We start from the raw sequence: 57671 nt of genomic DNA, 5'->3' as shown, positions 1-57671 counted from the left end.
GTTTCCTCCCTAGGTGTCATCACCAGGTCGTCAGCCTTTACTTTGGCAGTAAATTCCGCATTGTAATCCGACATGGCTATATGGTTCATAAGCCTATTGTAATCCACCACCTTGATAAGGATGTCAGCGTATTTCATTGCGTTTAGCAGTGTTTTGGCCTTTTTGCCTATTTCCTCAGCAGATTCAGTCACTGTCCCTGGTTTCGCGGCTTGGATCATTCCTAGGCCGAGCAAAGCAACTCGATTTACCATTGCATCAAATGCAGCATTTCCACCTTCGTTGAGTCCCAAAAACATTGTTTCTTTTAATGCTTTTCCATAATCCCCATCTTCCAACAATTTTTCAATGATTGGAGTGGTTTTTACAAAATTGTCTATGGCAGTGATCAAGGTTGTAAAATTGGATTGAGGGATAGAAAGCACATCCTTCATTCCGATCACATCAAAAATAAACGGAAGGAAAAAATCCATGGCAAAGGTTTCGAGTACCAATCGGTTAAGTTTATCCCTTTCTGCGCTCGTCAAACTGAGTCCACCAAGATTACCTGCACCTGGACCTACTATCCGTACTTTATAAGTTGCCTCAGATTCATTATCCTTTATGGGAAGGTTTACAGGTCCATTTTCAGTCATGGCAAATTCAGGACCTTTGCCTAAAGCCCAATCCCTAAGTGTTCCTGTGAAAGAAGTGATGGCGCCCGTAGGGCTGACCGGTATATCTTTTTCAGAAGTATCTGTACCGCCGATCCTATCTTTGATCACGGTTTCCACTCCATCTTTATCTTTGAAAGCCGTTTTATATGCAAAGGCATGGGCCCTTCTTCGGTATTGGTTTCTAATTTGGACGTTTTGATGATCCAATTCATACACCTGAATGCCGCTTTTAAAACCATTGGGATCAACCTGGATTTGCTTGGCACGGATGTCAATCGTATCTGCCGGAGCAAAAGTGGAAAGGTAGTCAGTAAGGGAATTGATGTATCCTCCGTTACTGATCATTTCCGGATTTTTTGAGAATTCTTCTGAAATTGTTTGGGTGAATTCCGGCATGCCCTCCATTGTAGGATATCCTTGCAAAAATTTCTCAGTAATTTCCGCAGGCTGAAGTGAAATTCCCAATCCAAAGTAAACCAAAACAGAAGCCGTGGTTTCAATGGATATTTCTTTCTTGTTATCGGTGATGAATCCCATCATGAGAGAATTCCCTGTTTCATCGACCAAAAAAGCCAATTTCGTTGAGCCCGTAGCGAACCTAACTTTGGATTTACCGGCGTTATCCACAGGAAATTCAGCAAAACCCGAAAGGAGTTTTGTTTTTGAAAGATCAATGGACGTTCCTGAGGGTAATATCACATTGACATCTGTGGTTGGAAAAACCGTTAGAACCGGACCGGTACCGGGATTGGGATTGGGGTTGATTTCTTCCTCATTACAGGAACTTACAAGAGATATGAAAATAAAAAGGGCTAGTAAAAATTTGAGGTTCTTCATCGGAAATATTGTTTGTTAAGACCTCATCGAATCAATCAAAAAATGTCATCAACCTTTTGAAGATTTTTTGTTAATATTCCTTTTAAATAAATTATGATGAAAAAATACCTCCTCCCACTTTTGATTCTTTTGGCCTGTGAAGGTAAAGAAGTAAACCCTCCGGCTCCCGTAGAGCCAATTCCCTCAACGAGGCAACTTGCTTGGCATGAGTTGGAATTCTACGCTTTTGTGCATTTCAACATGAACACTTTTTCGGATATGGAATGGGGAATGGGCGATGAACTTCCTTCTGAATTCAACCCGACTGCTTTGGATACAAGGCAATGGGCAAAAGTTGCCAAAGAAGCAGGAATGAAAGGGATCATCATTACGGCAAAGCACCATGATGGTTTTTGTCTTTGGCCTTCCGCCTACACCGAGCATTCTGTAAAAAATTCTCCTTGGAGAGATGGCAAGGGTGACCTGATCCGTGAACTGTCGGAGGCCTGTAAGGAATACGGGCTGAAATTCGGGATTTATTATTCCCCTTGGGACCGCAACCATGCCGACTATGGCAAACCTGAATACATCACCTACATGCGAAATCAGTTGACCGAACTGCTGAGCAATTATGGGGATATTTTTGAAGTCTGGTTTGACGGGGCAAATGGCGGTGACGGCTATTATGGCGGGGCCAATGAAGTGCGGACAGTGGATAAGTTGACATATTACGATTGGGAAAACACGTATAACCTTGTCCGTGAATTACAGCCCGGAGCCGTGATGTTCAGCGATGGTGGACCCGACGTACGTTGGGTTGGCAATGAACATGGATTTGCCTACGAGACCACATGGGGAAATCTGATGCGGGATTCTGTTTACGCCGGGATGCCTGACTATCCGGAGAGATTTGCTTCAGGCCAAGAAAATGGGACGCATTGGGTTCCGGCTGAGTCAGATGTCTCAATTAGGCCGGGTTGGTATTACCACGAATATGAAGACCATAAAGTCCGGACTTTGCCACAGTTGTTGGAGATTTATTACAAGAGCATCGGTCAAAACAGTTCTTTGCTCATCAACTTTCCTGTGGATAGACGGGGTTTGATCCACGAAAAAGACGTGGAGCAGATTATGAAACTGGCGGATAAAATCAGGGAAGATTTTGCTGTCGACCTTGCAAAAACCGGCAAAGTATCAGCAACCAATGAGCGGGGAAAAGGATTTGAAGCAATTAACATCACTGATGAGGACAAGGAAAGCTATTGGGCTACGGAAGATGGGGTAATTGAGAGCAGTATTGTTTTGACCTTGTCTGAACCGACTTTGATCAACAGGTTTGTGGCACAGGAATATATTCCTTTGGGACAGCGCATCAAGTCTTTTACTTTGGAAGTGGAAACAGAAAAAGGTTGGGAGCAAATCTATCAGGGAACCACGGTGGGGATCAAGAGGATTTTGAGGTTTGATGACATCCTGGCGAAGCAAGTTCGGTTTACAATCACCGATGCAAAAGCCAGTCCGACAATTTCCAATATCGGCATATTCTATGCGCCAAAACTCGTCACGGAACCGGAGTTGATCAGGTCCAAAACCGGAGAAGTTACACTCCAAGTTCCTGAAAAAGGAGTGGGAATTTACTATACCATGGATGGTTCAGAACCCAATGAAAACAGTAACAAATATGAAAATCCGATAGCCGTTTCTGAACCAACCACCCTTAAAGCTATGGCCTTTGACAGTCAAAGTGGAAAGAAAAGTGAGGTTTTGGTCCGTCACCTTGATATCCCCAAAGCCAAGTGGAAAGTGATCAACCAAGACGAAAAGGCTACAAAAGTGATTGACGAAGATTCACAGACCTTTTGGGCAAGTGAGCAAAACGAAGTAGTCATTGACTTGGGAGAATCCATTACCATCAATGGTTTTACCTATTGGCCTCCACAGAATAGGTTTATGAGTGGGGTCATTTCGAAATATGTTTTTGAAGGAAGTGTAGATGGAAAATCCTGGAAGACTTTGACCTCAGGGGAGTTTTCAAACATCAAGAACAATCCCATCGAGCAGGTGGTCAGGTTTGCGTCGTCCTCAGTCCGCTTCATCAAACTCAAATCCCTTTCCACAACAGATAACCAGCCTGCTTCTTTTGCCGAGGTCGGGGCGATAACGAAGTGAGGGCTTAATTTTTAAACCACAGATTTTCACAGATGAGCACAGATAAAAAATAACCTTATTAATTTTTTCTTTATCCTTTAGAGGATTGTAAGCGGAAAGTGACTGAATCGATGAATTGTAGATTATGTAAGAAATCTGTGTTCATCTGTGTCCATCTGTGGTAAAAACTTATGCTTCACCACAGATTTCACAGATGAACACAGATAAAAAAATCTAATCATATCTTTTGCTTTGGATAATTGTATTCAAAAATTGCGGTTGGATGGAAAATTGAAAAATAAGTCCAAGCATCTGTGCAAATCTGTGTCCATCTGTGGTTTAATTTTTTTCCTAAACGACATTAGTCGACTAATTTCATAATCAATTTGAATTTGTTTGATATTTTTATTCATTAAAAAACTTAAAGACAATGGAGGAAATCAATCTAATCACCAAGGAGATTATCGGGAAATGTTTTAGAGTTTCAAATACTTTGGGAAATGGTTTCTTGGAAAAAGTTTATCAAAATGCCCTATCCTATGAATTGACAAAAAGTGGGTTCAATGTAAAGCAACAATATCCCTTGGAGGTCTTTTATGAGGTTAAGGTAGTGGGAGAATATTTTGCAGATTTATTAGTTGAAAATAAAATTATTTTGGAATTAAAAGCTACCAAAGCATTGGAGGACATCCACCTGGCCCAAATACTAAATTACCTCAAAGCCTGTAACATGGATTTCGGTTTATTGATAAATTTTGGTACACCTAGAGTTGAAATTAAAAGAGTACTAAATAATTTTTAAACTCATATTTTTAAAGTTTATCTATCAAACAGGCTAAGTTTTTCCACCAAATATCATTCATTAAATTATGCTCCAAACAAGCCCACATTTCCTTTATATAAATAGGTTATGAAATTTCACTAAATCGTTTTACCTTTTTACCTTGATACTAATTCAACCCTAATGACCTTACCATGAAAAGAAGAGACGCCCTCCGGAGCCTTGCCTTGATTACCGGTGGTTTGGTGTTGGTGCCATCCTGTGATTTCTCCAAGGAAGACATCCTCGCCGCCTACCAAAACCTCCAAATTACCCCTTCGCTCCAAACTTTGTTGAAAGATATTGCCGGAACTATCATCCCGGCTGGAAGCATCAAAAGTGCTGCAGACATAGAAGTTCAGGACTTTATCCTTGTCATGGTCAATGATTGCATTGATGTAGAAGGTCAGAAATCCTTCATGCAGGGACTACAGGGATTTGAAGATTTCAGTAAAAAAAGCGGGGGAACCGCCTTTTCAAAATTGGATCAGGCAGGCCGTGAAGCAGTGGTGAAAGCTGCTTTGGAAATAGAATTGCCCGAAAACACCAAGCCTGAAGATACTCAGAAAACCACCAAAGACTTTATCGGAATGGCCAAGCGCTTCACCGTACAGGGATTTATGATGTCAGAATATATCCAAACCCAAGTGAAACCCTATTCCCTGATTCCCGGGGATTATCAGGGAGCAGTATTAATCTCAGACCTCAAACCCGAAAGAATCAATGGCTAATCTCAATATAGACGCAGTAAAAGAAAGAACTTTCCAAGCCATTGTCATTGGCTCTGGCTTATCAGGGAGTTGGGCGGCAAAGGAGCTTACCGAACATGGTGTAAAAACTTTGGTCATCGAAAGAGGCCGCGATGTGAAGCATATCAAGGATTATCCCACCACAAGCATGCTTCCCTACGAGTTTGAACACCTGGGACAGCTTACCCAAGAAATCCAAAAAGAAAACCCGATCGTCAGCCGCTGTTATGCTTTCAGGGAAGATGCGGCGCATTTCTTTGTCAAAGACAATGAACACCCCTATGTACAAGAAAAGCCCTTTGACTGGATCCGTGGATATCAGGTCGGAGGCAAGTCTTTGCTTTGGGCAAGACAGGTTCAGCGTTGGTCGGACTTTGATTTTGAAGGTCCGGCAAGAGACGGTTTTGCTGTAGACTGGCCGATCAGGTACAAAGACCTCGCACCTTGGTACAGCCATGTTGAAAAGTTTGCGGGAGTTTCGGGCAACAAAGACGGATTGGCAAGTTTACCGGACGGTGAATTTTTGCCAGGTTTTCCGCTGAACGTTGTGGAGGAATATTTTCAAGGCAAACTCAAGGAGCATTATGGAGATGAGCGCCACATGATTTTGGCTCGCTGTGCCCACATCACCGGTAATTTTGATTATTACGCCCAACAAGGAAGGGCCAAATGTCAAAGCAGAAATCTCTGTCAGAGGGGCTGTCCTTTCGGAGGCTATTTCTCGGCCAATTCATCCACCATTCCTTGGGCCGAAAAGACCGGAAATATGACTTTGAGGACTGATGCGGTAGTACATTCCATCATTTATGATGAAGAAAAAGGCAAGGCAACCGGTGTCAGGGTCATCGATGCCCATACCAAAGAAATGGAGGAATATTTTGCCGATGTCATTTTTGTCAATGCGGCTGCATTGAATACCAACCTGATCCTGTTGAATTCTACTTCGACCCGTTTTCCAAACGGACTTGGCAACGACAGCGGTCTGTTAGGTAAATATGTCGCTTTTCATAATTACCGCGCAGGAATCTCCGCCCAATATGAAGGTCACTTGGAATATACCACCCAAGGCGGAAGACCAACTTCAGGGTATTTTCCACGATTCAGAAATCTCAAAACACAGGAGACTGATTTCTTGCGTGGTTATGCAGCCGGATTCGGAGCCAACAGGGGATCTTATGCTGACCAAAACGCTATCGGTATGGAACTCAAAGAAAACTTGCTCAATCCGGATAAATACGGACCTTGGAATGTTGGATCACACATGATGGGGGAGACCATTCCTAAGGAAAGCAATTATGTAGCGTTGGATCCGAATCAGAAAGATCCTTTTGGCATGGCTCAGTTGAAAATCAATGTTGATTACGATGACAATGATGAGAAAATGATCAAGGATTACTTGGAGCAGATGACAGAGATGTTTGAAAAAGCAGGCTTCACCAATATCAAAACCCGTGACGACAAGCGTGCCCCGGGATTGGATATCCACGAGATGGGCGGCGTAAGGATGGGAAAAGATCCAAAGACTTCTTTGCTAAATGGCAACCATCAACTTCACTCAGTGCCCAATGTCTATGTAACCGACGGAGCTTCAATGACTTCCACTGCTACGCAAAACCCATCCTTGACTTACATGGCTTTTGCGGCGCGGGCTGCCCATCATGCGATGAAGAACTTTGGTTGACCAGCCTTTATTCAGTAAAACAAAAATCCCGGTCAGGAATACCTGACTGGGATTTTTTTATGGGATTAAATTAGAATTTTAATTCTAAGCCATTACCTCAATTTTCTCCGAAACGACTTCTTTTTCCGAAGCCCTTCCTGCTGCTTTTAGGAAATCATAGTGAGATTTGAGCGCAGAACCAAAGGTGGCATTTTCATTATACGGTAAGCCAAATTCCTCTGCAGTTTCTTTGACGATTTCTGATATTTCTACATAATGGATATGGCAGATTTTTGGGAATAGGTGGTGTTCCACCTGCAGATTCAATCCGCCACAAAGAAAATTCACAACAGGATTCTTTCTTGCAAAATTGGCTGTGGTTCTCATTTGGTGTGCCGCCCAGGTCTCTTCTATGTTTTCATCGCCTTGTGGATTTGGCATTTCGGTATCTTCCACCAAGTGTGCCAATTGGAATACCAAGCCCAATACAAGTCCTTCAGCAAAATTCATGACTAAGAACCCGATCATAAACTGCCACCAAGTGATGTCCATCACTACCAGTGGAATTATGATAAATAAGGTGTAATAGACTATTTTGTAAAAGAACAGGTTGAAATATTCGATTTTAGGATGCTTATTGACGTGGGTACCGATGTTCTTTTGGAAGAACTTCACATAGTCTTTTCTAAAAAACCAAGACAACGAAGCCAAAGAGTACAAAGCAAATGCATAAATGTGCTGGTATTTGTGGATCGGTTTGAGAGGTTCTTCAGGAGAAACCCTGACCAAACCCGGAGCTACATCCAAGTCCCCGTCATGACCGATGATATTGGTATAGGTGTGGTGGACTTTGTTATGGGTAATGTTCCAGACATACACATTGGCACCTATGATGTTGAAAATGAACCCAAGGGATTTATTGACAAAGGCATTTTTGGAATAGGATCCGTGGAGGGCATCATGGCAGACATTGAATCCAATAAAAGCCATGTTCATTCCCAAAGCTATCGCCAAAAACAACGATACAATCGTCGGGAATACTTCGAACAAGATCAAGAAATACAAGCCTACAAATGAGGTAAGGTAAAATATGGTTTTTACTACCATCGCCGTATTGGCGTATTTTGTAATATTGTTTTCTTTGAAATAGTCGTCAACTCGTTTTTTGACGGTAACAAAAAACTGGGAGTTTCCTGAATCAAGAAACTTTAAGGATGTATTCATACTTATTTAGTAATTCAATTGTGATTTTTTACTTGAGCAATTCAACTGGCTGGGGTGACGAAAATTAAATTCAACAGCAGAATGCAGGATAAATAAAATTTTAATCTGTTCCAAGTACGCCAAACTTGGCCGTATTTCCGAATATTTAACAGTTTGTTTTAGGAAATTAAGGAGAATTAACTTTTTATACCCAAATACCTAGCCAATTATTCCTTTTAGGTCCGCCGGTGAATAATTTATTGATTTCAGGGTTTTTCTGTCTTCCTTCCTGTAGACTAGGAAAAGTTCGCCTTCTTTTTCATAATGACAATCCACGCCTTGGTTTTGATAGTGGCTAACGGTTTGTTCTGCTTCGGCTATTGTTTTGCATGCTTTGCTCATGTTGGAGCGTTGCACTTCGTCAAACAAGGCTTTGAATTTATCCGCCAATCCAAATTCCAAAATGGCTCCGGACAACACATATTGGATGTCACAAAGTGCATCTGCTATTTCTACGATGTCCCTGTTTTTGATTCCTTCTTCAAGTTCTTTGAGTTCCTCGGCTATCAGTGAAACCCGCAACTGACAGCGCTTGGCATCGGGAATTTGTGGCTCAGGCAAAATCGGGTGTTTGAATGTTTGATGAAAAGCTGCGACAGAAGTGAGGCTTTTGGGATCTTGCATGGCGGTGTTTTTTGTTTGTTTTGAAGGCTGCAAAATAAAAAAACGGAGCTGTAAAACCCCGTTTCTTTCTTAAAATATGGAATGAATTCTTAAGCTCCTTTCACGATCGTGTTGTAACGATCACCGACAGCTTTCCAGTCAATCACATTCCAGAATGCTGCTAAGTAGTCAGGTCTTCTGTTTTGATAATTGAGGTAATAAGCATGCTCCCACACATCCACTCCTACCAATGGAATTCCCTGAAAATCTGAAACGTCCATCAGTGGATTGTCCTGATTTGGCGTACTTCCGATCTGAAGCAGGTTGTTTTTGTCCAAGACAAGCCATGCCCAACCTGAACCGAATCTTCCTTTTCCTGCATCTTCAAATTTGGTTTTGAAATCTGCAAAACTTCCGAAAGCGCCGTTAATGGCTTCTGATAAATCTCCTCCTGGCTCACCGCCACCTGTCGGAGACATGATTTTCCAATACAATTCGTGGTTATAATGCCCGCCCCCGTTGTTTCTCATTTTTGTTGAAAATTTGGAAATATTCATCATTACCTCTTCAAGGGGTTTGCTGACATCTACACCTTCCTCTGAAGCAGCTTCACCCAGATTTTTGGCATAAGCAGCAGCATGTTTGGTATAGTGGATTTCCATGGTCATGGCATCGATATGGGGCTCAAGAGCTGCATAATCATACCCTAACGGAGTTTGTTCAAAACCCGTGCTGAGCAAGATAGATGCCTCTTCGGTTTCTTCTCCTTCACCGCCGCATGCGGTCAAAAATGCTGAACCGACGAGCGAACTGCCTATTCCCAAGGCAATAGTGGCTTTGGAACTGTGGCTTATGAAGGTTCTTCTTGAAACGTTGTAAGTCGTCTTTTTCATAGAGAGTTATTTCCTTTTTATGGATTTTCAAAATTGAATCGACCAACAAGTTAACCAATTCGACCAGATAATGAAACCTAAAAGCAGACAATAAGTCTGATTTTGTGACAAGATGTTTATGTTTGTGAAACCAAAATATGTTGGTTTGGTTTTTGAATCCAATCAATTTCTTTCAATGAAAGCCAATGTCTATGGAAATTTCATTTTATAAATATCAGGGAACGGGTAACGATTTTGTGATGATCGATGACCGGGCTGACATTTTTCCTGATAGGGATCTTTCCTTGATCCAAAGACTCTGTGACCGCAAATTCGGAATTGGTGCTGACGGATTGATTCTGATCAGAGATGCGGAGGAGCATGATTTTGAGATGGTGTATTTCAATGCTGATGGGTCACAGAGTATGTGTGGAAACGGCGCAAGGTGTGCAGTTGCCTTTGCAGGTTTCTTGGGAATCATAGACCAAAAAACAAATTTTCTCGCCATCGATGGGGAACACCAGGCGGTAGTCGCCGGGGATTGGATTGAATTGGAAATGCGTCCCGTCCTTAGCCTTGCCAATTCCGGTCAGGATTATTTTGTCAATACAGGCTCGCCCCACCATGTGAGATTTGTGGAAAATATCTCTGATTATCCGGTCTTTGAAGAAGGAAAAACAATCCGATATAGCGATAAATATGCCCCAAAGGGCACAAATGTCAATTTTGTTACTCCTTTGGGAAAAGATGAAATCCATGTCCGGACTTACGAGAGAGGTGTGGAAAACGAGACCCTTTCATGCGGGACGGGCGTTACAGCATGTGCATTGGTATATGGCTATCAGCATGAGCTACATGAAGTAAAAATCAAAACACCAGGAGGAAATCTCAAGGTCAGGTTCACAGAAAGTGCAGATGGAAGTTTTCGGGACATTTGGCTAATAGGCCCTGCTGAACAGGTGTTTGCAGGAAAGATTGAAATTTAAGCCATGTGAAGTACCGGGTAATTTGAGATTGGCAGATACATATTTGCAAAAGTATATCTCCCATTCTCCGCGCTCATATCTTCCTGTTGATTACTATAATTAAGAAAAACGAAGTAATTTTACCCCTTATTAGATACAAAATACCTTATGTTAGATTTTATAGCCAAAGGACTGGCAAAAGTTTTCGGTACCAAGTCAGATAGAGATGTCAAGGAATTGAGTCCTAAAGTTCCCCTGATCAATGAAGCCTTTAAGAAATTGCAAAGCCTCAGTGATGAGAACTTAAGGGCAAAAACAGGAGAAATCAAAGCGACCATCAATGCTGATTTGAAACCCTTTGATGATAAAATAGCTGCTTTCAGGGAAAAAATCCTATCCTTGGCCCCGGATAAGGTCCATGAAAAAGATGCCCTGTTTACCGAAATAGAGAAGACTGAAAAATCAAGAGACGAAGCATTGGAAGTCGTTTTGGAAAAGGTCTTGGTAGATGCTTTTGCAGTAGTCAAAGAGACAGCAAGAAGATTCAAAGAAAACGGAAAGTTGGTCGTGAAGGCTACATTGAGAGATCAGGAACTTGCAGCCAAAAAATCCAACATTGAAATCCAAGGAGATAATGCCATTTGGCACAACAAATGGATGGCCGCAGGAACTGAAGTCGTTTGGGACATGGTCCATTATGACGTACAGCTTATCGGCGGGATGGTGCTTCACAAAGGTAAAATAGCAGAAATGGCTACAGGTGAAGGAAAGACTTTGGTGTCAACACTTCCTGCTTACCTCAATGCACTTTCAGGCAGGGGCGTTCACATTGTTACTGTCAATGATTATTTGGCCAAAAGGGACTCCGAATGGAATGCCCCGCTTTTTGAATTTCATGGACTTACAGTAGATTGTATAGATAAGTATCAGCCTAACTCAGAAGCCAGAAAGAAAGCTTATGCCTGTGACATTGTCTATGGGACAAACAACGAGTTCGGCTTTGATTACCTGAGAGACAACATGGCACGGGAAGCCGGTGATCTTGTTCAGGGCAAACACCATTATGCCATGATTGACGAAGTGGATTCGGTTTTGATCGATGATGCAAGGACTCCTTTGATCATCTCAGGACCTGTTCCCCGCGGAGACGAGCATGAGTTTATGGAAATGAAGCCAAGGGTCGCCACGCTCGTAGATGAGCAACGCAAACTTGTGCAGGGATTCCTCAATCAGGCCAAAAAATTGATCCAAGAAGGAAATGAAAAAGAGGCAGGCTTACCGCTTTTCAGAGCGTACAGAGGTATGCCAAAATACAAGCCTTTGATCAAGTTCCTGTCTGAGCCGGGTATCAGGGTAATCCTTCAAAAAACCGAGAATTATTACCTCCAAGACAACAAGAGAATGATGCCGGAGGCCGATCAACCTCTGTTGTTTACCATCGAAGAAAAGACCAATGGCATCGAGCTTACTGATAACGGCATCGAGGTCATTACCCAAAAGAATGAAAATCCAACCTTCTTTATCCTTCCTGATATCGGTATGGAAATCGCCGAAATGGAGAAAAATCCTGACATCGACGACAAAGAAAAACTCATCAGGAAAGAAGAGCTGATCAAAGATTACGGCGTAAAAGCACAAAGAATCCATACTGTTAACCAATTGCTCAAGGCATATTGTATGTTTGAGAAGGATACCGAATATATCTTGGTGGATGGTAAGGTGAAGATCGTCGATGAGCAGACAGGCCGTGTGATGGAAGGAAGAAGGTATTCTGACGGACTCCATCAGGCGATCGAAGCCAAAGAAAATGTGAAAGTGGAAGACGCCACACAGACGTATGCGACCATTACACTCCAAAATTACTTCAGAATGTACCACAAGCTTGCAGGTATGACGGGTACTGCGGAGACGGAAGCAGGAGAATTCTGGACGATTTATAAACTCGATGTGGTGGTGATCCCTACCAACAGAAACATTATCAGGGAAGACCGGGAAGATAAAGTATACAAAACTGTCAGGGAGAAATTCAATGCAGTGGCGGACGAAATTGTGGAACTGACCAAAGCAGGAAGACCAGTATTGGTGGGTACGACTTCAGTGGAGATTTCGGAAGTCTTGAGTAGGATGCTTACTATCCGCAAAATCCAGCACCAGGTATTGAATGCCAAGCAACATGCCAGAGAAGCAGACATTGTCGCAGAAGCAGGAAAACCCGGAACCGTGACCATCGCTACCAACATGGCCGGTCGTGGTACAGATATCAAATTAACTCCGGAATCAAGGAAAGCCGGTGGACTTGCTATCGTCGGTACAGAGAGACACGAGTCGAGACGTGTTGACCGCCAGCTTCGTGGACGTTCAGGACGTCAGGGGGATGTGGGTTCTTCCCAGTTCTTCGTCTCTTTGGAAGACAACCTGATGCGGATGTTCGGTTCGGACAGGATCGCAAAACTCATGGACCGCATGGGCTTGGAAGAAGGTGAAGTCATCCAGCATTCTATGATTACCAAATCCATCGAAAGAGCACAGAGGAAGGTGGAGGAAAATAACTTTGGCGTAAGAAAGAGACTTTTGGAATATGACGATGTCATGAATTCCCAAAGAGAGGTAGTCTACAAGAGAAGAAGAAATGCTCTCAAAGGAGAGCGTCTGGAATTGGATATTCTCAATGTGATGTATGATGTCTGCTTTGATATCATACAGATGGGCAAGTCCACCGAAGATGCGGATAATTTGAGGATGAACATCTACAGTTCATTGGGCATAGACCATCCATTTAGTGCAGATGACCTGAAATCCAAAGACACAGGAGTTCTTACCCAACAGTTGTTCGATGCAGCATATCAGCATTATGTAGGGAAAAATGAGACTATTGTCAACAAAGCACTCCCCGTTTTGAAAGATGTTTATACCAACCGAGGGGCCACTGTAAAAGAAATCATGGTTCCAATTTCAGATGGATTCAAACAAATTGGGGTTGTTGTCAATCTTGAATCAGCAGTGAAAAACGAAGGAAGGGATTTGATCAGAAATATCGAGAAAAATGTCACTTTGGCAATCATTGACCAAAATTGGAAAGAGCATCTCCGTGACATGGATGATTTGAAGCAATCTGTTCAGAATGCGGTTTATGAACAAAAAGATCCTCTTTTGATTTATAAGTTTGAAGCATTTGAAATGTTCAAGCGCTTTGTAGGCAAACTCAATGAAGATACCATTTCATTCATAGCGAAAGCAGATCTCCCTGCCCAAGACCCAAATCAAGTTAGGGCAGCACAGGCTCCAAGAAGGGAAGAAGCTCATGTAAAAGCATCCAAAGAGGAAGTTGGCAGCAGCTTAAATCCTGGTGGAGGCAGACAAGCTGCGGCGGCTGTTGCTAATCGAACGGCTCCACCACAGATCGTTGCGCCAAGAAAATCTGAAAAGGTATATGGCAGAAATGACAAGGTGTCTGTACAGTATCCTGATGGCAAAGTACTGAAGGATGTCAAGTTTAAAAGCGTGGAACAGGATGTTGCTGAAGGCAAATGTGTGGTCATAGAACATTAACAAAAGCATCATGAAAAGGTCACTCCTGATTTTGATATTTCCGGTAATTTTGATGAGCTCCTGCGGACTCATAAAAAAGACTGCTTCACCCTCAAGTGAATATGAAAATTACAATGAGGATTTAGATGACTCAAGGGTAATTTATCCTGACCTGGAGGAACAGGTCGCAAAAGCAGAAACCACTACCAAGTATGAAGGTGATGTTGAAACAGCAGATGCAGACCTGGAAATCGCACTAAATAACCTCAAGGAGGCCAATAAAGCAGAAATGTATTGGAGTGGATATACAGTTTTGGTTTACAGCGGTATTGACAGGGACTTGGCATTCAAAACAAGAAATGACTTGTTCACCTTTTTTCCTGATTTTAAAACAGACATGCAATACCAACAGCCACGGTACCTTGTCAAGGTGGGAAAGTTTGTCAACAGAATCGAAGCCCTTACTTATTACCACCAATTGAAAGAAAATTTTCCTTCTTCGAGAATCATTCAAGACAGGTTTTTGAGAGAAGGATACGTCATTCCTGAACCGGTTACGGATGGTCAACAACAGAATTAAGGAATTAGCGGCAGCTTATAAATCAGAATTTATAGCCAACAGGAGGCATTTGCATGCCAATCCGGAACTTTCTTTTCAGGAATTCCAGACGGCTGCTTTCGTAGAGAAACAGCTTAGAGGTTTTGGTATCAATCAAATTGAACACAAAGCAGGAACCGGAATTCTTGCCATCATCGAAGGAAATAGCCCATCCAAAAAAGTAATTGCGCTAAGAGGAGATATGGATGCTTTGCCGATTGTGGAACAGAATGATGTTTCCTACAAATCTACCATTCCCGGTGTGATGCATGCCTGTGGACATGATGTTCATACGGCGTCACTTCTTGGTGCTGCCAAAATCCTAAATGAAATCAAGGACCAATTTGAGGGAACTGTTAAACTTATTTTTCAGCCCGGTGAAGAACTTATTCCCGGAGGAGCTTCCCTGATGATCAAAGACAAAGCCTTAGAAAATCCAAGACCTTCAGGGATCATCGGACAGCATGTGATGCCATTTATCCCTGTGGGAAAAGTAGGTTTCAGAAAAGGGATGTATATGGCAAGTGCGGATGAATTATATATCACTGTCAAAGGAAAAGGTGGTCATGGTGCCATGCCGGAAACTTTGGTCGATCCTGTTTTGATAGCTTCACACATGATTGTTGCTTTGCAACAAGTGGTTAGTAGAAATGCTTCCCCAAAAATCCCATCTGTACTTTCATTTGGTAGAGTGGAGGCTTTGGGTGCAACCAATATTATTCCCAATGAAGTGAAAATACAAGGCACCTTCCGGACACTAAATGAAGAATGGCGTGCCAAAGCCCATGGTCATATGGTGAACATAGCCAAAGGTATTGTAGAAGGTATGGGAGGAGAACTTGATTTTGAAGTACGAAGAGGCTATCCCTTTCTTAAAAATGCCGAGGCACTTACTGCGAGAGCCCAAGAAGCTGCAATCCAATACCTTGGACAAGAAAATGTAGTAGACCTTGATATCTGGATGGCAGCTGAAGATTTCTCTTATTATACTCAGGAGATTGATGGATGCTTCTATCGGTTGGGAACAAGAAACGAATCCAAAGGAATTGTTTCAGGAGTCCATACCCCCACTTTTGACATAGATGAAGATGCTTTGGAAATCGGAGCAGGTCTAATGGCTTGGATTGCAATCAATGAGCTAGGATCTTTGTGATTTAATAAGAAGCAGAATTGAAACAAGCTGAAATATATCAATCTTATTTCTATTGTATTTCAACCTTATATCTCAAGTATTTAAATTGTATTTCCACTTAATTTCAAAATAGAAATGAAAAGTAACAGATCAATTATCCTGACTTTGCTGATTTCTCTGACATTGACTACCCAGTCATTCGCTTGGGGGCCAATCGGTCACTATGTGATCGGAAAACTTGCAGAATGGCAGATGAAACCAAAGACTGTAAAAAAGGTGGAGGAGATACTTCAGCATCAGTCTATCTCAGGTGTCGGAGTCTGGATGGACAATATCCGCTCTGACAAAAAATACGATTATACCAACACCTGGCATTGGGTGACAACTGCCGATGGGAATTATGATCCTGCCATTCAGGAAAAAAACGGGGATGCCTACGAAGCATTTTTGAGAATCAAGGAAAACCTTAAAAAAGGCGGACTTTCTCCGGATGAGGAAAGAGACCAATTACGGATGTTGATTCACATCACAGGGGATTTACATCAGCCCTTTCATGTGGGAAAGCCAGGCGACCGAGGAGGAAATGATGTCAAGGTCAGTTTTTTCAACAAAGAGACCAACATACATGCTATTTGGGATTCCGACCTGATCGAAGGAAAAAAAATGAGCTACACAGAAATAGCCACTGAATTGCAGAAGAGGATCAACCCGGTTTTGATCCAAAAATACACCAATACAGTTCCTGCAGACTGGTTAAAAGAAGCCGCCGCAATGAGGCCTGATATGTATGATATTCCTGAAAATGGCCGCATAGGCTATGAATACATCTACAAACATTACCACCATGTAGAGGAAAGACTGACCGCTGCGGGAATCCGTTTGGCACAGGCGTTAGAAGAAATTTATGGATAAAAGCCAATCAACCATTTTCTTGGAACCGACGCTGTGAAGGGTCGGTTTTTTTATTTTAAAAAATAGGATGAATCAATATCCAAGGCATAAAAATAGGGGAGGATTAAAAAAACAGCGTAATTTTGAATTCTAAACCTAATTCAAAAGGATATTTGGCATAAGCACTTGACAATCTCAAATTTGTTATAGAATTTGGACAATTAATAGGAAAAACAAGTTTGGTTGGATAAGTTTTTCGTATGAGTCCATTTCACCCTGTCCCTTTTTGAAAATTATTTCAAATGAAAAATCACTGTAGGCAAGTCTTGGCTTTCTTGGTATTTTTCAATGTAATTTTTACTTTTTCAGACGGCTTAGCCCAAGGCAAACCCAAAGGCATGGTCAAAATCCAAGGAACTCCCCCTGAAGAATTTCCTGTTTTTTATGAACGTTTTCACTCCGATTCGGCCTTTCAAATGTCAAGAATCATATTTCCCCTTCAAGGATTAAGGGCCGAGGGAATGGAGGAAATTCCTTGGACTGCTGACAATTGGGAACTGATGCGGACAAGGATTTATCAGGTCGACACGACGCAGTTTAAGACCAAAATAAAGAAAAAGAAAAAATATTTTGAACAGACACTTTGGATTGAAGGCACCAAATTTTCCTCCAAGAGGAGGTTTGAACTTCGTGGCAACAGGTGGTTTTTAGTATATGCTTATGAGGGGAGCCTTTAGATTAAAAAAAAAGATGGTGGGATAATCACCCCACCATCATTCATTTTTGTTTCACTTTCTTTTTGCCTTAAATGTCCCGTTGGGCTGGACAAACAATACCTCAGCAATATTCCCTGATTCTCCTTCCACAAATTCCAGTTTGAAGCCATCTAAGACTTTTAAAGCAAATTTGTGCTTTTCCAGCGGGAGAAGCTCGTATTCAGGTTGACCCGGGACTAGCAGGTAGAGGGTATTTTCTCCTTTGATATAAACTTTGGCTAATATTCCAGGCAGTTCGTAATCGCCCACATATTTTTCCAATTCAGCTTTGTCCATGATGACCCCTTTTGGCGTCCTTTTGAATTCGAGAGGGTCTATCGCAGGCTCAAGCTTGGAAACAAAAGAAGAAATCTCCCCGCTGTCATTAGTCCTGAAGTTGAACTGAAGCCCAAATCCACCGACCGTATCTACCTTGCCTTCCACCACTGGATAAGGAGAAAAAATGTCATAATGGTAATGCTTCAGCCACATGTTGTTTTTTCCGGCCTTGGCAAAAAGAGAATCGTTTTTAAAGTAAATGTCCAAGGTACCATATCCGGGATTTGAGTAATCTCCGGTATATTCTACCAAAAGATGAGAAGGTTTGGTTCCTGTTTTTTGAGAAGAGGTTTTGGTCGCCAAAGCTTCTTTCTCGGCTGCTTTGGCTTTGTCAGAGCGTTCCTTGTAGGTTTTATTCCAATCGGTTCTCGTTTCTTTCAGCACCCTGTCACTGATGATATTGCGTGCCAGACTCGGGATGACCGAGCCGTTTTGATTGGCTAGTACTATGATGCCGATACTATCTGATGGGAAGAAACTCACATTAGCAGAAAACCCATCGATATTGCCACCATGTTCGACCCGGTAGTGGCCTTTGTAAGAAGACATCATCCATCCATAGCCATAGCTACTCATGTGCAAATCCGGAAACTCTTTGTCAGGGACTCCACCGCTCATGACCATTTGAGAACTCATGGCTTCTTTGACATAAGATTCTGGAAGGATTTGTTTGTCTTTGAACTTGCCACCGTTGATCCATGTCATGACCCAATTAGACATTTCGGTGACATTGCTATTGATACTGCCGGCAGGTCCCATTGCGGCGATGTCATAGTAATCCATTTTTTTGATGACAGAATCATTTTTGACTTGGTAGCCAAAAGAGGCTTCTTTTCCGTTTTTGAGCCCATCGATATCTGTGCTTGAGGTTTTCATTTCCAAAGGTTGGAAGAAATGCAAGTCAATATTTTCTTCCCAACTTTTTCCTGTGATGCGCTCGGCGATTACACCTTGGGCTAGAAACATGAAGTTGTTATAATACCATCTTTCTCTGACTTTGGCGAATGGTTCTTGGTAGGCTATCCTTTGCATGAGACTATCCCGGGAATTAGTGGAAAAAAGATACCAGCTGATATCATGTCTCGGAAGACCCGTACGGTGTGTCATGATGTCCCGGATGGTGATAAGTTCATTCATTTCGGCATTTTTGAATCTCAATTCAGGAATGTGCTTGATGGGGCTGTCTTCAAATGTGAGTTTGCCTTCTTCCTTTAAAATGCCAAGAAGACCGGATGTAAATGCCTTGCTGCTTGATCCGATGGCAAAATTTGTATTGGGAGTGACGGGAGTTTTGTTTTCATAATCCCGATAGCCAAAGCCTTTGGAGTAGACGATTTTGTCTTTTTCGACCACAGCGACCGCAAAACCGGCAGCATGCCAATCCTTGAGTAAGGCATTGAGTTCAGCGTCTAGACCTGAAAACCTGTCTGAGGAGGATTTTTTTTGACCAAATGCAACCGTTGCGGAAAAAGTAAGAAGGATAAAAAGGAATATGTTTTTCATAATGTGCTTTGGTTAGGAGGGATTAATTTAAAGAATTTGTCTGAGAAACAGTACATCACACATTTTAACTTAGTCTATTTTGACTTTGTATTTAGGATAAAATAAAATTTATAGCAATTCCACTCCTTCCTCTTTAATTTGGCATTTGAACCAAGTTATGCAAATTGTCCTCCTTTTTTGATACCAAAATAGATTACCTCCGCGGTGTAGGTCCCCAAAAAGCAGTTCTCTTCAATAAAGAGCTGTCCATATTTACCTATGGGGAATTGATCCAACATTATCCCTTTCGCTACGAGGACAGGACGCAGTTTTTTAAGATAAAAGACATCAACGAGGACCTGGAGCATGTACAGGTAGTAGCCAAAATCCGATCAATTGAGACGATCGGGGAAGGAAACAGAAAAAGACTTGTTGCCCATATTTTTGATGAGACAGGGGAAATGGAACTCACTTGGTTCAAAGGAATCCAATGGGTCGTCAAAAAACTTATCATTGGTGTTCCTTTTGTCTTCTTTGGTAAGCCCAATAAATACGGAAGGAAATTCAGCATCGCCCATCCCGAGATGGAACCTGTGACTGCCGTGCAGGAGGAAAAGAGTTTTTTCCAACCGGTCTATCCGACGACTGAAAAACTCAGGGCCAAATTCCTTGACTCCAAAGGGATTTCCAAAATCATGGAAGGATTGGTTCAGGTGGCCTATCCTCAAATCCAAGAAACCATGCCGGAGGATGTATTGCAGCGGTTCAACCTGATTTCCAAAAAAGAAGCCGTCAAACAAATCCACTTTCCGGATAATCCGGAAATCCTCAAAAGAGCAAGGTTCAGGCTGAAGTTTGAAGAGTTTTTCTTTGTGCAGCTCAGGTTGCTGAAGTTGAAACTTGCCAGAACCGAAAAGTCAAAGGGTCAGATTTTGAACCAGACTGAGCTGCTGACCAAATTCTATAAAGAACACCTGCCGTTCCAACTAACAGAAGCACAAAAACGGGTTGTAAGGGAAGCCTTTGCTGATATGAAATCCGGAAAGCAGATGAACCGTTTGATCCAGGGAGATGTAGGAAGTGGCAAAACCATGGTGGCTTTTATCTGCATTCTCATTGCCATCAGTTCCGGGGCGCAGGCTTGCCTGATGGCGCCAACAGAAATTTTGGCAAACCAACACCATGAAGGCTTGAAGGCATATGCTGACCTGATGGGTTTGAACATCGCAATACTTACAGGTTCGACAAAGAAATCCGTCAGAAAAATTATCCATGAAACCTTGCTCTCGGGAGACCTACATATCATCATCGGTACCCATGCACTCTTGGAGGATGTGGTCCAGTTCAAAAACCTCGGTCTTGCGATTGTGGACGAGCAGCACCGGTTTGGAGTCGCGCAGCGGGCCAAGCTTTGGGCCAAAAACGAGCAATTTATCCCCCATGTCTTGGTAATGACGGCCACGCCGATTCCGAGGACTTTGGCTATGACGCTGTATGGGGATCTGGACATTTCGGTGATTGATGAAATGCCTGCCGGAAGAAAACCCATTCAGACTGTGCATCGCTATGACAAGGACCGCTTGAAGGTTTTTGGATTCATGCGCAAGCAGATCCAATTGGGAAGGCAGATTTATGTGGTGTATCCCCTGATCGAAGAGTCGGCTACATTGGATCTCAAAAACCTGATGGATGGTTTTGAAAGCATCAGCCGGGCATTTCCAGAATATCCTGTCAGCATTGTCAACGGAAACATGAAACCTGCCGACAAAGACTTCGAAATGCAGCGCTTTGTCAAAGGAGAAACCAAAATCATGGTGGCCACCACAGTCATCGAAGTCGGGGTCAATGTGCCCAATGCATCCGTCATGGTGGTCGAGAATGCCGAGCGCTTTGGTTTATCTCAGCTGCATCAGTTAAGAGGCCGGGTTGGTCGGGGTGCGGACCAATCCTACTGCATTTTGATGACCAAATATGAATTGTCAAAAGACAGCAGGGTCAGGTTGGAGACGATGGTCAGGACCAACAATGGATTTGAAATTGCAGATGTGGACTTGAAGCTCCGTGGACCGGGAGACTTGATGGGAACACAGCAGAGCGGCTTGGCGGATTTGTTGATCGCTGATTTGAGCAAAGATGCCCCGATTCTGACGATGGCAAGGGATGCGGCCCAATTACTTTTGCAGGATGATCCCGACCTGAGTTTACCCAATCACGCCATGGTACTCCGTCAGATCAAAAACCAAAAGAAGCACGCGATTAATTGGAGCAGGATATCTTGATCCCTTAAAATAGCCTGAATCCAACCATGAGATAATTGTTGTTTATCATTGCTTTCCAATTTGGATAAAAGTAATCCAAGTTTCGGGGAACATCCCTTCTATATTCTATTTGGAATCTATTGGCACTAAATCCGAGTCCAAAATTTAAAAACCTGTGATTTTTTGTGAGTTCAATATTAAAGTTATCCACCTGTATGGATGAATCAAGATTTCTTGTAATTACAAAAGCGGAATTGGCGTAAAGTCTGCCCCATGTTCGGTTTAGGAAATAATACCTTACACCTAATGGGAATTCCATTGCTTTAAAATCCAGATTTTGGGTTTCTGGATTTTTGATCCCGTTTGATGTGGTTTTTTGGTAATTTACTTCAAAAAGCAAAGCCCAGGATTTATGTCTATATGGTAAAACATACTCCAGCTGAACTCCGGCATGAAATCCCAAAGGGTTTTCAAATGGATAAAGTACTTGATTTGGAGATACTTTTTCTACTGAAAAACTTGAAAAAATTGTGCCTGCGCGAGCATATAAGTGAAAATGTTTTTGATTTTTATTCGGCTCAAATACAAGTTGCTCAGAAGAATTTGCATTATTAAAGGTCTTAAAATAATCCCTAAGGTATTTAGTTTGGTAACGGATTTTTTCTAAATCCGCTTCATTGAAATCACTGATATTCAATTTTGTATTTAGCTCATTTATGTAGAGTTTGTTCTCTGCAATTCCTTGAGGAGTTTGATACCTTTTATAGACCAGTGGTTTGATGTCAGATCCATCCAATGTATAAAAGAACCTGATTAAATTTTTTGCCTCGTATTGAAACAACGTCGCTTTTCCTTCTACCAATACCTTCAGAAATAAGGTTTCTGTTTCAAATTCCGGATTTCGGCTTGCAGACAAAAAGGAATCTAAATTTGATGATTGATCTAATTGAACTGTAGCCCTGACAAACTTGAATGTACTTCCAATGCCAAATTCCGCAACTTGACTGATTTCTTTTTTTTCCGATCCGGAGGCAGGATTTGCTTTAAATGAAAATTCTTTAGGGTTGTTTTTCCAGTCGAGGTTTTGGATCAGTACATCAGATTTTTTTCCTTCGTTGTCAATAAAATATCCTGGCTCATATACTTCTTGAGCGAAGAGATTTGCGATGAAAATTAAATTCAAAGCAATCAGAAAGAATAATTGTTTTTTCATACTTGGGTGAATCCTATTGGTGGGTGAAATAAGCATGGCAAAGATATTTTTTTTGATTGAAAAAAAGTCGTTTTAGTCAAAAAACTAATAATCAAATTTTAAACAAAAAAGTAACATGTTGAAAATGAGTTTTTTATTGAAAATTAATTAAAAAAATTTGGTCTTGGAGTTTCATTTTTTGAATCTCCAAGACCAAAGGATATACGGCTATAAGTATTTATTATTTTACTTTTCAGGGATTATATCATTACCTTTTTCACCGTTTTGGCGGATTCGAGGATGGCATTGACGATGCGGATATCTCTCAATCCTTCTTCGCCCGGAACAGGCATTGGCTTGCCTCCCATGATGGCCAAGGAATCCATGTCCATTTGGTTGGCTTGTTGCCAAGGCACCTGGTAAGGGGAGTTGATCTCTCCTATTGGGCTTTTTCCTTTATTGCCTGAATAGGCCGAAAACGGTGCCATTTCGATCAAGCCTTTTTCGCATTTGATGTTGAGGAAGTTGGTGTTTTCAGCAAAGGAAGTTTTGATATTGCCGATCACACCACCGGGAAATTCCAATTGGGCTTCGACTATCTCACCCAACCCATCCTTGTAGATTTCTGGTCTTTCGGTCCACACCTTGGCCGCATTGATGGCAATAGGTTCCATGCCGCTGCCCAATCGTGCGCCCTGAATGGCATAGACACCCATGTCATAGATCACGCCTCCGCCCATTTCTTTTTTTTGTTTCCAATGGTCAGTCCTTCCTTCTCTATATCCTGCAGCACAGTCCACTTGAAGTACTTTACCGAGTTGACGTTCCTTTACTATTTTTTGGTAGGCAAGTGTGTTTGGTTCGTGTTGACAACGGTAGCCGATCGAAAGGCTCACTTTATTTTTTTTGCAGGCATCGATCATGGTCTGACATTCCTGTACGGTCATGGCCATGGGTTTTTCACACCATACATGTTTGCCCGTGGCTGCAGCTTTGACTACATATTCCATGTGCATCGAAGGTGGAAGGACAATATAGATCACATCGATATCAGGATTATTGGCAATGCCCGACATGTTTTCATAGTTGTATATGTTCTTGTCCGGGATGTTGTATTTGGCTTTCCAGGTTTCTGCTTTTGCGGGAGTTCCTGTTACAATTCCGGCAAGGTGGCAGTGCTTGGTAATCTGAAGTCCCGGTGCAAGTAAATCAGTACTGTAATATCCCAAGCCAACCAAAGCAACGCCAAGTTTATCTTTCTTTTGAAAATTGCTCGAGGCAATTAAGCTAAATGGAGAAAAAAGACTTGCTCCTGTTACAAGAGTGAGGGTTTTGAGGGTATCCCTCCTGTTGAAGTTTTTCATATTTAATAGGTTTAAGGTTTATTGTTGTTGTCAAAAATCTTAACATCCTGAATTTAGCCATTTTTGGACTATCGTTCAAAAAAATCCTTAAATTAGAAGGGAATCCGATTTTTCACATAATCCAAAACACTATGAAAATGCTCTTATTAACCGTTTTATTCCTCCTTCCTGTTTTTGCTTTTGCCCAAGGAACCCATAAACCAGTACTTACCCTAGAAGAAGCAATGCGGATGGCTGACGCAGCCGAAGCCAAAGCAAAGCAGGAAAACTGGAATGTGGTGATTGCGATTTTGGATGATGGCGGACACCTGATAACGCTGAGACGAATGGATGGGGTTCAGCTGGGGAGCATTGACTTGGCACAGACCAAAGCCAAGACCGCTGTTTTTTACAAAAGAGCATCCAAGGTTTTTGAAGATCAGGTCACACAGGGAAATAACCGTCCTTTATCCATGCCGAATGTTTTTGCTTCAGAGGGAGGAGTTCCCATCATAAAGGATGGGGTAGTAATCGGGGCAATCGGGGTTTCAGGAGTGACCTCTGTTCAAGATGGCATCGTGGCAGCCGCGGGGTTGGGAGTGCTTTGATTTTTTTTAACCAGATTAAATTCCTTCAAAAATCATTCCTTGAAGGTTTTATATAATCATTCAAAAAATCATAGTTGGCGCAAAAAATCCCCTTCTGAAATTACCAGAAGGGGTTATGGTTTAATAGGGAGTAAAATTATTTGTTGTTTTTGAATAACCGGTCGTGGAACCTGTACCGGGCGTCGTTGGATGCTTTGACAGTTTTTGATTCTGTATTGATCACCATCACAGGAGGATTGTCATCTTTAGGCAATGCCTTCGGCCATTCGGGTAGTCCTTCTCCATTGGGATTACCTGTTTTGACAAAGTTGGTGAAGAATTCCAGCATGGTTTCTGAAGTTTTATAATCATCTTCTGTCCAGGCAAATTCTTTGATTCGGTCAAGATTTCCCATGGCATACTCGATTTCGGCGGCATGTGGTGCGCCGAGGTCTTTTGGTCTTGGAGGCGCATTGTTTGCTCTTTTGGAAGTCCCTCCTGCTAGGCCTGTTTCCAAAGTCTGATCCACCAACGGCGGTCTCAGTTTGGCATACAGGTATCGGTAGACAGGTTGATCTGAGTTGCTGCGGTGAAGGTCAAACCACTTCCAAGTGCTGTAAGAAATGAACCTGTCACCTGCCAAATCCATGGCCGAGTAAGCCACCTGCTCTTCTGTCTCATGCGGATACAGTTTCAACACTTCCTCAAAATCATTCGGATAAGCCTGCTTTACTTTGGTGATGAAATTTTCTTTGGTATTAGGTAAACCCTGCATAAATGCTGCGGCAGGATTTTCCTGGGTATTCCAGCCCAAAAGCAAAGGAACCTGGGCCTGCTCTCTTGCATTGAAGATTTCAACCAAGCTTTTTGGAAGTACATGTCCATCAAGGACAACAGGGAATCCAAACCTGCCTGATTCATTGTACATCTCATAAATATCGCGGGCGGGCATTTTTCTCATTTCGGCAATGCTTTTGACCCCGAATTTCTGCAGGAATTCTACTCCGATTTTTTCAGCTTCTGCCAAAGTGGTCGGGGCCAAAGCCGAAACACCTGATCCACTTTCTCCTATGGCACCCGCAATCAGATTTCGGGACAATGGAGAGGCCATTTGGTAACTCACTGCAATTGAGCCTGCAGATTCACCTGCAATGGTCACTTTCTTTGGATCTCCTCCAAAAGCGGCAATATTTTCATTGACCCATTTCAGGGCCATTGCCTGATCCAATAAGGCATAGTTTCCTGAAGCTTTGTATGGGGCTTCAGCACTCAATTCAGGATGGGCAAGGAAGCCAAAGATGTTGAGTCGGTAGTTGACTGTCACGACGACTACGCCTTTTTTGGCCATGCTTTCACCGTCATACCGCGGTTCGGCACCGTCGCCTGCCACGAATCCCCCTCCGAAGAAATAGACCAAAACCGGCAAATCTTTTCTCGTCCTGGTTGTCGGAGTCCATATATTCAGGTAAAGACAATCTTCACTCACGCCGTTGGACCTAGAATTCATATCACCCCAAATGAGTTTTTGCATAGGTCTTGGACCAAATTCTTTGGTGACCTTCACTCCGCTCCAATTTTCCAATGGTTGTGGCGCTTTCCATCTCAATTCTCCTACCGGAGGTTTAGCAAATGGAACTCCAAAGTAGGTTTGGATTCCGGTCTTGGTGTTGTAATCTCCTTCAATGATCCCGTTTTTGATAGTGGCCTGTACTGGAAAAGCGTCTTTTCCCTGAGCAAACATGGCAGATGAAGTCATAAGAAGGAAAACTAAAGTGAATAGGCTATGTTTCATTTTGGGTTGGGATTTGGTTCTATTGTAACATATTGAGACAATAATAATTGTTTGTTAACATTTTTCCTATTTACTTGATGCTTGATTCATTCGCCCCAAAGCATGACAGTCCTTGAAACGCAGGGTTTTTTACCCCATATCGCATTTGATTCGGTTATTTTTGGTTTCTCAAAAGGAAAGTTGAAAATCCTGCTCATGGAATACCATGATACAGGCTGGCTGGCTTTGCCCGGAGGTTTTGTCAGGAAAGAGGAGGACTTGGATGAGGCGGCAAAACGCGGACTGAAAGATAGAACGGGTCTGGACAATATCTACCTGGAGCAGTTTTATACTTTTGGAAACATGGCAAGGTTCAAACCTGAGGTGATGCAGACAATCTTGGAAGCGAACGGTTTTTTTTTAGATCCGGACCATTGGATGCTGGACAGGTTTATTTCAGTCTCTTATTTTGCCTTGATCAATTTTGAAAAGGTGATCCTCACCCCTGATGAATTGTCCGATTCGATTGCTTGGTACGAAATCGACAGCCTACCCAAACTGATTTTGGATCACAATGCGATCGTGACCAAAGCATTGCAGACCTTGAGGGAAAATCTGGAAAGGAAGCTTATTGGCGGAAATTTACTACCGGAGCGGTTTACGATGAATGAATTGCAGCAAGTCTATGAAGCCATTTTTGGCCAAAAACTCCGAAGGACTACCTTTCAGAGAAAAATGCTCGGATTGGATATTCTTGAAAGGCATGAAAAACTATACACCGGCAAAAGCCATAAAGCCCCGTATCTTTATAGTTTTAGGAAGGTCTAGATTCTCAAATATTCTGAGATTCAATCTCTGCATTATATTTTCTAAATTTTTTTCACCAAATTCAAAAAAACCAATCAACCTTTAGCATGAAAAAACTGATTTTATTCGGCATGATACTTTTCATGTCTTTTCCTACTTTTTCCCAAAGAGGAAAATCTAACCCTGCATCTGTTCCTCAGTTTGATGCTGAATTGTACCAAGGACTCAAATGGAGAAATATCGGACCATTCAGAGGAGGCAGGTCCAATGCCGTCTCCGGAGTGCCAAATAATGATCAGGTGTTTTTTGTAGGCTACACAGGTGGTGGTCTTTGGAAAACAGACAATGCCGGTATTTCATGGCACAATGTGTCAGACGGTTTTTTCAAAACAGGTTCTGTGGGCGAAATCGCAGTAAGTGAATCAGACCCCAATGTGATCTATGTTGGAATGGGTGAACATGCCATCCGTGGAGTGATGACTTCTTTTGGCGATGGAGTATATAAATCTACCGATGGGGGTAAAACCTGGAAAAACATGGGCCTGGAAAAGACCAGGCACATTTCAGACATCAGCATCCATCCCGATAATCCTGATATTGTATTTGTAGCGGCGCAGGGTGCAGCACATGGCCCAAGTGAGGAAAGGGGAATTTATAAAAGTACAGATGGAGGTACTTCTTGGACCAAAGTACTGTATGTCGACCAAAACACCGGAGCCTCTTCCCTAAGTATGGATTTCAATAACCCAAGGATTTTGTATACCGCAATGTGGGAATACCGAAGGCTTCCTTGGCAGGTACAAAGTGGCGGGGCCGGTTGTGGGATCTGGAAATCTGTAGATGGTGGAGATACATGGGCAAAAATCAACAATGGTCTTCCTGCAGAAATGGGGAAAATCGGGGTAAGTGTCTCAAGAGCCAATTCAGAAAGGGTTTTCGCCATTGTGGAAGCTGAGAAATCAGTTGCCGGTGTCTATCGTTCGGATAATGGCGGCGAAACTTGGGCACATATGACAAACAATCAATTGCTGACCTCAAGGTCTTGGTATTATATGGAAGTGGAGGCTGACCCGGTCAATGCCGATGTGGTTTATGTACTGAATTCACCCTTGACCAAATCAATCGATGGTGGCAAAAATTTCACTGTTGTGGCGGTCAGGCATATCGATACGCATGACCTTTGGATCAATCCAAACAACCCATCCAATATGATTTTGGGTGATGATGGTGGCGCGGAGATTACTTATGATGCTGGCAAAAGTTGGTCTACCCAGGACAATCAGCCTTCTGCACAGTTTTATAGGGTCAATGTGGATGCAGGTTTCCCTTATAAACTTTATGCAGGACAGCAGGACAACACGTCTTTGGTCATCGCCAGCAGAAACAACTACATCGGACTGACAGATAAGGATTGGTTTATCGGCCCGGGTTGTGAATCTGCTTTCATTGCTTTTGACCCAAATAACCCTGTTTTGCTATATGGAGGTTGTTACCAGGGATTGATTGACGTGATGGATACCCAACACGGACATACCAAAGACATCAGACAATATCCCTCCAATATTTTGGCCTATGATGCCAAGGATATGCGGTTCCGTTTCAATTGGAATGCGCCGGTCATTGCTTCTCCACATGATTACAATACCATTTACCATGGAGGAAATGTTCTTTTCAAAACCACTGACGGAGGCATGTCATGGGAAGAAATCAGCCCTGACCTCACCCGAAATGAGGAATCAAAACAAGGACCTGGTGGAGCACCGATTACCAATGAAGGTGCGGGTGGAGAAAATTACAATACCTTAAGCTATGTCATAGAATCTATCCATGAAAAAGGAGTGATTTATACAGGGAGTGATTGTGGTCTGGTCCATATCACCAAGGACGGCGGAAAAACCTGGGAAAATATCACCCCTTCCGGTTTGCCCGAAAGTCTGATCCAATCCATTGAAGTTTCCCCACATGATAAAGGAACCGCGTACATAGCCGCTACACGGTACAAGTTCAATGATTTTTCGAATATGTCTTTCAAGACTATTGACTATGGAAAAACCTGGACAAAAATAGATACGGGAGTTGACAAAGATGATTTTATTAAGGTGATCAGAGAGGATAAAAAAGTAAAGGACCTTCTGTATGGAGGAGCTGAAAGGGGTTTTTATATTTCTTTCAATGGCGGCTCAAATTGGCAAAAACTCCAATTGAACCTTCCTTTGGTTCCAATCACCGATATGACTTTTGCTGATAATGATTTGGTCATCTCCACAGCAGGAAGGGCTTTTTGGATTTTGGATGACCTCAGTGCCCTTCAGCAGTCTAAAGGGAATTTCTTAGGACTGAAAATTTATTCCCCAAAGCCGACATACAAGTACGAAGGATACATTCCTTCTTGGATGGACCTTCCTCCGGGAATCGGACAAAACCCTGCAACAGGCGTGATTTTGGATTATTATTTGCCGGAAAAAGTAGATTCCTTGGAAGTGACACTTGAAATCCTTGACGCTTCGGGCTTAGTCATCCGGTCTTATTCTTCGATGAAGGATGAAAGTTTCAAACCTTTTTCCGGCGGTCCTTCTCCCGAACAGGTCATCCCTGCCAAAAAAGGATTGAACAGGTTTGCATGGAATTTTAGAGGAGAAACGCTACTGGATATTCCCAATGCTTTTGTCTATGGGGATTACAGCGGACACCGTGTAGCTCCGGGAAAATACAAGGCGAGGCTTAGCTATAATGGAGCTGTTTCCGAAACCGAAATCGAAGTAGTACAGGATCCAAATCTCAAAAATATCAGCTCTCAAAACTGGAAGGAACAACAGGCATTGCTTGAAATGGCCGCTTTATCCATCACAGATATCCACCAATCAGTGAATGACATGAGGAAAGTTAAAAGTCAGATAGAGCACCATAATTCATTGTTGGAAGATAAAGAAGATGCAAAAGCACTCTATCAGGCCGGTAAGGATTTGATCCAAAAGTTGGTGGATTGGGAAGCCAAGCTCGTCGAAACCCGTCAGGCTAATTTCCAGGATGTCATCAATTTTCCGAGTCAGTTAAATGCCCAATACTTTGACCTCAGGGCAACAGTAGATGTGCATGATCCAAGGCTTACAGCAGGTTCAAAACAGCGTTTGGTGGATTTGGATAAGGAATGGGAAAGATATAAATCGGATTTGAAAAACTTGATAGAAAATGACATCAAGCAGTACAATGAAAAATTCAAGGCACAGAATCTTCCTGCCGTAATCATCAATTAAAATTATGTAGATTAAATTAATCCAAATGAATTAAACTTTTTTCTTTCATATGAGTCTAAAAGAGAGGTTTTCAAAACCTCTCTTTTAATTTACTCCAAACCAAAACAATTACACATTATGAAAATCATTGCCTCATTCATTATCCTATTAGCTTCAGTAATCACTTTTGTTGATAGCCCTGTTCCGGCTACAGTAAGTATTTCAGAAAGTACCCTCACTTGGAAAGCGAAGAAAGTAACCGGAGAACATTACGGTAAAGTGCCTTTGACTGATGCCAAGCTTGATTATGCAAACGGAAAAATCACCGGTGGTTCCTTTGAAATGGACATGACATCCCTGACTGTGGAGGACATCACCGATGCAGGTTCCAACAAAAGATTGACAGACCACTTAAAATCAGATGACTTTTTTTCAGTTGTAAAGTTTAATAAATCGACTTTTGTGATCAAGCAGGCCAAAACTTCAAACGGCAAAGACTATGAGATTACCGGCGACCTTACTATCAAAGGCATCACTGCTCCTGTTACTTTCCCTGCAAAAGTTGAAGTGGCTGGCAATAAAATCACCGCAACTGGTACCATCACTTTTGACAGGACAAAATATGATATCAAATACAGATCAGGAAGTTATTTTGAAGATTTGGCTGACAAGCTGATCTATGATGACGTTACTTTGGACGTCAAATTGGTAGCCATGAATTAATGATAAATTTTATTTACGAAGCCCAATTCCGATTTAGGAATTGGGCTTTTTGCTTTTTAAAGACTGCCAAGTGTTAATTTTACTAAATAATTGGATGGGGCGAAGGTAATAAAGGCAAACACTTTAGTAATTTAGCCAAATGGAGTATAAATGGATAATCAGAGAAAAAGCAGATCCTAAAGCCGTGGAATCTCTGGGGAAAGAAATCAACCTCAACCAGACTTTGGCAAATATGCTTGTCAACAGAGGCGTGGATACTTTCCAAAAAGCCAAAGATTTTTTCAGACCTGATCCGGACAAATTGCATGATCCATACCTGATGAAGGACATGGACAAAGCGGTGGAAAGGTTGGCAATGGCCATCGAAAGAGAGGAAAAAATATTGGTTTATGGGGATTATGATGTAGACGGGACGACTTCCGTGGCCATGTTTTATGGATTTTTGAAGCAGTTTTATACCCATGTCAGCTTTTATATTCCTGACAGATACAAGGAAGGATATGGTATTTCTGAAAAAGGCGTGCGGTTTGCAGCGGAGAACAATTTCAGTTTGGTGGTTTCTCTTGATTGTGGGATCAAAGCGATTGAGAAGGTAGCATTGGCCAAAGAGCTTGGAGTTGATTTTATCATTTGCGACCACCATACGCCCGGAGATATTTTGCCACTTGCGGTAGCGATTTTGGACCCGAAAAGAAATGACTGCGAATATCCTTACAAAGAATTAAGCGGTTGTGGTGTCGGCTTTAAATTGGTTCAGGCATTTTCTGCATATAGAAACGATGACCCGGCAAAGGTTATGGCCTATCTGGATTTACTCGCCGTAAGCATCGCCGCAGATATTGTCCCGATTACAGGAGAAAACAGAATTCTGACTTATTATGGCATTGAGAAAATCAACAACAACCCAAGACCCGGATTGAAGGCGTTGATCCTCCGAAGTAAAATTGAAAAGGAAATAGAGATTTCGGATATTGTATTTAAAATCGGACCGAGAATCAATGCCTCCGGAAGGTTGGAACATGCCAAAGCATCTGTCGAACTTTTGATCTCGGATGATTTGGAAGATGCGCTCGCAAGGGCTGAAATCGTGGATACAGTAAATGCTGCACGTAAAAACTTTGATGAAAACATTACCAAGGAGGCGCTGACGATGATCCATGGAATGGAGGAAATCAGGCACAGAAAAACCACAGTATTGTTCAAAGAAGATTGGCACAAAGGTGTAATCGGAATTGTTGCGTCAAGGTGTATAGAAAAGTATTACCGCCCTACCATCATCCTCACCGAGTCCAACAGCAAGGCAACAGGAAGTGCCCGTTCGGTTTTTGACTTTGATATCTACGAAGCCATCAGCGAATGCAGTGATCTCTTGGAGCAGTTTGGAGGCCATAAGTACGCTGCAGGATTGACACTTTCGGTAGCCAATGTACCGGCTTTTCAGGAGCGCTTTGAGGAAGTAGTCAGTGCCCGCATCAATGAAATTCACATGAAACCTGTCTTGGAAGTTGATGATGAGATCCTCTTAGACCAGATCAATTACAGGTTTTTCAATATTTTGAAACAGATGGCACCATTTGGACCGGGCAATCCTGAACCGATTTTTTGCGTCAATCAGGTGTATGCAGAAGATGTGAGGATTCTCAAGGACAAACACCTCAGATTCAATGTAGTTCAGGACGGACAGGAGACAAGACCTGTATGTATTGCTTTCGGAATGGCTGACAAAAATATATATCCCGATGAGATCATGTATAAGATGCTGAACCGAAAAATGCGTTTTGATTTAGCATTTGAGATCCGGGAAAATACATTTAGAAATAACAGTAGCTTGCAACTGTACGTGAAAGACATAAAATTTGATTGATGATGAAGCTGAGGGCAGACAACCTAGTGAAAATATATAAAGGCCGAAGGGTGGTCAACCACATTTCAGTGGAGGTACAACAGGGAGAAATCGTGGGATTGCTTGGGCCAAACGGTGCAGGAAAAACAACGTCTTTTTACATGATCGTTGGTTTGATCCAACCCAATGAAGGGGAAATTTTTTTGGAAGACCAAAATATCACCAAGCTGCCGATGTACAAAAGAGCCAAATTGGGTATTGGTTACCTTGCTCAGGAAGCATCTGTTTTCAGAAAATTATCTGTGGAAGAAAACATCATGGCCGTATTGGAGATGACCAACAAATCCAAGGTGGAGCGTAAGGAAAAAGTGGAATCACTCTTGGAGGAATTCAGCCTGACCCATGTCAGAAAAAATCTCGGTATGGTGCTTTCTGGAGGAGAAAGAAGAAGAACGGAGATTGCAAGGGCTCTTGCAGTGGATCCAAAGTTTGTGTTGTTGGATGAGCCGTTTGCGGGCGTGGATCCTATAGCTGTGGAGGAAATCCAAGGCATCGTAGCCAAGCTGAAGACCAAAAATATCGGTATTCTGATCACAGACCACAATGTCAACGAGACGCTTTCCATCACAGACAGGGCTTACCTGATGTTTGAAGGAAAATTGCTCAAGGCCGGAACTGCCGAAGAATTGGCAGCTGATGAGCAGGTCAGAAGGGTGTATTTAGGACAGCAATTTGTACTCAAACGCAAAGTTTTTAACTGATGGAAGTCGTCAATACTTTTATGACCTGGATTTTTAAGAACAGGATAGGTCAAATAGAAAATTTTAAAACCAACCCCATTGAAGTACAGGAAAAGCTCCTTTTTGAATTGATCGAAAAGGCAGAGGACACCGAATTTGGGAAAAAGTACTTGTTTTCAAAAATCCGTACTTACAGGGATTTTGCAAATCAGGTTCCGGTCCACAGTTACGAGCAGATGACTCCCTACATCGAAAAGACGATGAAAGGAAAGCAAAACGTCCTTTGGCCTTCGGAAATCATCTGGTTTTCAAAATCCTCCGGGACTACCTCGAGCAGAAGCAAATACATACCTGTTTCTGAAGAATCTCTGGAAGATTGCCATTTCAAAGGAGGAAAAGACATGCTGTCCCTGTATGTGGGCAATTATCCTGACAGTAAATTATTTACAGGCAAAAGCCTGAGTATAGGAGGAAGCCTTTCCAAAAATCCATTCAATGGCGAAAGTGAAAGTCAGGTCGGAGACATTTCGGCCGTTATCATGCACAACCTTCCGCTGTGGGTACAGTTTGCACGGACGCCAAGTCTTGATGTCGCTTTGATGGGTGAATGGGAATCCAAAATCGAGCGAATGGCACAGGAGGTAATGGATGAAAACGTAGTCAGCATCGCCGGGGTACCAACTTGGACCATTGTCTTGATTCAGCGAATCCTCGAACTCAAAAATGCAAGAAACATCCTAGAAGTATGGCCAAATCTTGAAGTGTTTTTTCATGGGGCGGTGGCTTTTGGTCCTTACCGCAAACTATTCCGGGAATTGATCCCGTCACCCAAAATGCGGTATCTGGAGATCTACAATGCCTCAGAGGGCTTTTTTGGAATTCAGGACCAAAAGGAGTCCGAAGAACTTTTGTTGATGTTGGATTATGGGATTTTTTATGAGTTTATCCCTATGGAAGATATCACCAATGAATCCCCAAAAGCAATTCCTCTATCTGAGGTTGAGGTTGGTAAAAATTATGCGATGCTGATCACTACCAATGCGGGTTTGTGGCGGTATGCCATCGGTGATACGGTTAAGCTTACCAATACCTCGCCCTATCGAATCAAAATCTCCGGCAGGACCAAGCACTTTATCAATGCATTTGGTGAAGAAGTGATCGTCGAAAATGCCGATAAGGCCATTCAAGCAGCGGCAGAAGCAACCAATGCTACCATTACCAATTACACCGCAGCACCAATTTATTTTGGAGATTCCAAAAGCAAAGCGGCCCATGAATGGATCATAGAATTCAGGCAGTTACCCTCAGATGAGAAAAAATTTCTTGAAACCTTGGATGCCACCCTACGGGAAGTCAATTCTGATTATGATGCCAAGCGGTACAAGGACTTGGCCTTGATTGCGCCAAAAATCCATTTTGTCCCTGAGGGCGTTTTCGAAAAATGGCTCAAATCCAAAGGAAAATTGGGAGGCCAAAACAAAGTCCCAAGGCTTTCTAATAGCCGTGAATATATCGAAGAGGTGTTGAAGTTGATGTGATTTATTTCAACTCCCAAACCCTATCGGGGCAAGGTTATTCATCTGTCGCAAGATCCAGGATTGCCTGCCACGGATATAGCCGGTTGGTTTTGCCGGTGACCACCGGATGGGATTGGGCAATACAGCTGCAATCATGGCCGCCTGCTGACGGGTGAGTTTGGAAGCCGGACGGTTATAGAAAGTCTGTGAGGCCGCTTCGATGCCATAAATCCCCGGACCCATTTCGATCACATTGAGATATACTTCCATAATCCGCTCTTTGGACCAAATCAATTCTATCAAAAATGTAAAATAAGCTTCCAGTCCTTTTCTGACGAGGTTTCTTGATGGCCAAAGGAAGACGTTTTTGGCCGTTTGCTGACTGATGGTACTGGCACCTTTGATCCGCTTTCCTTTTTTGTTTTTCTCCCAGGCTTCTTCCATTGCCTTCCAGTCAAAGCCGTTGTGTTCCAAGAATTTTTGGTCTTCGGCCGCATAGACTGCCTGAGGCATGTGCTTGGAAATATTATCTATAGAAACCCAATCTTTGTATAACCGGACATCTTTCTTTTCGTCCCAAGCCTGTTCCCAAAGTCGGATCACCATCAATGGTGTCACCGGAACAGGGATAAACCTATAAATAAGGGTTAGACCAATGGATATGATGAAAAACCAAAGGGCAATTTTAAAAATGAATCGGAAGATTTTCTTGATGAATTTCATGTGGTTTATACAAAAGCGGTGGCTTGGATAAATCTATAATAAAAAACTGAATTTGGCATCTCCCTTAATTGGTCCATCGCCCCGATCATGTCTTTGATCTGCATCTCGTTGACCAATCCTTCGGAGAGCAATGCCGGAGCGCCACTGTTCATCAGGTTTTTCCAGTAATTGAAAACCGTGCTCTTTTCTTCGGGATGACGGCTGTCAAGATGAAAACCCCCACTCCTGAGGTTGATGTCACGGTAACCGGATTCGGACAATAAATCACCAAGCCTAGCCCCGACCTGCGGATCGCCGCCAATGTGGACTTGGTACTCATTGTATATTTTCCAATAATCCATAATGGCGGGGATGACGGGAAAAGTATAGAAAGTGCTGTTGAAAACTTCTGTGATGGAGACTTTTGCTCCGGGCCTCAGAAATGGTTTCATGCTGATGAGCACTTCGATTGGATCGGGAATGTGCTCCAAAACCCAACAGATAAAAGCCCCATCGTATTGTCGGTTTAGCTTTAGGTTTTTGGCATCCTGATGGATGAACCTTACCTGATGTTCCCCAAAACCTGCCTTGGCCATGTTTTCCTTGGCTTTTGCTATCTGACGGGATTCATATTCTACTCCGGTGATAGAAAGGTGCGGAAATCTCCGGAGTAAGATTTCTGTCTGCGCCCCCACGCCGCTGCCGATTTCGAGCAGTTCTTTTACCTCCGAAAAATCAATGAAATCATAAATGGGCCTCTCGATCACCAAAGCCTGTTCCCTGAGCCTTTCCTGCTCTTCTTCCTGATAGCCGTGGATATATTTAGGAGTAGATGCGCTGCTCATTGAGGTTGGATTGTTTCGCAAAGTAAGGAGAATAATTGCGCATTTTAAAACACCATGAGGCCGTCAGGGATTTGCTGTTTTTTTGAGGACCACAGGTTCTTTGAGTTTGGTGGTGACTAATTCCATGAAATACTTGAGTTCGGAATATACTGTTGGTGAAACTAGCGGATATTTAAGATTTAAAGAGGTGGTAATTTTAATCTGACCTTCCCATTGGGAAACTTGATAGGTAAAAATCGCAGTGCCTCCAGGAATGGTAATATTCGCGTCTTCAGGATAATCATCGACTTCATAGCCTTTTGGAACCTCAATTATCGAAGTATAATTGTCTGAAAAAGTATAAAGGAAGTCTACTGGAAAAGTCCTGAATTCAGATTGGAATGGGTTTTCCGACCAACGGGTATATGAAAAAGGCGAAATAAAGGCGGTCTCGGCATCAAAATCAGTGAATGCATTTTTGAATTTTGCCTCAAGCTGTTTTCGGGGATCTGTCTTTTCTGTAACTCCGAACTCCAACAGGTTTTCAGGAGAAGGCCCAAGGATGTACTTTTTCAAGGTATCTACCTCATCGACAGTGCTTCCGTTCATTTTGGTCAAAGCATCATAATCCGAAAATCTGACGGTAGATTCTGAGACCAATTGGTTGTTTTCATCCAGTTTGGTATTGACCATCTGAACGATTCCTGATCTGTGGGGAAGTGATATGGGAATCAGACCGCTGTCCTTCTCTTTCATGATATACCCATATGCCACATGTTGGTTCAACGGCAGGTATCCAAAAGGTCTTTCCGGATTAGTCGCATCCAAAAAGTATTCCTTGTCATCCACTTTGGTGTAGACAATCAATTGGTTAAACTGGTCAATGAACGGAGTATCCACCAATTGGGAACTTCCGTTTCCTTTGCTGCTTATCAGCATCGGATAGGCCATCAATCCGTTTGACTTTAGGAAGGCAAGCAAAGTCAGGTTTATGTCTGCCCTTTGTCCTTTTCGGGATTCGAGCATTGCTCTCAGATTTTTGGAAGGAAATGGGCCAAACTCTCCGTTATAGCTGTATTTTTCTTTGACGTGGTTATATATGTCCTTGGCCTTTTGTGTTTCTGTATCTCCCTTTGGGACAAAGGTTAAAATCTGGCTTTTTTCTCCTGCGTTTGGTTTGAGGTAGTGAACAAAAAGCTCAAACTCACTGATGCTTTCCGTCAATTCCTGCCAAGAAGTATAAGTCTGCTTGAATCCCGATGTACCGCCATAGGTCTGTAAGTTTGAAAAAGCGTAGCCGGCAAGCTGAAATCCGATTTTCTCCAGGTAATCCTGGTAATTTGCCATCATTGGCTCGGATTTGATAGCACTCAGGTTGGTCACAGTCCAACGGTAAGTTCCATCATAGCTCGTCCGGTAATCGCATTTTTGTGTTTTCTCACCCTGCGCCAAAAACCTGTAGTTCAAAAAAGAGGGAACCTCAATGGTATAGCTTGATTTCAAAGTTGGCATGGGATTATGGAATACCCAGTTGTCCAGGAAAGTGATCCCTTTGTCCGTCTTCAGGTAGGAATATTCAATGATCGAGCCCACTTTGACATCCTTAAAAGTAAACCTGACTTCTTTGTAATTGTCGTCCAGATCCACTTCAAAAAAATCATCTTTACTCAGTTTTGTAACTTTTTCGATGCCGTTTTCGAAACTCACTGTTTGGGCATTTAGCTTGCTGATGTTTTGGATACCATCACCTGCATAAAATGAAATCCTGACATTGGCGGCATCCAAGCCACTTTCCTTTAAGATTTTTATTCTTCGGTGTATGGAGGAATGTTGGATAGCGCCCAAAAATTGATTGAAGGAATTTTCTTCCAAAACCACCGATCCTGCATCTGGTTCAAAATCAACTTTGGTCAGTTCCAATTCTGTTTGGGAGTATTTACCATATTTCATGTCCTGGGCTTCGGCTTTGGAACATATTGAAAAAGTCAGGAAAAAAAGGAAGGGTATCAATTTTCTCATGTTATTCAGATTTTTTGAGAATGATGTTTTTTTGAATTTGGGTATTGATCTGTGCAATGATTTTGGCCTTATCATCTTTACTGATTTCTTTGGGAATGTTGATTTCCAGTCTGTTGCTGATGGTGATGATTCCATCTTCACTTATTTTGCTGTCTACAAAGTAGGAAAAGTGTTCTTCCTTGATTTCAATGTTGGAAACTCCGGATTCGATTTCTGTTTTTCGGTCTGACTTGATGGTAATTTCTTCCTGAAAATTCAGGAGTCCATTGTCCGACATGTCGGCTTCGATTTTTTTCAGATGGGTCGGAAAAATAATCCGCTTTGTAGTCTGCTGCCCAAATCTTTGGATGTTGCCGTCAAAAGTCACAGTGGCTATCGGGACCTCCCTCTGATTGCCAGTTTGGATTTGGTAATCTTTGATAATAATGCCGCTTCCGCCGATATTTCTGTTGAGGTAGTTTTTCCGTTGATTGTCATCCAAAAATTTATTCAAAGCAAAAAAATCCATTGCTGGAAATCCCTGAAATGAACTGCTTCCTTTAAAAGTCCCGTCCCCATTTTCCAGGAGTTGTATATCATAAGAGTTTTTTAGGGTGTTGAATTTGAATTCCCTATAATCAGGAGTTCTTTCTAGAAATCCCCCATTTTCCGTGACAACCAATGCATCTCTGTCTTTGGTAAAATTTCCCGAAAAACCGGCCGGAAGGTAATTGTTGGTACATTCAAGCCAAAGGACTTCGTCTTTCAAGGGAACCCTCAAAAAGGCGTGGTTGAAATTTTTGATCGGAAAATCGGGATCCAAAGGCCTGATCACATCACCGGCAAAGACCAATGAATATTGCGATTCGATGCCGACGGTTTTGAGCATGCCTTTCATCAAAGTGGTCAGCGCTTTGCATTCCCCATACTTGGTATTGATCACATCTGAGGCATACCTCGGTTCCCAACCGCCTATTCCGAGGAATATGGCCACATATCTGTAGTTTTTTTGCAGGTATTGGTAAAGGATCGAAATTTTTTCATAGTCATCTTCAGCGTTTTGGACCATCTCAAAGATTTCCTTTTTGAAATCTTCGGGTATTTCGTCTTTTTGATCAATCAATTGGCTATAGAATTTTCCCAGACCATCCCAACTTTCCATAGTGGAAGTGACACCTTCCAAAGAGAATTTATTGGGTGCCAATTGTACATTTGGCCAATCGGTTTCTTTTGAAGCATCCAATACGGGCAGGTTTTCGGTTTGCCATTTGAGGATGGTTATATTGCCGTTATTCACTTGGGTAGGAATCGAATCCAGCGCCTCCACCCTGTATCTCATGCCGAGTTCATTTGGGTAAGAAATTTCTACACTTGCTTTATTGACTTTTTGGTTGGGATATTCGATCGGGTACCATACTCCCATAAACATATTGGAAGTACTAAGGGCCTCCTCCACTATCTCGACTTTGACCGGAAGTGGAACGCCATCCAACCGAAATACTTTTTTCTTGTCTTCTTGGTAAAGGGCAACATCGTCTATCACCGAAACCTCTTCCATATCCTTTAGCTTCACTTTTTTCAGCACTTTGTTGTTAGCAAGACTGGTGACGGTGGCCTCAAAACTGATGGCTTTATTGAGCTTATCGACATATAGAACCCTATTGGCATGCGAAAGACCTTTTGAATCCCAAATCTGAATGGTCAAAATCGATTTTTGATAGACGGTGTAATCCGGATTAAGGGTAATGAAGTCTTCTTTTTCCAAAACAGAATAATGAGGAACTACTTCCTGGGAAAAACAAATCCCAGAAATAAAAATAAGTGCGGAAACAGCGATAGCACGAAGACTTAGGATACTCATAAAATGGGATTCAAGCTTTACAAATTTATAGGGATAGTTGAATTAAGAAAGGGTTGAGAAGAATTTAATTTTATGGGATGGGATGCCCGTTTGAAATTGGCTGTTTTTTCTAAATTGACTGTTTTCTATTATCGGTTTCCTTCCCATTGGGAATTTTTTTTACCTTTAAATTTTTAAAAACAACAATCTATTATGGCCAAAATCACAATTGGGAGTTTTGAGGATTTCGAAAAGTATATCGGTCAGGATCTTGGAGTCTCTGACTATCATCAAATTACCCAAGAACAGATCAATCAGTTTGCTGTCGCCACCATAGACCATCAGTGGATCCATACCGATCCTGAAAGGGCAAAAAAGGAAGGGGCATTTGGAGATACAATAGCCCATGGATACCTGACGCTTTCCTTGGTTCCTTACCTTTGGGATCAGGTCATCCATGTCAACAACCTCAAGATGATGGTCAATTATGGGATTGAAAGCCTGAGATTTGCGCAGGCTGTATTGGTCAATAATGAAGTAAGACTCAATGCCAACTTGAAAAATGTGGTCAATCTCCGTGGAACTGTCAAAGCAGAAGTCAATGTGAAATTGGAAATCAAGGACCAAAAGAAACCTGCATTTACAGGCGTATTGGTGTTTTTATACCATTTTGAATCCTGATTCGGTAAAGAAGAATAGGCTAGCTTTTCAACAAATCGTTGATTACCACCGATGCCGTGACGCATCCAAAAGTTGCCGGCAAAAAAGACATGGTTCCATAGGCGGATTTTTTGAAATTGCTGCCGTCTGTCATCATCAGGCTTTCCTTGATATACAGTTCGGTAGAAAAAACTGCCTTAAAACCTTTGTGGATTTGCTTGGCTTTTAACCGTTTCCTTACCATTTGAGCAAGTTTGCAGCTGTGGGTTTCGGAAATGTCAGCGATCTTCACTTGGGTGGGATCTATTTTGCCCCCTGCACCCATCGAACTTACCAAGGGAAATCCACGGTTTACCGCACCTTCTATCAGGTGCAGTTTTGGTAAAAGGCTGTCGATGCAATCCACTACAAAGTCAAATTCATTTTCTTCCAACAATTGAGTCATTTTTGCAGGCTTCAAAAATTCCTTGATGACATGGATTTTCAGATTGGGGTTGATGCTAAGCAGCCTTTCTTCCATCCATTCTGCTTTGGATTGTCCAAGATTTTTTTGGGTAGCAGGAAGCTGTCTGTTGCAATTGCTGATGTCCACCACGTCCCCGTCGATTATGGTCATCTCACCGATTCCGCCCCGGCAAATCAGTTCTGCAGCAAAGGAACCGACTCCACCAAGCCCTACGATCAAAACATGTTTCTTCGAAAGTTTTTCCAGCCCTTCTCTTCCTGTTATCAGTTCCGTCCGCGACAGCCAAGCAAATTCACTCATGTTATTTTTCTTTTTGAAATCCTGTTCCAATTCTCCTCGACCTGACCGGCAAGCTGCCCGGCGGAGAGGCCCAAAAGTAAAGAAGCTTGCTGATAAATCACTGATATGGGAATGTCCGAATTGTCGGTTTCAAAAAAAATCCGATCTAAAGGACATTTCAAGAGACATTGTTGTGCGTTGGAATCTTGTTTCAAAATGGCTTTGCCAAAAGAAAAGTAGATCGGAAAAGACAATAATTTTTCAGCGATTTGAGGATTTTGGTTGAAACCATGCCAAATGATTGTTGGTGGTTCGGGATGGTTTTTTAAGTATTCCTGAAGCAAATGTGTTCCTTTGATACAGTGTAGGATGATGGGTAATCCGAGTTTTTTTGCCAATTCAGCCTGAGCTGAAAATGCTTCCATCTGAAGTTTTGGACCAGGTCCTTTGATCAAATCAAAACCGCATTCGCCAATGGCTACCAAGTTTGGGTTTGCTTTTGCTGACTCGATTTTCTCAAACTCCTTTTCCCAATTTTCATTCAAATACCAAGGATGGATTCCCCATGAAAAACACTGATCCGGAATGCCGTCGTCAGGAAGGGTATTGAAAATGCTGAAGACATTACCTTTTTGATGGGTATGAAAATCAGGAAAGTGAACCAAATCGGATTGGAAATTTTGGTTAATCATGGAGCGTTTTGGCAATTTCTGCAAACATGACGACACCAGTCTTTATCAACTCATCGGGAAAATCAAAATTGGGTTCATGGAGCTGCGGATGGTCCAATCCCGACCCAAGACCAAACAACAAGGTTTTGGTATGGGAAGAAAAAAGGCCAAAATCTTCTGACCATCTGAACGGTTTTTCGACATGGCGGATATCCAAATTCAATTTTTTGGCAGCATCCAAACCAATTTTCCATGCTTCGGGATTATTGTGTGTCGCCGCGAAACTTTCTACATAATCAAAAGAAACTCCCAATCCATATTCGTCGGCAATTTGTATAGCCAATTGTTCGGCATAGGAAACCAAAAGGTCCCGGGTTTCATTTTCAAATGCCCGTAAGGTCGCCCTGACCACGGCGGTACCGGGAGTGGTCCCAAAGGCAATACTTCCCAACTCCGCATGGATGACGGTGACTAGGGAAAATTTTTCTATTCCTTGGGGAAGTTTTTCCAATGCTACAATGGTTTTGGCCATGGCTTCTGCCGGACTGTTTCCCGCTTCGGGATGGGCAGAATGCGAGTTTCTGCCTTTGAAATGAATACTCATCCCCACAGATGCCGCGGCAAAAGGGCCTTGCTTGATCAAAATCTGATGAAGAGGATATCCGGGTAGATTATGCAGGGCAAAGGCAAAATCCGGTTGTATTTCAGTGAATTTGGGGTCTTTGATCACTGCTTCCGCTCCTTCACCAGTTTCTTCGGCAGGTTGGAAAAGTAGGACTATACGTCCCTTTTTGGGTTTATTTATAGAAAAGTAAGTACCCAAACCACTCAAAATCGCCATGTGTCCGTCATGTCCGCAGACATGGGATTTGTTTGGAATAGTACTTAAGTGGGACAAGGAGTTTTCTTCTTTGATCGGAAGCCCGTCAAGTTCACATCTGAATAAGGTTGTTGGTCCGGGTTCTTTTCCTTCAAAAACAAATGCCAAACCTGATCCTCCAAGTCCTGTGATGGTTTTGTCAGGATCCAATCCGGAGAAAAAGTCTTGTACTCTTTTTGCTGTTTCGGTTTCTTCACCGGAAAGTTCGGGGAATCGGTGGAGGGTTTTTCTGAATTCAGCAAGTTTTTGGAAGATGTCGAGGTCGAGCATGATATTTGGTATTTTCAGAAATTTAGCGGATTGAAAACCCAAAGCCAACCTATTTTACATGGAATCCAAGAAACATAGAACAGAAAAAATTATTGGAAAGGCATTCATGTATTTACAAAAAATAAAGAACTTTTTTATATTGGATGCTGTAACCACTTAAATCCATTTGAAAATGACAACTGAACAAAAATCTGCCATCGAACAGGAAATCGACAACCTGAAAGGCACCTTGACCGGCAACATGTTCCAAGACATGGAAACCCGTGACCAAATCCATAACCTCGAAATGCAACTCAAAGGCGTGAAGCCAATGGACAGTCATTTTGATTGCATAGGTTGCGGAAGCTGATATTATTCAAGATTTAGATTGATAGGGTTTTTCTGTTAATAGAAAGTAGACAGAAAAACCCTTTTTAATTTTATCAAAAACTATCCCTAAATATTGATTTCGAAGATTCATATTTCCGAATTCAGTTACTCGCTTAATAGAACATAACACTTGTAGCGCCACCTTCGGATGAGTCGTTCGCATTTAGAAGCCTAAGTCTTTAAAAAATTGAATACGATTTGGTATTCCATCCTGTATTCTTTGAACTGTGGTGGATGAATTTCGATTCGAATTTTTAACAATTAAATAGGCCCCGTAAGACTCGGCTAGATCTTCTGTTTCAGCGAAATCTCTCGCATATTCCGAAATAAATGCGATATCGGACTTCTGAGCTTGATTCCACTCCCTCGATCCTAGGTACAATGGGTCAATAGACGCATGGACCGCTTCATGGGCCATGACTTCTTCAAGTGTGCCTATAGGAGTATAATCCTTTTCAGCCCTGCCCGTATGGGCAACAATCATACCTACCGGGCCGGTAAAATTGGCATCACCTGGATGAATAAAAACCGATTCAATTCCTCCAATCAAAACGGGGTCAAGTTTTCCCAAAATATCTGCATAAAGCTTTGCTTGACGCTCAGCTTCAGAAAGAGGGGAGATTTGGGTGTTGACAACCATTTCGATCTGTGTCCCATTCGTATAAATAGCCTGGAAGATGTGCACATTAGCTTGTGCGTTGTTCGGGAAGCGGTTGTCCGGGACTGTTCTTGACTCTGTCGTTATGAAATTTACAGTTTGAAGGATGCTGGGATCTGCGGGGGTGATTGTATTCGGGCCAAGAAAAACAGAACCATCTCTAAATAAGAAAGGGCCTTCAGGATCATGGCGCGACACCTCAATAATCACTAGTTGCGTGTCTGAAGCTAAAGAAGGGTCTTTGACGGTTACATCGATGAAATAAAAATTATCTCCGTCTACACTAGCCGGAGCATCGACATCAGGCGCAACCCGAAACGTTAGTTCACCGGTAGATGCATCTAGGGCGAAAGAGGCAGCATCTGGTCCTGAAATAGAGTACAAAAGTTTATCTCCGTCTGGATCAGATCCGATGATCGTATAAACGATCCCCGTCCTTGTTTGAGGAAACACCGCTTCACTAGCAGAAATGAGTATTGGTGCACCGTTTGGTTCATTCATTTCACTACCACATCCTAAAGAGGCCATTAAGGCTACATACCCGATCAAAAGGAGAACTTTATTTTTCATTGGTTTTTAGGTTTGATTTATGATTATTAAAAATTGTCCATGGTTATTTCACTTAATTCAAATTTCTGAATACACTTGGACTGACTCCCATTTTTTTCTTAAACAGATTACTAAAGTAATTCGGGTATTCAAATCCTAAGGAATGGGCAATTTCTTTCACGGAGTCATTACTTCCTAAGAGGCGATCTTTGGCGATTTCCAATAGGTGGTAGTGAATGTGTTCTTGCGTGGACTTTCCTGTTTCTTTACGAAGTAAATCACTCAAATAGTTGGGAGAGAGGTTCACATGTTCAGCGCATTGCAAAGCTGTTGGAAGTCCTTTTTCTATAAGTGAAGAGGAAGCAAAATAGTTAGATAAAAATTTATCAATGGCTCGAAGTATCGTGCAATTCTCATTTTCACGGGTAACGAATTGTCTATCGTAATACCGGCTGCAATGATTTAGTAATAAATCGATAGCAGACACAAATACATTTTTTGTGTGCTTGTCTATTGGCCGATTGAGTTCTGTTCGAATAGAATTTATAATGATGGAAAGGCCCTCCTTTTCATCCTCAGATAAGTGTAATGCTTCATTCACTTCGTATCTAAAAAAGGTGTATGTAGCTATTTTGGATGCTAGCGGAGTGCCAAGAATCAAATCCGAATGAAAGATTAAGCCCCAGCTATAACGGGAATCTTCAAAAACTGCATTTTTCAATGTGACTACTTGATCTGGATAGGTAAAGAACAAGCTACCTTCCTGAAAGTCAACTTGTTTTCTTCCATAGATCAAAGTACCTTCTTTCAGGTGCTTTAGTGTAATGGAGTAAAATGAAGAAGATATTTTGGTTCCGTCACTTTGAGGGGGTTGTTTTTGGTCGTTTAATATGGATAAATCAACAACGCTTATCAAAGGATGTTTTGGTGGTGGAATCTGCAAGAGACTGTGAAATTGACTTATGCTTTCAATTTTAAAAACATCGTTCATCTAATTAATTGTTGAGAGTTGTTCAAAATAAGCACTAATTGATTGCTTTGATATGCTTTCTATGATCATATTTCCAACCAGAAAAACGACTAAAGCAAAAAGTATCCCGTTCAAAAACGGCTTATCAAACAGGAGGTTTGTAACTAAAGCTGCAATGATTAAGACTGCAAAAACAAACTGAATTACAGGAAAGTTTTTTACTACTTTTTGCATGCGCTCTTTTTCAACTTGATTAAACTCATTGGCATTGGCTTGATAAATTGACGTTTGGCTTTTTAACAGTTTATCTTCTGTCAACTTGTAACTGTAACCCCCGATTAACGAAAAAAAGCCAAACACCAAGAGACCAATTTTTAATCCATAAAAAAGTGAGTCTGTAGTGGAAAAATGCATGAGTATGGCTACCAAAACCATAATCAAACCAAGCGCCAACATGTAGTTGCCGATGGTTTTTTGTGCGCTGATGTAAATTTCAAGTTGTTCTAGCATAGATTTTCTTTATGATTTTGGAATCCTTCTTTCGACTTCCTTTCTCTAGGATTGATTAAACATAGGAATAGACACCCGATTGGGTCTTGGCAGCCATTCCTCCTCCTGCATTTTCCCTCACAACTATTATTTTGATTATAACGAAACCTAATTTTTCGGCATTTTGTTCTGTCCAAACTAAACCGGCAAACCAGACTTTCATGCCTTCCGGATATTTGTACTCAGGGGCCAGTATGTACCATCCTTATACTACGGTACATTTTAAACTTTCTTAAAATAAAATTCTGTTTGGATTAGAATAAAACACCTACTCAAATCTCGGATAAACATGCATTTTTCTCGGATTTTATATAGAAAAATGTGAGTTGATATGGGTTTCAATTACAGCTAACTCAATGATTCTAAGCAAAAAATAAGTCCTTTAATGAAAATCACAACTTTTCAAAGCCCATAAAATATATATAATACTAAATTTCTCCAAAAGTCAATTTTGCTTTGTTTGTCCAGATAATCACATAATCCATGTTTTTCCCGGATCTGATCCATTACCAAATTCTGCGATGAGGTTTTCCCTTCCAAAATTTCTTTTTCAGCAATATCCAGCATTTGGTTGATATAAGTCAATTCACCCTCATCAGCGTTTTTTTCGATGTCATAATCCTTGCTTTCAAAAAAGTAAGTAAGAATTTTATCCTGTTCATTGCTTTTGATTTTTACCAAATGGATTTCATAATTGTATGTCAAACAGGAATGGATTTCATTAATACTCGTAATTTGCCAATAATTTTATGCCTAACAACAGATACTTCGTCCTGTACAAACCCTTTGGAATCCTAAGTCAATTCAGCGGTGAGGAGGATACGCTTAAGTTTGTATCAGACTTTCCTCCCAAAGTTTACCCTGTCGGTCGCTTGGACAAAGACAGTGAAGGATTGCTTTTGATCACGGATGACAAATCTCTAAACCACCACCTGCTTGACCCAAAATTTGGACACCTCCGGTCATACCTTGCCCAAGTGGAGGGATTACCGACCGAGGAAGCCATTTCCCAACTTCAATCCGGAACAGAAATCAATGTGGATGGGAAGTTGTATCGTACCAAAAAAGCCTTTGCAAAAATCCTTTCTGAAGCACCTGATCTTCCTGAAAGAAATCCGCCAATCAGATACCGTAAGTCCGTGCCCGATACTTGGATTCAACTTACACTGACAGAAGGAAAAAACAGACAAGTCCGCAAGATGACGGCCGCCGTTGGATATCCGACGCTAAGGCTTGTCAGGTGGTCAATGGAAAAACTGACTATTTCAGGTTTTGCTGTCGGAGAGGTCAGGGAATATGAAAAAGAAGAAATCTACAGACTTCTGAATATACAGATCAAGACCTTTGTAAAGGACCAAAATAAAAGCTCTGGCAAAACTTTTTCCCAAGCATCCGTAAAAAGGAGGAAGTAACAAAAGACCCATTTTACCATTTATCAATAAGTAAAAAGCATAAATTGGGATAAAGGGTATTTTGTTATAATTTAGCCCGATTATTAGACACAAGACATGAGACAAAAGACGCAAGACTGATTCTCCTTAGTTTTGGGATTTGCCTGAAAATTAAGGCTATAGGAGATGAATATTTCAATTTATTTCTACTTTAATTCAAAAGGTTTCTAATTACCAACTAACTATTAACCAAATACCATTAACATAATTACCAAAAAATGCATCAGCAGAAGATACAACAAGTTATAGATGAAGTAAGAAAAGTAGTGGTTGGACAGGACCGTATGGTCAACAGGCTTTTGATCGGACTATTTACCAATGGACATATTCTCTTGGAAGGTGTGCCGGGATTGGCCAAAACCCTTACCGTAAATACCTTGGCCAAGGTGCTTCACCTTGATTTCAAAAGGATTCAGTTTACACCGGATTTATTGCCCTCTGATTTGGTTGGAACGATGATTTATAACCAGCAGGAGGCAAGTTTTCAGGTAAAAAAAGGGCCGATTTTCTCCAATATCATTTTGGCTGATGAGGTCAACCGATCTCCTGCCAAAGTTCAATCCGCACTTTTAGAAGCCATGCAGGAAAAGCAGGTGACCATCGGTGAGACGACTTATCAGTTGGACAGACCTTTTTTGGTGCTTGCCACCCAAAACCCTGTAGATCAAGAAGGAACTTATCCGCTACCAGAAGCACAGGTGGACAGGTTTATGATGAAAGTGCACATCGATTATCCTTCCAAAGCGGATGAGATGGAAGTCATGCGACGCATGGCCAACATGCACTTCGTTTCGGAAGTGAATGCAATACTTTCCAAAGAAGATATTTTTGCCATTCGTGCCCAGATCAACGAAGTAAAAATCGCTGAACCTTTAGAGAACTATATCATTGAATTGGTATTTGCGACAAGATTCCCTGAAAAATACGGTTTGAAAGATGAAGCCAAATATATTCAGTTCGGTGTTTCGCCAAGGGCAAGTATCAATCTCAACCTTGCTTCTAGGGCGATGGCTTTTATGGAAGGGAGGGATTATGTCCTTCCGGAAGACATCAAAGCAATCGCAGAAGATGTACTCAATCACAGGATTATCCTCAATTATGAGGCAGAAGCAGACAACGTCAGCACCCGTGACCTAGTTAAGATTTTCTTGGAAAAGATTCCAATTAACAAATCCGTAACATTGAAATAGCTTCTATTGTCAATAGAACCAAATCCCCGGGAGACTGGGGATTTTTTTTGTTTTCAAGGTTAATGGAATATTAAATTCTGTTTCATTTTTTAAAAAAAGGGTAACTGCAAAAATTGCCCCGGCTACTTTTTTTGAGTCAGTTTTGCATCATCAAAAACTGAAAACCTAAACTAAATTATAATTCACATGAAAAAAATCACTTCACTCTTCTTGATGATGTTGACTGCAGCGGTAGTCTTCACCAGCTGTAAAGAGGACGAGAAACCAAACAATCCGGTAACTATTTCCGGAATTCCGGCTACGGCTTCGATTGAAGCAGGTGGTACGGTTGGACCTGTAACTGCAACTGTTTCTGCACCTGATGGTCTTGCTTCTTTTAGTATTAAGAAAGACGGTGCTACAATCGCAACTGTTCCTTTTGCAGGAGAGACTAGCGCAACTCAGGAATTTTCTTACACTGCCACTGCAGCGGATGCAGGCAAAAATTTAGTATTTGAATTTACTGCAACTGATAAAGATGGTTCTTCAGCTACTGTTACACATGTATTGACAGTAGGCGCGGAAGCCACTACCATTAGAGTAACAGGAAATATAACAGGAACTGTAAACTGGACTGCAGACAAGACCTACATTTTAGGTGGAAGAATTACTGTCGTCAGTGGTGGTATCCTAAACATTGCTGCCGGAACTGTTATTAAAGGTGAAGCAGGTTCAGGTGCTAACGCTACCGCTCTTGTAGTTGCAAGAGGCGGAAAAATCAACGCAAACGGAACAGCTGCAAGTCCTATTATTTTCACATCTGTTGCAGATGAAATTATTTCAGGTGAAATTGCTAGCCCTAACTTGGATCCAAATATTAACGGTCTTTGGGGTGGTGTTCTTATTTTAGGCAGAGCTCCAGGTTCTTTTGCAGGCAATGTGACCGAAGTACAGATTGAAGGTATTCCACCATCAGATACCAATGGACTTTATGGAGGAAATCTTCCTGCTGATGATTCAGGTGTATTCAAATATGTCTCTATCAGACATGGTGGTGCCAATATCGGAGAAGGAAACGAAATCAACGGTTTGACACTTGGTGCAGTTGGTTCGGCTACGGTAATTGAAAATGTTGAAGTAGTAGGTAACCAAGATGATGGTATCGAGTGGTTTGGTGGTACTGTTAATGTGAAAAATGCAGTAGTTTGGAATGCAGGTGATGATGCCATCGACACAGATCAAGCTTGGGCTGGAGAATTAGATAATTTTATTGTGGTGTGTGGTTCTGAAACAGACCATGCACTTGAAATAGATGGTCCTGAAGGTTCATTGAATGCAGCACATACTGTAAAGAATGGAACTGTGGTTGGAAGTTCTGTAGCAGAGCTTGGTGATTTCAGAGCAGGTGCTAGAGGTACTTTTGAAAACATTTATTTCTTCAACTTCCCTAACCCGGCTACTAGTGGCGGAAGAGGTGATCTATCCTTAAGTGGTGAAGTGGATGCAAACGGAAATCCAATCGGAAATAAATCTTTAGACAATTTCACGAATGGAATCTTAGTCTTCAATATGCTAGAAGTGACTTCTCCTGCAGGCGTCGCTTTGACATCAATATTCAGAAACGGTACCCATGTTCATGCTACTGATGTCGCACTTCATGCCAATACAATCGGCGCTACAAAATCAGCATTTGCTGGCTGGTCTTGGGCTGCTGCATCAGGAAACCTTGATGCCTTGAAATAATTGAAAAATATTACCACAGAAAGAGGCTGTAATGCAACAGCCTCTTTCTTGTTTTTTTGACTCAAAAGAGTAATTGAAATTTAGAACGCTGTACAAAAAAAATAATATTATGAAAAAATTGATCTTGTTGCTATTGACGACGATCATCACTTTATCCCCTTTGTTTTCCCATGCACAAAAAGGAACCATCAGAGGGACAATATTTGACGAAGGAACCGGAGAGCCTTTATTTGGTGTCTCTGTTTTGGTCGAAGGACTTCAAATAGGTGCTGTTACCGATTTTGATGGAGATTTTGAAATACTTGTTGACCCGGGGACTTACAGTCTCAAATTATCTTTCATTTCATACAATACAATTCAAATTGGTGGAGTAGTGGTGACTGAGGGAGAAACAACGGTATTGGAAAACATTAAAATGGCAGAATTTACTTCTGACCTTGAGACTGTCACCATTTCAGCAGAAGCGATCCGTACTACCGAAGCCGCTTTGATGTCAGTGAAGAGAAATGCTGCCAACCTGATGGATGGAATTTCAAGAGCATCCTTTAGACAAATAGGCGACGGCGATGCAGCAGCTGCCATCAAAAGGGTTACGGGAGTTTCCATTGAAGGCGGAAAGTATGTTTATATCCGTGGTTTGGGAGATCGCTATACCAAAACCGTTTTGAACGGGGTACAGGTACCTGGTTTGGATCCTGACAGAAATACCATTCAGATGGATATTTTCCCTACCAATGTGATTGACAATATTATTGTCTCCAAATCATTTACAGCCGAATTGCCTGCAGATTTTACAGGTGGTGTTGTAGATATTGAGACAGTTGACTTTCCTGAAGAAAAAACCATGGTCTTGAGCGTAACCGGTGGTTACAATCCTTCCATGCACTTTAATAAAAACTACCTCGCAATCGAAGGTGGAAAAACAGATTGGTTGGGTTTTGATGACGGAACAAGAACCATTCCTACTCAAGGCATTGATGACATTCCACAGTTTGCTGAAGTTGTGGGTAATCCAAGTTCGCCAAGAGGTCAGCAGTTTCAGCAGATATTGAGAAACTTCAATCCGGTATTGGGCGGAACACGCCAAAACAGTCCGATGGATTTTGGAATGGGTTATTCGATCGGCGATCAGTTTAAAATTAAGAATAAGAGATTTGGGTATAATATGGCTTTCACTTACAGAAATGAAACCCAATATTTTACCGATGCGCAATACAACTTATTTGGAAAACCAAGTGATGCCAATAACTTCGAAATGGAGGCCTTGGAACGCTCAAATGGTGACTTTGGAGTCAACAGCGTTTTGCTTGGAGGCGTAGCAGGACTTGCTTACAAGTCTGATAATTCAAAAATCAAATTGAACTTATTGAGACTTCAGAGCGGTGAATCCAAAGTAGGTCAATTCTATTTTGTGAATACCAACCTTGGTGCATTGTTTGAAGCCAATCAATACAATATTGAATACAGCGAAAGGGCTATGACCAACATTTTACTCAATGGAGAGCATTTTTTGAATAGAGGAAAATGGAATCTTGAGTGGAAATTGTCTCCGACAAGATCTTCTATTGAAGATCCGGATGTGAGGATCCTACGATTTAGGATCCCGAACAATAATATCGGAACTGAGGTCGGGCTACCAACACGTATTTGGAGATCTTTGGATGAGGAGTCATTATTCGGCAGCTTGGATTTGAGCAACAATTATAAGTTCAAAGATGCCGTTGCCAAACTTAGGTTTGGGGGGGCTTATGTATACAAGGACCGTGACTTCCTGATTGAAAGTTTCCAATTTCCTACAGGGAGTACCACTTTTACCGGAGATCCAAACAGGGTGATGGATGAGGAAAACCTTTTCTCTTCTACCAACAGAAATGGTCTGAGGTATGATCCAACATTTATCCCAATCAACCCTAATGCATACAACTCAAACCTGAACAGTTATCAGGCTTATATTTCTAATGAATTTACACCTTTCAATAACCTGAAGGCTATCATTGGAGTCAGAATGGAAACATTCAGTCAGTTCTATACCGGTACCAACCAGACGGGAACCATTGTATTTGACAATGAAAAAGTATTGGATGATATCGATTTCTTCCCTACTGTCAATCTGATCAAGTCATTCAAATCTAATCAGAATTTCAGGGCTGCTTTTTCAAGGACTATTGCAAGACCTTCCTTTAAAGAATTGTCTTTTGCTGAAATTCTTGACCCAATTACAGGCAGAACATTCATTGGAGGTCTTTTCCCTGAGACGACAAATGGTGGTACAGAAATCCTTTGGGATGGAAACCTTCAGTCTACCAGGATCAATAACTTTGACCTGAGATGGGAAAAGTTTATGGAAAGAAGTGAATTGCTTTCTGCCAGTGTCTTCTACAAGTCATTTGACAATCCTATCGAAATGGTTCAGTTCTTATCTGACCCCGGTGCATTCCAGCCAAGAAACGTAGGTGACGGACAGGTAATCGGTGTGGAATTGGAGTTGAGAAAATCTTTGGGCTTTGTCTCTAATAAAATCGAAAAGTTCTTTTTCAATACCAACCTAACTTATGTCAAATCCCAGATCGAAATGTCTGAGTCAGAATTCAGATCAAGACAGTTATCAGCAAGAGAAGGAGAGAATGTTTCCAGAACAAGGGATATGGCAGGTCAGGCACCTTATATCATTAACGCAGGTTTTTCTTACAATGACCCGATCATCGGATTGGAAGCAGGTGTGTTTTACAATGTACAGGGACCAACTTTGACTTTTGTCGGTTTCGGTAACAGAACAGATACCTACACAGTCCCTTTCAATTCCCTTAACATCAATATCAACAAAACTTGGGGAAGAGATGAAAGATTACAGACGACTTTCAATGTAGATAACCTTTTGGGTGACAAAAGAGAGGAAGTCTTCAGAATGTACAATGCTGAAGATCAGATATTCTCCAGCATCAACCCAGGCAGAAGGATAGCCTTGAGGTTCAGATACACTATTTGGTAAAAATTTTCATTTCATATCTGAAGCCTCCACTAAAAAAAGTGGAGGCTTTTTTTTGCATTAATGTTATTCAAATGTTAACTTGGCTTAACAATTTGGTAACATTAGAAAATGAAACGATTTCTACTCTTGATTTTGGCCCTTTCAACCTCCTATACGGGGATTGCTTTGTCCAATAATGAAAAGAAAGAATCCTTGATTTCTTCGAATGACTTCATTGCTTTTTGGGATTCCACAAGCACCAAATTTGAAAAACTGAACATCAAACTTCAGAAAGACTTTGACCGCTATGGTGAAAGTGAAAAATTTTTAAAAATGCTTTTTTTCAGAAGTCAGCAATATCTTTTGGATGATTACAATCAATATGCGAGCGTAGAGGAGTTGATTGAAACGGGAGCGTTTGATTGTGTCAGCGGATCTTTTTTGATGGCTGTGTTTTTGGACCGGTATGGTTTTGATTATGATATTATGGAGACTTCCTTTCATGTGTTTCTCACAGTCAATGTGGAAGGCAAAAAAGTCGTGTTGGAATCGACAGATGGCTTTACCGGTTTTATCAATGACAAAAATGAGGTCAAGGCATATTTGACTGATTTTGAAAAGGAATCAAAAAAGAATCCACTTTACCTGAATCCTGAGCAACAACTTGTGCAGAACCTTTTGCAGCCTGCAATCTTTCGGGCTATCAACCTTCAGCAATTAAAAGGATTGGAATTGTTTAACCGTGCTATTTTTTACAATAACCAAAAGGAATATGACATTGCTTTCAAAAAAATCAAAGAAGCAGAGACTTTGTATCCTTCAGAAAGGATATCTGCTTTGAGTAGATTGTTACAAAGTCAGCTTGTAGTCGCCTCAAACCTGTAAAAAATACCCTGTTTACGGTATTTTTTCTTACTATCCCCCTGTGTAAATTTGTTTTAAAGAGAATAGCATTTTTCCACGGTTTTTTTGATATGAATTGAGGGGATAATAAAAATTCATTTTTTATCCCCTTCTTTTTATTTTAATACCTCAAACCAATTTTCATTCCCCCATAAAAATTTATACCAGGAGCGGGTTGGAAATACCTGTTGGCAAATGCGTTCAGGTCATTTCCAAGACTGTATTGTTCATCCAATAAATTGTCTACCCCACCGTAGGCTTCGACATCCCAACGGCTGCCAAGTGTGGTCCTCCAACCTACTCTTCCGCCGATGAGGTTATACGATTCCTGAAAAACCGTATTGGCATCATTCAGCGGAATGGCATCCACATATTGGTGGGTGAAATTAAGATAGAACCCCGGCTTGGTGCGGACATCAAGGATATTGACCAGGGTATTTGGTGCGACTCCTGTAAGTTGATTTCCTGAAAAATCATTGCCGCCGCTTTCATATTCCCCAAAACTGAAATAGTGCCCGGTGAAGGCATGGTTCAACTTGATTTCCTGAAAGAAAGCATTTTGGTTTCGGACCAAAACATAATCTAGGCTTGTCTCAATTCCTTTCTGATCGGTTTGCCCAGCGTTTCTGAAAAGCACAACACCCTGTTCATTGGTGTAAGAGGTGATGGTCTGATCAAGCTGGAAATAGAATGCCGTCACATCTACATTGAATATTCCGAATTTTCCCCTGTAGCCGGCTTCGTAATTGACTCCTCTCTCCGCCTCCAAGTCTAAATTGATACTTCCCTCATTGGTGCGTACTTCGGCAATGGTAGGGGGAGAAAAGCCCGAACTGATACTACCGTGGATTCCGGACCATTGATTGACTTTGTAGACCAAGGCGATTCTCGGGATGACTATAGGATCAAAATTTTTGGTATTGTTGCTTGGATCATTTGGTCCTGCGTCGATGGACCTGTTGATGTCATACCTGCCAAAGTTTTCGCTCAAACCCAAAGTCATGAGTACTTTGGAAGTCCATTCAATTTCAAATTGCTGGAAAATAAAAGCCTGCGTGCTGATCAGGTCATCAGAAAACCTGATCGTATCAGCCTTTCCCTGTCTGTTGCCAAAGTTCTGGGCCAGGGTTTTTCCATATTGGTATTCAGCACCTGCAATGATTTTTACCGGGAAGGATCCCCATTTATCATCAAAGGTGAATTTCGTCCGACCTCCGTAGCTGAATGCCGTTTCCCTTTTGTAATCAAGAATAAATGGATTCTCAAAATCCGTATTGTTCATATACAGTGCGGTGGAATTGTCCCATTTCTTCCCCAATTCGATCTGATGGGAAAGTGTCCCATAGATGGTTTTTTGGGCGATGGAGCTGTTTTGGGCAACAGAACCCGGTCTGGCTTGGGTTCTGTCAGCCTCCACCTGTGCCTGATTCAAGGCTCCGGGAATCTGGTAATTCAGATCTGAATAAAGTATCTGTGCAGAAAGCGTCTGCGTATCAGAAGGCTTGGTATGCATGGCCAATTGGAAAACCTGCCTGTCAGTAGCACTGTGTTGACGGTAGCCATCGGATTTTTGGGAAACATAGGAAGCGCTGATACCACCATTTCCTACTTTCTGATCGATGCCGACTCTATAACGGAGCAAACCAAAATCCCCAATGCCAAAATCTGCGGAAAGGTAATTCTCAGTTACAGTTTTGCGGCTGGACATGCTGATCACACCGCCGTTTCCTGCACCATAGATGCTTCCTGCGGGACCTTTGATGATTTCGGCATTCTGAATATTGGACAGGTCGAGGAGGTTCAGTGCAGTCGTTCCATCCGGAGAGGTAAAAGGAATGTCATTCCAATATACCTTGACATTGCGGACGCCAAACGGCGAACGGAGAGAACTTCCCCTGATAGATATCCTGTAACTTGCCGGCGCCCTTTGCTCCACCCTAATGCCGGGTTTGGTATTGAAGGCACTCAAGATCGAGTTCTCATTGAAACGGTAAAGCTCATTTTCCAAAACCTTGCTGATCGCTCCAGCCTGATGGACGAGTGGTCTTTCCGATTCAAATCCCGTCACAATCACCTCCGAAAGTGACGTAATAACCGGTATCAATTCTAGCGTTAAGGATTCATTTGGTGCAGCTGAGATAGACAGCGTTTCATAGCTGATGTGCAAAAAAGTCAGGATTCCGGGATTATTCAGGTCAATTTCCACCTGACCGTTTTCATCGGTGACCTGATTGGCTTGTCCCTGGATTTTCACCAAAACACCGGATATGGGCGCTTTGCTGTTTTTATCCAAGGTGGTGATTTTGGTTTGGGCAGAGAGAAAAAGCGGGCAAAGCCAAAGGAGAACAGAAATCCAGAGTTTCATTTGATCGGAAAGTTATTGCCGAATTTAATCACAAATGATAAGGAATTGTTTACAGGATTTGATAAGTGGGGAATTTGGAGGGATTTGGAAAAATTTCAA

46 protein-coding genes (1 of these 46 running past the window's edge) are annotated in these 57671 nt (G+C 41.9%); 25 read left to right on the top strand and 21 right to left on the bottom strand.

Translation table 11 applies throughout. The features are described 5' to 3' along the window. Nucleotides 1-1490, bottom strand: the 5' portion of a protein-coding gene (locus NK987_RS15250; RefSeq protein ID WP_259264547.1) for a hypothetical protein. It extends 1024 nt beyond the left edge of the window; only the first 1490 of its 2514 coding nucleotides appear in the window; its start codon is at nt 1488-1490; its stop codon lies beyond the left edge, outside the window. Between the two features lie 96 nt (nt 1491-1586). Between NK987_RS15250 and NK987_RS15245 the strand changes: the two genes are divergently transcribed. From NK987_RS15245 to NK987_RS15230, 4 genes are all read left to right on the top strand, one after another. Then, nucleotides 1587-3638 (top strand): alpha-L-fucosidase, encoded by a 2052-nt coding sequence (locus tag NK987_RS15245; RefSeq protein ID WP_259264703.1) that lies wholly within the window; start codon nt 1587-1589, stop codon nt 3636-3638. 409 nt (nt 3639-4047) lie between these two features. Further along, on the top strand, nt 4048-4419 hold the full coding sequence (locus NK987_RS15240; protein WP_259264546.1) for a GxxExxY protein: 372 nt from the start codon (nt 4048-4050) through the stop codon (nt 4417-4419). Nucleotides 4420-4592: 173 nt separating this feature from the next. Then, nucleotides 4593-5168, top strand: a complete 576-nt coding sequence (locus tag NK987_RS15235; RefSeq protein WP_259264545.1) for a gluconate 2-dehydrogenase subunit 3 family protein — start codon at nt 4593-4595, stop codon at nt 5166-5168. Next, a complete protein-coding gene (locus NK987_RS15230; RefSeq protein WP_259264544.1) occupies nt 5161-6867 on the top strand; it encodes a GMC oxidoreductase in 1707 nt (568 codons plus the stop codon). The genes NK987_RS15235 and NK987_RS15230 overlap by 8 nt, the downstream gene beginning before the upstream one ends. 84 nt (nt 6868-6951) lie before the next feature. On the opposite strand, the gene NK987_RS15225 is transcribed toward NK987_RS15230, so the two are convergent. The 3 genes from NK987_RS15225 to NK987_RS15215 form a co-directional block, all read right to left on the bottom strand. Then, complete coding sequence (locus tag NK987_RS15225; protein ID WP_259264543.1) at nt 6952-8070, bottom strand: fatty acid desaturase family protein; 1119 nt, start codon at nt 8068-8070, stop codon at nt 6952-6954. Between the two features lie 198 nt (nt 8071-8268). After that, nucleotides 8269-8733, bottom strand: a complete 465-nt coding sequence (locus NK987_RS15220) for a nucleoside triphosphate pyrophosphohydrolase family protein (protein ID WP_259264542.1) — start codon at nt 8731-8733, stop codon at nt 8269-8271. Nucleotides 8734-8822: 89 nt separating this feature from the next. Continuing rightward, nucleotides 8823-9605, bottom strand: a complete 783-nt coding sequence (locus NK987_RS15215; RefSeq protein ID WP_259264541.1) for a superoxide dismutase — start codon at nt 9603-9605, stop codon at nt 8823-8825. Between the two features lie 191 nt (nt 9606-9796). Between NK987_RS15215 and dapF the strand changes: the two genes are divergently transcribed. The 6 genes from dapF (at nt 9797) to NK987_RS15185 (ending at nt 17435) form a co-directional block, all read left to right on the top strand. Then, nucleotides 9797-10570, top strand: a complete 774-nt coding sequence (dapF, locus tag NK987_RS15210) for a diaminopimelate epimerase (protein WP_259264540.1) — start codon at nt 9797-9799, stop codon at nt 10568-10570. A 147-nt stretch (nt 10571-10717) separates the two neighbouring features. Next, a complete protein-coding gene (secA, locus tag NK987_RS15205) occupies nt 10718-14098 on the top strand; it encodes a preprotein translocase subunit SecA (protein WP_259264539.1) in 3381 nt (1126 codons plus the stop codon). A 10-nt stretch (nt 14099-14108) separates the two neighbouring features. Further along, nucleotides 14109-14657: a hypothetical protein gene (locus NK987_RS15200; RefSeq protein WP_259264538.1), complete on the top strand. Its 549-nt coding sequence runs from the start codon at nt 14109-14111 to the stop codon at nt 14655-14657. Continuing rightward, nucleotides 14638-15828, top strand: coding sequence for a M20 metallopeptidase family protein (locus tag NK987_RS15195; protein WP_259264537.1), 1191 nt, complete (start codon nt 14638-14640; stop codon nt 15826-15828). The genes NK987_RS15200 and NK987_RS15195 overlap by 20 nt, the downstream gene beginning before the upstream one ends. Before the next feature lie 114 nt (nt 15829-15942). Then, nucleotides 15943-16719: a S1/P1 nuclease gene (locus tag NK987_RS15190; RefSeq protein WP_259264536.1), complete on the top strand. Its 777-nt coding sequence runs from the start codon at nt 15943-15945 to the stop codon at nt 16717-16719. Nucleotides 16720-17000: 281 nt separating this feature from the next. Next, nucleotides 17001-17435 carry a DUF4348 domain-containing protein gene (locus tag NK987_RS15185; protein ID WP_259264535.1) on the top strand — a complete coding sequence of 145 codons (435 nt, stop codon included), beginning with the start codon at nt 17001-17003 and terminating at the stop codon, nt 17433-17435. A gap of 51 nt (nt 17436-17486) precedes the next feature. Here the strand turns inward: NK987_RS15185 and NK987_RS15180 are convergent, their stop codons facing one another. Continuing rightward, entirely contained in the window at nt 17487-19295 is a 1809-nt protein-coding gene (locus NK987_RS15180; protein ID WP_259264534.1) for a serine hydrolase, read from the bottom strand. Between the two features lie 164 nt (nt 19296-19459). Between NK987_RS15180 and recG the strand changes: the two genes are divergently transcribed. Continuing rightward, nucleotides 19460-21553 carry an ATP-dependent DNA helicase RecG gene (gene recG, locus NK987_RS15175; RefSeq protein ID WP_259264533.1) on the top strand — a complete coding sequence of 698 codons (2094 nt, stop codon included), beginning with the start codon at nt 19460-19462 and terminating at the stop codon, nt 21551-21553. 4 nt (nt 21554-21557) lie between these two features. Here recG and NK987_RS15170 read toward each other — a convergent pair whose 3' ends face one another. After that, the gene (locus NK987_RS15170; RefSeq protein ID WP_259264532.1) at nt 21558-22745 is read right to left on the bottom strand and encodes a hypothetical protein; all 1188 of its coding nucleotides are present in this window, start codon (nt 22743-22745) and stop codon (nt 21558-21560) included. Between the two features lie 239 nt (nt 22746-22984). Continuing rightward, nucleotides 22985-24088 (bottom strand): Gfo/Idh/MocA family protein, encoded by a 1104-nt coding sequence (locus tag NK987_RS15165; RefSeq protein WP_259264531.1) that lies wholly within the window; start codon nt 24086-24088, stop codon nt 22985-22987. 137 nt (nt 24089-24225) lie between these two features. Here NK987_RS15165 and NK987_RS15160 point away from each other — a divergent pair, with 137 nt between their 5' ends. Further along, nucleotides 24226-24675: a GlcG/HbpS family heme-binding protein gene (locus NK987_RS15160; protein ID WP_338021204.1), complete on the top strand. Its 450-nt coding sequence runs from the start codon at nt 24226-24228 to the stop codon at nt 24673-24675. A 136-nt stretch (nt 24676-24811) separates the two neighbouring features. On the opposite strand, the gene NK987_RS15155 is transcribed toward NK987_RS15160, so the two are convergent. After that, nucleotides 24812-26446, bottom strand: coding sequence for a carboxylesterase/lipase family protein (locus NK987_RS15155; RefSeq protein WP_259264529.1), 1635 nt, complete (start codon nt 26444-26446; stop codon nt 24812-24814). Between the two features lie 102 nt (nt 26447-26548). Between NK987_RS15155 and NK987_RS15150 the strand changes: the two genes are divergently transcribed. From NK987_RS15150 to NK987_RS15125, 6 genes are all read left to right on the top strand, one after another. Next, nucleotides 26549-27253 carry an NUDIX hydrolase gene (locus NK987_RS15150; RefSeq protein ID WP_259264528.1) on the top strand — a complete coding sequence of 235 codons (705 nt, stop codon included), beginning with the start codon at nt 26549-26551 and terminating at the stop codon, nt 27251-27253. A gap of 86 nt (nt 27254-27339) precedes the next feature. Next, the gene (locus NK987_RS15145; protein ID WP_259264527.1) at nt 27340-30486 is read left to right on the top strand and encodes a VPS10 domain-containing protein; all 3147 of its coding nucleotides are present in this window, start codon (nt 27340-27342) and stop codon (nt 30484-30486) included. Nucleotides 30487-30603: 117 nt separating this feature from the next. Beyond that, complete coding sequence (locus tag NK987_RS15140; RefSeq protein WP_259264526.1) at nt 30604-31188, top strand: YceI family protein; 585 nt, start codon at nt 30604-30606, stop codon at nt 31186-31188. 139 nt (nt 31189-31327) lie between these two features. Continuing rightward, the gene (gene recJ, locus NK987_RS15135) at nt 31328-33052 is read left to right on the top strand and encodes a single-stranded-DNA-specific exonuclease RecJ (protein WP_259264525.1); all 1725 of its coding nucleotides are present in this window, start codon (nt 31328-31330) and stop codon (nt 33050-33052) included. Between the two features lie 2 nt (nt 33053-33054). Further along, nucleotides 33055-33792, top strand: coding sequence for an LPS export ABC transporter ATP-binding protein (gene lptB, locus NK987_RS15130; RefSeq protein ID WP_258422489.1), 738 nt, complete (start codon nt 33055-33057; stop codon nt 33790-33792). Next, a complete protein-coding gene (locus NK987_RS15125; RefSeq protein WP_259264524.1) occupies nt 33792-35309 on the top strand; it encodes a GH3 auxin-responsive promoter family protein in 1518 nt (505 codons plus the stop codon). Before lptB ends, NK987_RS15125 begins: the two co-directional genes overlap by 1 nt. Nucleotides 35310-35315: 6 nt before the next feature. Here the strand turns inward: NK987_RS15125 and mtgA are convergent, their stop codons facing one another. From mtgA to NK987_RS15105, 4 genes are all read right to left on the bottom strand, one after another. Next, entirely contained in the window at nt 35316-36011 is a 696-nt protein-coding gene (gene mtgA / locus NK987_RS15120; protein ID WP_259264523.1) for a monofunctional biosynthetic peptidoglycan transglycosylase, read from the bottom strand. A 5-nt stretch (nt 36012-36016) separates the two neighbouring features. After that, nucleotides 36017-36835 (bottom strand): class I SAM-dependent methyltransferase, encoded by an 819-nt coding sequence (locus NK987_RS15115; RefSeq protein WP_259264522.1) that lies wholly within the window; start codon nt 36833-36835, stop codon nt 36017-36019. A gap of 63 nt (nt 36836-36898) precedes the next feature. Continuing rightward, nucleotides 36899-38833: a DUF3857 domain-containing protein gene (locus NK987_RS15110; RefSeq protein ID WP_259264521.1), complete on the bottom strand. Its 1935-nt coding sequence runs from the start codon at nt 38831-38833 to the stop codon at nt 36899-36901. 1 nt (nt 38834) lies between these two features. Next, nucleotides 38835-40673 carry a transglutaminase-like domain-containing protein gene (locus tag NK987_RS15105; protein WP_259264520.1) on the bottom strand — a complete coding sequence of 613 codons (1839 nt, stop codon included), beginning with the start codon at nt 40671-40673 and terminating at the stop codon, nt 38835-38837. A gap of 192 nt (nt 40674-40865) precedes the next feature. On the opposite strand from NK987_RS15105, the gene NK987_RS15100 reads away from it, so the two are divergent. Next, on the top strand, nt 40866-41333 hold the full coding sequence (locus tag NK987_RS15100) for a MaoC family dehydratase (protein WP_258422311.1): 468 nt from the start codon (nt 40866-40868) through the stop codon (nt 41331-41333). A 19-nt stretch (nt 41334-41352) separates the two neighbouring features. Here NK987_RS15100 and NK987_RS15095 read toward each other — a convergent pair whose 3' ends face one another. Genes NK987_RS15095 through NK987_RS15085 form a run of 3 tightly spaced genes read right to left on the bottom strand, consistent with a single transcriptional unit; the run spans nt 41353 to nt 43878 of the window. Then, on the bottom strand, nt 41353-42078 hold the full coding sequence (locus NK987_RS15095) for a tRNA threonylcarbamoyladenosine dehydratase (protein ID WP_259264519.1): 726 nt from the start codon (nt 42076-42078) through the stop codon (nt 41353-41355). Further along, nucleotides 42075-42749, bottom strand: a complete 675-nt coding sequence (locus NK987_RS15090; RefSeq protein ID WP_259264518.1) for a TatD family hydrolase — start codon at nt 42747-42749, stop codon at nt 42075-42077. Before NK987_RS15090 ends, NK987_RS15095 begins: the two co-directional genes overlap by 4 nt. Then, nucleotides 42742-43878: an amidohydrolase gene (locus NK987_RS15085; RefSeq protein WP_259264517.1), complete on the bottom strand. Its 1137-nt coding sequence runs from the start codon at nt 43876-43878 to the stop codon at nt 42742-42744. Before NK987_RS15085 ends, NK987_RS15090 begins: the two co-directional genes overlap by 8 nt. 172 nt (nt 43879-44050) lie before the next feature. On the opposite strand from NK987_RS15085, the gene NK987_RS15080 reads away from it, so the two are divergent. Further along, complete coding sequence (locus NK987_RS15080) at nt 44051-44227, top strand: hypothetical protein (protein WP_259264516.1); 177 nt, start codon at nt 44051-44053, stop codon at nt 44225-44227. A gap of 183 nt (nt 44228-44410) precedes the next feature. Here the strand turns inward: NK987_RS15080 and NK987_RS15075 are convergent, their stop codons facing one another. The 5 genes from NK987_RS15075 to NK987_RS15055 form a co-directional block, all read right to left on the bottom strand. Continuing rightward, on the bottom strand, nt 44411-45475 hold the full coding sequence (locus NK987_RS15075) for a hypothetical protein (protein WP_259264515.1): 1065 nt from the start codon (nt 45473-45475) through the stop codon (nt 44411-44413). A gap of 52 nt (nt 45476-45527) precedes the next feature. Next, nucleotides 45528-46445, bottom strand: coding sequence for a helix-turn-helix domain-containing protein (locus NK987_RS15070; protein ID WP_258422316.1), 918 nt, complete (start codon nt 46443-46445; stop codon nt 45528-45530). Further along, nucleotides 46446-46934, bottom strand: a complete 489-nt coding sequence (locus NK987_RS15065; protein ID WP_259264514.1) for a hypothetical protein — start codon at nt 46932-46934, stop codon at nt 46446-46448. It abuts the gene before it with no gap. Between the two features lie 55 nt (nt 46935-46989). Beyond that, nucleotides 46990-47166: an alpha/beta hydrolase family protein gene (locus tag NK987_RS15060; protein WP_259264702.1), complete on the bottom strand. Its 177-nt coding sequence runs from the start codon at nt 47164-47166 to the stop codon at nt 46990-46992. Nucleotides 47167-47375: 209 nt separating this feature from the next. Beyond that, a complete protein-coding gene (locus NK987_RS15055) occupies nt 47376-47678 on the bottom strand; it encodes a hypothetical protein (protein WP_259264513.1) in 303 nt (100 codons plus the stop codon). 44 nt (nt 47679-47722) lie between these two features. On the opposite strand from NK987_RS15055, the gene NK987_RS15050 reads away from it, so the two are divergent. The 5 genes from NK987_RS15050 to NK987_RS15030 all read left to right on the top strand — a co-directional run bounded on the left by NK987_RS15050 (nt 47723) and on the right by NK987_RS15030 (nt 55189). Then, nucleotides 47723-48385 carry a pseudouridine synthase gene (locus NK987_RS15050; RefSeq protein WP_259264512.1) on the top strand — a complete coding sequence of 221 codons (663 nt, stop codon included), beginning with the start codon at nt 47723-47725 and terminating at the stop codon, nt 48383-48385. 257 nt (nt 48386-48642) lie between these two features. Beyond that, a complete protein-coding gene (locus NK987_RS15045; protein WP_259264511.1) occupies nt 48643-49614 on the top strand; it encodes an AAA family ATPase in 972 nt (323 codons plus the stop codon). A 186-nt stretch (nt 49615-49800) separates the two neighbouring features. Continuing rightward, nucleotides 49801-51336 (top strand): autotransporter outer membrane beta-barrel domain-containing protein, encoded by a 1536-nt coding sequence (locus NK987_RS15040; RefSeq protein WP_259264510.1) that lies wholly within the window; start codon nt 49801-49803, stop codon nt 51334-51336. A gap of 109 nt (nt 51337-51445) precedes the next feature. Further along, nucleotides 51446-54325 (top strand): TonB-dependent receptor, encoded by a 2880-nt coding sequence (locus NK987_RS15035; protein ID WP_258422323.1) that lies wholly within the window; start codon nt 51446-51448, stop codon nt 54323-54325. Between the two features lie 108 nt (nt 54326-54433). Further along, nucleotides 54434-55189: a hypothetical protein gene (locus NK987_RS15030; RefSeq protein WP_258422324.1), complete on the top strand. Its 756-nt coding sequence runs from the start codon at nt 54434-54436 to the stop codon at nt 55187-55189. A 139-nt stretch (nt 55190-55328) separates the two neighbouring features. Here NK987_RS15030 and NK987_RS15025 read toward each other — a convergent pair whose 3' ends face one another. After that, nucleotides 55329-57572, bottom strand: a complete 2244-nt coding sequence (locus NK987_RS15025; RefSeq protein ID WP_259264509.1) for a TonB-dependent receptor — start codon at nt 57570-57572, stop codon at nt 55329-55331. Nucleotides 57573-57671 lie beyond the last annotated feature (99 nt).

Source organism: Aquiflexum gelatinilyticum (assembly GCF_024813435.1).
Lineage (GTDB): Bacteria > Bacteroidota > Bacteroidia > Cytophagales > Cyclobacteriaceae > Cognataquiflexum > Cognataquiflexum gelatinilyticum.
Note: the sequence above shows the minus strand (reverse complement) of the source record. Positions and strands in the feature narration are given on the sequence as shown.

Excerpts from the sequence above, each read along its gene's own strand:
- NK987_RS15180 (WP_259264534.1), bottom strand. The coding sequence starts at position 19,295 with ATGAAAAACATATTCCTTTTTATCCTTCTTACTTTTTCCGCAACGGTT.
- NK987_RS15225 (WP_259264543.1), bottom strand. The coding sequence starts at position 8,070 with ATGAATACATCCTTAAAGTTTCTTGATTCAGGAAACTCCCAGTTTTTT.
- NK987_RS15185 (WP_259264535.1), top strand. The coding sequence starts at position 17,001 with ATGAAAAATCACTGTAGGCAAGTCTTGGCTTTCTTGGTATTTTTCAAT.
- NK987_RS15085 (WP_259264517.1), bottom strand. The coding sequence starts at position 43,878 with ATGCTCGACCTCGACATCTTCCAAAAACTTGCTGAATTCAGAAAAACC.
- NK987_RS15190 (WP_259264536.1), top strand. The coding sequence starts at position 15,943 with ATGAAAAGTAACAGATCAATTATCCTGACTTTGCTGATTTCTCTGACA.
- NK987_RS15125 (WP_259264524.1), top strand. The coding sequence starts at position 33,792 with ATGGAAGTCGTCAATACTTTTATGACCTGGATTTTTAAGAACAGGATA.
- dapF (WP_259264540.1), top strand. The coding sequence starts at position 9,797 with ATGGAAATTTCATTTTATAAATATCAGGGAACGGGTAACGATTTTGTG.
- NK987_RS15050 (WP_259264512.1), top strand. The coding sequence starts at position 47,723 with ATGCCTAACAACAGATACTTCGTCCTGTACAAACCCTTTGGAATCCTA.
- NK987_RS15195 (WP_259264537.1), top strand. The coding sequence starts at position 14,638 with ATGGTCAACAACAGAATTAAGGAATTAGCGGCAGCTTATAAATCAGAA.
- NK987_RS15160 (WP_338021204.1), top strand. The coding sequence starts at position 24,226 with ATGCTCTTATTAACCGTTTTATTCCTCCTTCCTGTTTTTGCTTTTGCC.
- NK987_RS15070 (WP_258422316.1), bottom strand. The coding sequence starts at position 46,445 with ATGAACGATGTTTTTAAAATTGAAAGCATAAGTCAATTTCACAGTCTC.
- recJ (WP_259264525.1), top strand. The coding sequence starts at position 31,328 with ATGGAGTATAAATGGATAATCAGAGAAAAAGCAGATCCTAAAGCCGTG.
- NK987_RS15095 (WP_259264519.1), bottom strand. The coding sequence starts at position 42,078 with ATGAGTGAATTTGCTTGGCTGTCGCGGACGGAACTGATAACAGGAAGA.
- NK987_RS15105 (WP_259264520.1), bottom strand. The coding sequence starts at position 40,673 with ATGAGTATCCTAAGTCTTCGTGCTATCGCTGTTTCCGCACTTATTTTT.
- NK987_RS15215 (WP_259264541.1), bottom strand. The coding sequence starts at position 9,605 with ATGAAAAAGACGACTTACAACGTTTCAAGAAGAACCTTCATAAGCCAC.
- NK987_RS15245 (WP_259264703.1), top strand. The coding sequence starts at position 1,587 with ATGAAAAAATACCTCCTCCCACTTTTGATTCTTTTGGCCTGTGAAGGT.
- NK987_RS15025 (WP_259264509.1), bottom strand. The coding sequence starts at position 57,572 with ATGAAACTCTGGATTTCTGTTCTCCTTTGGCTTTGCCCGCTTTTTCTC.
- NK987_RS15080 (WP_259264516.1), top strand. The coding sequence starts at position 44,051 with ATGACAACTGAACAAAAATCTGCCATCGAACAGGAAATCGACAACCTG.
- NK987_RS15230 (WP_259264544.1), top strand. The coding sequence starts at position 5,161 with ATGGCTAATCTCAATATAGACGCAGTAAAAGAAAGAACTTTCCAAGCC.
- mtgA (WP_259264523.1), bottom strand. The coding sequence starts at position 36,011 with ATGAAATTCATCAAGAAAATCTTCCGATTCATTTTTAAAATTGCCCTT.
- NK987_RS15090 (WP_259264518.1), bottom strand. The coding sequence starts at position 42,749 with ATGATTAACCAAAATTTCCAATCCGATTTGGTTCACTTTCCTGATTTT.
- NK987_RS15240 (WP_259264546.1), top strand. The coding sequence starts at position 4,048 with ATGGAGGAAATCAATCTAATCACCAAGGAGATTATCGGGAAATGTTTT.
- NK987_RS15170 (WP_259264532.1), bottom strand. The coding sequence starts at position 22,745 with ATGAAAAAACAATTATTCTTTCTGATTGCTTTGAATTTAATTTTCATC.
- NK987_RS15030 (WP_258422324.1), top strand. The coding sequence starts at position 54,434 with ATGAAACGATTTCTACTCTTGATTTTGGCCCTTTCAACCTCCTATACG.
- NK987_RS15220 (WP_259264542.1), bottom strand. The coding sequence starts at position 8,733 with ATGCAAGATCCCAAAAGCCTCACTTCTGTCGCAGCTTTTCATCAAACA.
- NK987_RS15065 (WP_259264514.1), bottom strand. The coding sequence starts at position 46,934 with ATGCTAGAACAACTTGAAATTTACATCAGCGCACAAAAAACCATCGGC.
- NK987_RS15150 (WP_259264528.1), top strand. The coding sequence starts at position 26,549 with ATGACAGTCCTTGAAACGCAGGGTTTTTTACCCCATATCGCATTTGAT.
- NK987_RS15035 (WP_258422323.1), top strand. The coding sequence starts at position 51,446 with ATGAAAAAATTGATCTTGTTGCTATTGACGACGATCATCACTTTATCC.
- NK987_RS15145 (WP_259264527.1), top strand. The coding sequence starts at position 27,340 with ATGAAAAAACTGATTTTATTCGGCATGATACTTTTCATGTCTTTTCCT.
- NK987_RS15165 (WP_259264531.1), bottom strand. The coding sequence starts at position 24,088 with ATGAAAAACTTCAACAGGAGGGATACCCTCAAAACCCTCACTCTTGTA.
- NK987_RS15155 (WP_259264529.1), bottom strand. The coding sequence starts at position 26,446 with ATGAAACATAGCCTATTCACTTTAGTTTTCCTTCTTATGACTTCATCT.
- lptB (WP_258422489.1), top strand. The coding sequence starts at position 33,055 with ATGAAGCTGAGGGCAGACAACCTAGTGAAAATATATAAAGGCCGAAGG.
- NK987_RS15115 (WP_259264522.1), bottom strand. The coding sequence starts at position 36,835 with ATGAGCAGCGCATCTACTCCTAAATATATCCACGGCTATCAGGAAGAA.
- NK987_RS15235 (WP_259264545.1), top strand. The coding sequence starts at position 4,593 with ATGAAAAGAAGAGACGCCCTCCGGAGCCTTGCCTTGATTACCGGTGGT.
- NK987_RS15110 (WP_259264521.1), bottom strand. The coding sequence starts at position 38,833 with ATGAGAAAATTGATACCCTTCCTTTTTTTCCTGACTTTTTCAATATGT.
- NK987_RS15075 (WP_259264515.1), bottom strand. The coding sequence starts at position 45,475 with ATGAAAAATAAAGTTCTCCTTTTGATCGGGTATGTAGCCTTAATGGCC.
- NK987_RS15200 (WP_259264538.1), top strand. The coding sequence starts at position 14,109 with ATGAAAAGGTCACTCCTGATTTTGATATTTCCGGTAATTTTGATGAGC.
- NK987_RS15045 (WP_259264511.1), top strand. The coding sequence starts at position 48,643 with ATGCATCAGCAGAAGATACAACAAGTTATAGATGAAGTAAGAAAAGTA.
- secA (WP_259264539.1), top strand. The coding sequence starts at position 10,718 with ATGTTAGATTTTATAGCCAAAGGACTGGCAAAAGTTTTCGGTACCAAG.
- NK987_RS15140 (WP_259264526.1), top strand. The coding sequence starts at position 30,604 with ATGAAAATCATTGCCTCATTCATTATCCTATTAGCTTCAGTAATCACT.
- NK987_RS15040 (WP_259264510.1), top strand. The coding sequence starts at position 49,801 with ATGAAAAAAATCACTTCACTCTTCTTGATGATGTTGACTGCAGCGGTA.
- NK987_RS15100 (WP_258422311.1), top strand. The coding sequence starts at position 40,866 with ATGGCCAAAATCACAATTGGGAGTTTTGAGGATTTCGAAAAGTATATC.